Source organism: Streptomyces sp. NPDC030245, from assembly GCF_055572995.1.
In genome coordinates, this window is the sequence record NZ_JBVICF010000007.1 from 337,970 (window position 1) to 393,422 (window position 55,453).

Genomic DNA, 55,453 nt, shown 5'->3' on the forward strand with positions numbered 1-55,453 from the left:
CACGCCCCCTCCCGCATCGACGCCGACCGCATCAGCCGCGTCTTCTGGGACTCCGCGGAAGGGGCCTGCAACGTGCCCTCCGAGGTGCGCGGGCCGACCGGTTTCCAGCGTTCCGTCGAGCCCGGCCGGGACGGCACCGTGGAGATCCGTTTCCGCGACAAGTACGCCTTCAGCTCGTCGCGCGACAAGGCCGGCAAGGCCAAGAAGTACTACGTGTCCGTGACCGTCAAACCCCCGCACGACATCGACCCCGACACGGGCCGTCCCGTGGCGGGCCTCCTCACCGAGAACCGGGCCATGGGGTACGCGAGCAAGCCCGTCGACCTGTACGGCGGGCAGGAACCCGACGACTGGAAGACCGCCACCTACCCGGACGACTTCGCGTCCTGGATACCGCAGGTGGGCGAGAAGAAGGCCATTCCGACGGCCAACGACCCGGGTGACTGGGCGGTCGAGTTCCACGTGGTCGAGGCGCCCGACGACTACTCCAGCATCGACTGCACGGGGTTCACCGCCCGCAAGTGACGGACTGAGCAAGTGACGCACCGACCGAACAGTGCCGAGACTCGTACATACCTTCGACCCCGCAGACCACACCCCCTATACAGTGGCGGTCCATCGAAGTTGAGTGGGGGGCCTGACATGGCACTGTTCGGAAACGCGCACACCGTCGATCCGGCGAAGGCGCAGAGCGACTACGCGCGGCTGCTGGGGCACGGGGAGCAGGTGCACGCCGCGTACACGCTGATACGCGACACCATGCTGTTCACCGACCGTCGGCTGATCATGGTCGACAAGCAGGGGATCACCGGCAAGAAGGTCGAGTACCACTCGGTGCCGTACCGCAGCATCACGCACTTCGCGGTGGAGACGGCGGGGCACTTCGACCTCGACGCCGAGCTGAAGATCTGGATCTCCGGAAACCCGACGCCGCTCCAGAAGACGTTCACGAAGGGCGTCGACATCTACGAGGTGCAGGCGATTCTGACGCAGTTCGTGGCGCGGTAGGTCTCACTCGGCAGGCATGCCCGCCGGCGGTGGGCGGTCGGGGGTTGGCGTGCCGATGCCTTCCCTCGCCGCCCGGCGTGTGCTTGCCTGGTGGCCGTTTCGGCTGACTGGGGCGGGAGTTGCCGCATGCGGAAGCTGTGGAGCGCGGGGGTGCTGGCCGGCGCGCTGCTGTTGGGCGCGTGCGGCGACCCCGGATCGGACTCCGGTTCCGGTGGCGCGGCACCGGCCGACGTGCCGGAAGCGCCGCCCGGCGCCGCGGCGCCCCGGGAGCCTTCGCCGCCCTCCACCACAGCACGGCAGCGCGCGGCGGAAGAACCTCCGTCGAAGGGCCCGCGCGACTCGCGCGACCCGCGCAACCCCGATCCCTCGCGCGCCCCCAAGGTTCTCTACCTCGGGGACTCCCTCGCCATGGAGAACCAGAAAGTCCTCGGCGCCCAGCTCCGCGACGGCCTCCGCGCCCGCTATCGCAGTGCCCCGTACTCCGGCACCACCCTCTGCGACTATCTCGAAGGGACCGGCAAGGACTCCCTCGTACCCGACAAGGACAAGGCGGCCGCGCTGGTGCGGGCCGAGCGGCCCGACTATGTCGTCCTCCAGTTCTGGGGCAACGCCTGGGGTTATACGCCGTGCATGGACGGCATCACGTACGACGGGCAGCGCGCGAAGTACCTCGACCGGTACGCGGCCGACGCGCGGCGGCTCGCCGCGCAGATCGACGCCGCCGCCGGGGGCGGCCGGACCCGCGTCGTGTGGGTGCTGCAAGGGCCCGACGCGATGACGCCCGACCGTGTGCGGCGCGTCAACGCCATCTACCGGGCGCAGGCGAAGGCGTCGGGCGGGCTCGTCGCCGACGCGGGGCGGACGGTCAGTCCGGCGTCGGGCCGTTACACGTGGGTCGAGAAGCTGCCGTGCACGGCGTACGAGAAGCGGAATCCGGCGTACTGCACGGAGCCGGGCAGTGGCCGCGCGGCCATGCACCGCGGCGACGACTTCCTGCACTTCTGCCTGGCGCCGACCACGGCCAGGTCACGGCCGTGCCCGGTGCGGTCGCCGGGCATCCGGCGGATGACGGCGGAGATCACGCGCGTCGTGGCCGCCGCCTCCTGAGCACGTCGTAGCGGAAACCCCCCTCACCCGTTCGGCCCAGCCCCGCTCGCCCCTCCCCTCACGACGTCACAGGCTGTGAGTCCCTGAGACCCGAGCAGAGAGACGAGGGGGTGGTGGCCATGAGCAGCGCGAGCGCGCCGCACCAGCCCGGCCACGGACCGCAGACGCACGAGCCGCATGCGCCGCACCGGACCTCGGAGAGCGGCTGGGCCGCGGGCGGCACCATGTTCGCCGGTGTCCTGATGATGGTGAACGGCATCCTCGAGGGCGTCGCGGGCATCGCCAAGGACGACGTCTACGAGCGCATCGGCGATTACGTCTACAAGTTCAACCTCACCGCGTGGGGCTGGATCCACCTGGTGCTCGGCATCCTCGTGGCCGTCGTCGGCTGGGGCATCCTCAAGGGCGCGAGCTGGGCGAAGGCCAGCGGCGTCGCGCTGGCCGCGCTGGCCATCGTGGCGCAGTTCCTGTGGCTGCCGTACACCCCGATCTGGGCGCTCATCTCGATCGCGATCGGCGTCTTCGTCATCTGGGCGCTGTGCAACGACCGCTCGGACGTCGCCGGGCCCTGAGGAGCCATGCGCCCGTCCCGCCCTCAGTACCGCGCCGGTCCACCGTTCGCCGCGACCGCGTCGCCCACCGCACGGATGAATGCCGCCGTGCGGGCGCCGACGGCCGCCGTGCGGTGGATCAGCGCCACGTCCGCGGACGGCACGTCCCGCAGGGGTACGAAGGTGACGTCGGGCCGCGCGTAGTACTTCTCCACGGACGCGACGACCGGTGAGATGCCCTGGCCCGTCGCGACGAGGGTCATCAGCTCCTGGAAGGACGCGACGGCCCGGCCGCGGTGGATCTCGCGGCCGCTCGGCGTGCGCGGCGGCACGTGGAAGTCCCACCAGTACGCGGGCGCGCCGTTCACGACGCCGAAGAACGTCTCGCCCGCCAGCTCCTCAAGGGAGACCGACGTGCGGCCGGCGAGCGGGTGGCCGAGCGGCATCGCCAGCATGCGCGGTTCGTTGATGACGACCGGGCCGACCGTCAGGTCCGGCTCCTCGACCGGCAGGCACGTGAAGAGCAGGTCGACCTCGCCGCCGCGCAGCGCGCCCAGCGGATCCTGGAACTGGGTCTCCCGCATCCGCACCTCGACGTGCGGGCAGCGCTCGCGGAACATCGCCAGGATCGGGCCCGTCAGCGTGCCCGCGCCCGAGCCGAGGAAGCCGACGTTCAGCTCGCCTTCGACGCCGCGCGCCGTGTCCTTGGCGCGTGCCACGGCCGCCTCCATGCGGGCGTGGAGGGGCGCCAGGTCCTCGTACAGCTGACGGCCCAGCGGGGACATCCGCACCACACGGCTCGTCCGCTCGAAGAGCGGGGCGCCGATCTTGCGCTCCAGCTTCTTCAGCGTCTGGCTGACCCGGGCCTGGGAGAGCAGCAGGCGCTCGGCCGTGCGGCCGAAGTGCAGCTCCTCCGCCAGGGTCAGGAAGGTCTCCAGCTCTTGCCGCTCCACCGCGTGCCCCCGCTACTTCATCGTTATACCCACTGTGACCTGCATCGATAAGCCTGAGCGCGTCGATCGTTTCACGGATCGCCGTTGATGGTCGATCGCGTTCGGCGGATCTTTGAGATGTCAGGACGGCGGCCCGCCGAGCGGGCCCCTCCCCCTCAACCAGCAGGAGCTTTCAATGATTTCGCGTGCCCGCACGTCCCTCGCCGTCACCGCCACCGCCGCCGCGCTCGCCCTGACCGTCGGCCTCGCCGTGACCGGCGCCGAGGCGTCCCCCGAGCGCCCCGCCGCCGCCTCGTCGTGGACAGCCGCCTGGGCCGCCGCCCCCCAGCGCCCCAGCACCGGCTTCGAGCCCAACTGGTCGGAGGCGGGCTTCGACGGCCAGACCCTGCGCCAGGTCGTCCGCGTCACCGAGGGCGGCGACCGGGCCCGCATCCGGCTCTCCAACGCCTACGGAACCTCGCCGCTGCGGATCGCGAGTGCCACCATCGCCCGTACGGAGAAGGGGGCGTCGGTCGAGAAGGGCTCGGTCAGACGCCTCACGTTCGACGGCAAGCGGTCCGTCAGCATTCCGGCGCGAGGCCAACTGTCCAGTGACGCGGCCGGGTTGGAGCTCGACCCCTTCGAATCCGTCACCGTCACCCTGCACCTCGCGGGCACGACAGGACCCGCCACCTTCCACGCCCAGTCCTTCGCGACCAGTTACCGCGCGGACGGCGACCACACCGCCGACACCGCGGGCCGGGCCTTCGACGAGTCGACCGAGTCCTGGTACTACCTCGCGGGCGTGGACGTCGACGGCGAGCAACGGCAGCGGCGCGACGGCATCGTCCTCTTCGGCGACTCCATCACCGACGGCTTCGCCTCCTCCACCGACCGCGACCGCCGCTGGTCCGACGCCCTCGCCGAACGCCTCGACGGGGCCGGGCGGCAGAGGCCCGTCCTCAACGCCGGCATCGGCGGCAACATGGTCCTCAACGACTCGGCCTGGTACGGCGAGAAGAGCACCAACCGCTTCGCACGGGACGCCCTCGACCTTCCCGGCGTCGGCACGGTCGTCGTCCTCGAAGGCCTCAACGACATCGGCTTCAGCGAGACCGACAAACCCACCTACAAGCCGGCGCCCGTCGTCTCCGCCCGCGAACTCATCGACGGACACCGCGCGTTGATACGGCAGGCCCGTGCCAAGGGGGTCAGGATCGTCGGCGCCACCCTGCTCCCGCTCGGCGGCTCCGACCACTACGGCGAGCGCGCGGCCGCCGTGAGCGACGAGTTCAACCGGTGGGTGCGGACGTCCGGCGAGTACGACGCGTACATCGACTTCGACAAGGCCCTCGCCGACCCGCAGGACCCGGAGCGGATCGCGCCCGCGTACGACAGCGGCGACCACCTGCACCCGAACGACGCCGGTTACCGGGCCATGGCCCGCGCGGTGGATCTGAAGACGCTGTGATGAGCACCGCCGAGACACCGGCACCGGCAACGACAGCCGAGCGCACGGATACGGTCCGCATGACCCGCCGCCAGAAGCTCCTCCTCACCCTCCTCCTCGGCTCCCAGTTCATGGTCGCCGTCGACTTCTCCATCCTCAACGTCGCCCTCCCCGTCGTCGGGGAGGGGCTCGGCTTCTCCCTCGCCCGCCTCCAATGGATCTCCACGGCCTTCGCGCTCGCCGCGGCCGGCTTCACGCTCCTCTTCGGGCGCGTCGCGGACCTGTTCGGACGGAAGCGGCTGTTCGTCGGGGGCATGGCGCTCCTCGGGCTCTCCTCGGCCCTGGGGGGCCTCGCCACCACACCGGAGGTCCTGCTCACCGCCCGGGTCCTGCAAGGCCTGGCGACCGCCGCGGTCACCCCGGCGGGGCTCGCCCTGCTCACCACGGCCTTCCGCGAGGGGCCGCTGCGGGACCGGGCGCTCGGCCTCAACGGAGCGCTGATGTCGGCGGGCTTCACCACCGGTGCCGTCCTCGGCGGGCTCCTCACCGAACTGCTCTCCTGGCGCTGGGCGTTCTTCATCAACGTGCCGGTCGCCGCCGCCGTCGTCGCCCTCGCCCCGGCCCTCCTCACCGAGTCGCGCATCGTCTGCCGGCACCGGCTCGACGTGCCCGGCGCGGTCACCGTCACCGGCGGACTCCTCGCGCTCGTCCACGGGCTCACGCGGGCGGGCGGGAGCGGGTGGAGCGACCCCGTCGCGCTCACCGCGCTCGTCGCGGGCGCGGCCCTGCTCACCGCCTTCTGGTTCGTGGAGAAGCGCTCGCCCGCGCCGCTCGTGCCCGTCCGCATCATGCGGCGCCGCACGGTCGTCTGGGGCAACACGGCGGGGCTGATCGCCTTCGCCACGGAGACCTCGCTCGTCTTCCTCCTGACGCTCTACCTCCAGGAGGTCCTCGGGTACTCGGCGCTCGCCACGGGTCTGGCCTTCGGCGTCCTCGGCCTCGGCACGGTGGCCGGGGGGCTGCTCGGCGGGCGGGCGGTGAGCCGGTTCGGCGGGCGGGCGGCGATCCTCGGCGGGGGCGCGGTGCAGGCAGCCGCCACCCTGTCCCTGGTCGCCCTCGGGACGTCCGGCGGCTGGCTGTACCTGCTGCTGGCCGCCACGTTCGTCGGGGGCGTCGGCAACATGGTGCTCATCGTCGGCTTCATGGTGACCGCGACGTCGGGTGTCGCCGACTCCGAGCAGGGCCTCGCGACCGGTCTCGCGACCATGACCCAGCAGGTCGGCATCACCCTCGGCATCCCGGTGATGAGCGCGGTCATGGCGGCTCGGACGGGGGCGGGCGCGGGGGCGGAGGCGGGCACGGGAACGGGGGCGGCGCCCGACGCCGTGCTGTCCGGCGTGACGGGTGCCGTCCTCGTCAACTCCCTGCTGGTGCTCGCCGGTTCACTGTTCGCGGCGTACCGGCTGAAGCGCGGGGCCGGGCGCGGGCAGAACCGGGCGGGGCGCGCTCACTCGGTGGTGTAGTAGCGGTAGAACGTCACCGCGAAGACTCCCGCCGCGACCACCAGCGCCATCACGGTGGACCGCAGCACACTCGCCCCGCCCAGACTGAAGAGGAAGCCGAACGCGATCCCCGCGAACGCCGCCCACGACAGCGCGCGCGGTTCGCGCGGGAGCGCGGACGCCACCCGGTGCAGGGCGAACATCAGGGCGGCGAAGAGCAGGCCGGTCACCACCCCGAGCATGACGTTCCCGGTGGTGATCGGCCCGCCGTCGCGCCGGATCGCGCAGGCCCAGAGGCCGTAGACGATCCCCGCGAGCAGGGCGAGGGCCGCCCAGCGGGTGGCGGGGGTCGCGGACGCCGCCCGTGCGCCGCCGGACGGGGTGCGGACGGGTGGGGCGGGTGCGGTGTGTGCCATGACGGTTCCCTTCTCTGCACGGGCCGTAGGTCAGTGGTCGCGGTACGCGCACGGGTCGTGGTCGCAGTCCCGGTGCTCACGCCACTTGGGGCACGGGTCCTCGGACGACGGGCAGCGCGGCACGTGCCGGCCGTCGGTGTCGACGTACGCCGCGCTCACCCAGCCGCGGACGCCCTCCAGCCAGTACCAGCGCGGGTCACCGTGGACGGTGGTGCCCTTCACCGCACACTTCACGCGGTCCTCGCTGCCGGGCGGCAGCTTCGCGAGAACCGTGCCGCGGGTGCTCGGCTCGTCCCTGACCTTCAGGTCGGGGCCGGAGACGACGGTGCCCCAGATGACGCTGTCGTCGTTGTGGGCGGGACGTACGGATTCGGGACTCACGGATGCGGGACTTACAGAAGTAGTGGCCGTGGCGGTGGCGGCGGTTCCCGCGGTCAGTACGGCCGCCGCGCAGGCCGCCCCCAGGCACAGAGCGATTCGCATGATCAGCCTCCTCGCCCCCTCAACCAGGAAACACCCGATCGGCCCAGCGCTCCACCGGAGACGGACCTAGCCTGGAAACCGATGACTTTCCGGGGCGGACCCGGTCTGCCCCTACGACACTCCTTCGCGGCACCCCCTCGCGGAACCCGGGCGAGCAGGCGTCGCGGAACCCCAGGCGAGAAGGCGGGCGGACATGAGCGGCATGGCCATCGAGACCGCGGGTCTGGTGAAGACCTTCGGTGACAACCGCGCGGTCGACGGCATCGACCTCACCGTCCCGGCCGGCACGGTCTACGGCGTGCTCGGGCCGAACGGCGCGGGCAAGACCACGGCGGTCAAGATGCTCGCCACCCTGCTGCGCCCGGACGGGGGCGAGGCGCACGTCTTCGGCCACGACGTGGTGCGCGAGGCGGATGCCGTACGCAGCCGCGTCAGCCTCACCGGGCAGTACGCGTCGGTCGACGAGGACCTGACCGGCATGGAGAACCTGGTCCTGCTCGGCCGTCTCACCGGGCACAGCAGGAAGGCGGCGCGCGACCGGGCCGGGCAGCTCCTCGAAGCGTTCGGCCTGACGGACGCGGCGGCCCGGCAGGTGAAGAACTACTCGGGCGGCATGCGGCGCCGCATCGACATCGCCGCGTCCATCCTGAACACCCCCGACCTGCTCTTCCTGGACGAGCCGACGACGGGCCTCGACCCGCGCTCCCGCAACCAGGTCTGGGACATCGTGCGCGCGGTCGTCGGCCACGGCACGACGGTCCTGCTGACCACGCAGTACCTCGACGAGGCCGACCAGTTGGCGGCCCGTATCGCCGTCATCGACAAGGGCAAGGTCATCGCGGAGGGCACCAAGGGCGAGCTCAAGGCGTCGGTCGGCGCGGGCTCGGTGCATGTGCGGCTGCGGGAGGCCGCGCGGCGCGACGAGGCGGCCCGGCTACTCGGCGCGGCGCTCGACGCGCAGGTCCAGCTGGAGCCCGACCCGGTGGCGCTGACGGCCCGGGTCGGCACCCACGGCGGGCGGCACGGCAGCGGCGCGGCCGAGCAGGCCTCGCGGGCGCTGGCCGAGCTGGCCCTCGCCGGCATCACCGTCGACAACTTCTCGCTGGGGCAGCCCAGCCTCGACGAGGTGTTCCTCGCCCTGACCGGCGCGGACGCCGGGTCCGGAGCCGTTTCGACCGAGCTGAAGGAAGAGGCCACGGCATGAGCGCCCCGGCCCCCACCGAGACGCAGGAGCTCGCGCCCGTCAGGACCGAGTCCCTCGCCGAGCTCCTGATCGCCACCGAGCGCCCGCCCAGGCCGACCGCGCTCTCCGCCTGCCTGACCTTCGGTTGGCGCGCCATCCTCAAGATCAAGCACGTGCCGGAGCAGCTCTTCGACGTCACGGCGTTCCCGATCATGATGGTGCTGATGTACACGTACCTCTTCGGGGGCGCGCTGGCCGGGTCGCCGCGGGAGTACGTCCAGTACCTGCTGCCGGGCATCCTCGTGATGTCCGTCGTCATGATCACGATGTACACGGGCGTCTCGGTCAACACCGACATCGAGAAGGGCGTCTTCGACCGGTTCCGTACGCTGCCGATCTGGCGGCCCTCGGTGATGGTCGGTTACCTCCTGGGCGACGCCCTGCGCTACGCCATCGCGTCCGTGGTGATCCTGACCGTCGGCCTCGTCATGGGGTACCGCCCGGACGGCGGCTTCGTCGGCGTCGTGGCGGGCATCGCGGTCCTGCTCGTCTTCTCCTTCGCGTTCTCGTGGATCTGGACAATGTTCGGGCTGCTGCTGCGCACCGAGAAGTCGGTGATGGGCGTCAGCATGATGGTGATCTTCCCGCTGACGTTCCTCAGCGACATCTTCGTGAAGCCCGAGACGATGCCGGGCTGGCTCCAGGCCTTCGTCAACAACAACCCCATCACCCATGTCTCCTCGGCGGTGCGCGCCCTGATGGACGGCACGTCGGCGACGACGGAGCTGGCGTGGACGTTCGGCTGGGCGCTGCTCCTGGTGGCGGTGTTCGGTCCGGTGACGATGCGTCTGTACAACCGTAAGTAGACCCTGTTGCCCCATATGCAGTCGCCCCGGTCGCGCCCCGCGTGACCGGGGCCTTGCCTTGGAGGCGTGCCGAAATCCGTCCGCGGTCCGCTCTCCGCCGTCCTCCTCGTCCTCGCCTGCCTCCTGGTGCCGCTCGGTGCGCTCTCCACCTGGGCGAAGTACGAGATCGGGGACCGGGACAGCTACGTCGCCACGATGGCGCCGCTCGCCTCCGACCCGGCGGTGCGCGGGGCGGTGGCGGACGCCGTCACCGACTCGGTGATGGAGGAGATCGACGTGGGTCCGCTGCGGGGCGCGGTCGAGGCGTTCGTACGGGACGCGGTGCGGTCGTTCACCGAGACGGGGGCGTACAGGACGGCGTGGAACGCGGCGAACCGGGCGGCGTACGACGCCGTGCAGTCCGCGCTCAAGAACGACACGAACGGCGAGGTCACCATCGACCTCGCGCCCATCACCGAGCAGATCAAGCGGCAACTGGAGGACGACGGCGTGCCGTTCGCGTCGAAGATCCCGGTGCGGCACACGGAGGTCACGGTCCTGGAGTCGGAGGACCTCGGCCGGCTGTGGCGGAGCTTCCACGCGTTGCAGGTGGCGGGGGTGTGGCCCGCGGTGGCGGCGGCCGTCCTCGCCGTCGCCGGTGTCCTGCTCGCCGCCCGCCGCCGCAGGGCGGCCGTCGTCACGGCGCTCGGGATGGCCCTCGCCGCCGCGGCCCTGGCCGCCGCCGTCGCGATCGTCCGCGCCCTGACCCTCGACGACCTCCCCCCTGACGTCTCACGCGACGCCGCGGGCGCGGTGTACGACGCGCTGACGGAGACGCTGCGGGTGACGTCCTGGGTGATCATCGCGGCGGCCCTGCTGATCGCCCTCGGCACCTGGCTCGCTCCGCGCCTGCGCCGCCCGAACCGCTGACGGAAACTCACGGGCGCCGACGTGCCCGGGTCCATTACCGTCACCGCCATGGTCGACATGCCCGGATCGAGCACCGCCACCGCTATGCCGGCCGTCCTTCTGGCTCCCCACCCGCGCAGCAGCACCGCCGTGCTGCTCGCCGACGCCGCCGTCCGGCGCGGCCTGCGCGTGTCCGGGCAGCCGCCCGTCGCGCCCCCGCCCGCGTCCCCTGCCCCGCACTGGTACGGCGGGCCGCTCGCCGCCGACCGGGTCGCCGCCCGCTCCGGCATCGCGCTGCTCGAACCCTCCGACGACTGGCTCGCCGCCCTGCCGTACGACCTCACGTGCCGCCGCGTCGAGGCGACGACGCTCGGCGCGGCGCGGAGGCTGCGGCGGCCCGCCTTCGTGAAGCCGCCGTCGGAGAAGTCCTTCCCGGCCGCCGTGTACGCGGACGGCTCTAAGCTGCCGCCTCCGGACGCGTCGGTCCGCGTCACGGACGACGCCGCCGTACTCGTCTGCGACGTCGTCGACTTCGCCGCCGAGTACCGGTGCTTCGTGCTCGACGGGCGGGTCGTCACCGGCAGCCGGTACGCGGTCCGCGGGCTGCTCGATCCAGGCCCGCTCACCGACGACGCCCGCGCCTTCGCCGGCCGGGTCCTCGCGCGCTGTGCCGGGCCGGGGCCGCGGCTGCCCGGCGCGGTCGTCGTGGACGTCGGCGCGCTGGCCGACGGCCGGTGGGCCGTGGTCGAGGCCAACATGGCCTGGTTCGCCCACTGCTACGCCGCCGACCCGGACCGCGTCCTCGACGTAGTCCTCGCGGCGACGGGCCCGCTCCACGCCGTCACCCCCGCCGACCGTCCCTTCCTGCGGTTTCCGTGCGATGGGCAACCGTCCCCGGTCCCGCCCCGTCTCTGAGGGAGGATGCGTCCGGTGGGAGTGGCGGACATCGACGACGAGAGGGCCGTCCCTTTGGACAGCGTGAACGACGTGGACAGCGCGGGCCGCGTGGCGGCCGCCCCCGACGCCGGGGAGGACCGGGACGCGCGGCCCCCCACGCGGCGCCCGACCGGGCGGGCCGCCGCGTGGGGGGCCGCGGTACTGCTCACCGGGGTGAGTGCTGTCATCGGGTTCCGGATCGCCGACTCGGACGGCTTCACGCCCGTGCCGCAGCTGCTCGCGTTCCTGCCCTGGCTGCTCGCGCCCACCGCTGCGGGGCTGCTGATGGCCGTGCTCGCGCGGTGGCGGATCGGCATGCTGTGGGGCGTCGTCGTGCTCGGCCTCGTCGCCTGGTACATGGAGCCGTACGGGAACACCGACGCGCCCCGCGGCTCCGCCGTCGCCGAGCTGCGCATCCTCACGTCGAACGTCGAGTTCGGGCAGGGGACGGCGGGCCTGGTCCGCGCCGTCCGCGAGGAGCGGCCCGACCTGCTGTTCGTCGAGGAGTGCGACCCCACCTGTTCCGCCCTGCTCCGCGAGGAGCTGCCCCGCGCCGACTACCCGCACCGCGAGGCCGTCGAGGCGCACGGCGCCGAGGGATCGGTCATCCTCTCCAAGTACCCGCTGAAGAGCGCGGCCGGCGTCGAGGCCACCCTCGGCATGCCCGGCGCCGTCGCCGACGTCGACGGACATCCCGTACGGGTGCAGCTCGCGCACCCCATGCCGCCGCTGCCCCGCGAGGTCGGCCTGTGGCGCTCCGAGCTGGGCAAGCTCCAGGAGTACGCGGCCGCGGGCGGCGGGCGGTCCACCATCATCGCCGGGGACTTCAACGCCACCCAGGACCACGCCGCGTTCCGTTCGCTCCTGGACGAGGGGCTGCGCGACGCCGCCCGCCTCGCCGGGTCCTCGCGCGCCCCGAGCTGGCCCGCCGCCGCGCCCGCGCCGCTCGGCGCGCAGATCGACCACGTCCTCGCCACCCCGGACTTCGCCGCCCGCGACGCCCGCTTCCTCGACATCGGCAACACCGACCACCGGGCCCTTGCCGTCACCCTGACACTGTACGAAGCCGACAAGGCGGGTTGATCAGGACAGTGCGCGGAGCCGTGATCGTCCGGCCGGGGAAAGTCACGTAAAGCACCGATAATGGGCGCATGCCCCGAGAGTCCCGTACCGCCCGTCCGGTCTCACTGAGCCCGCTCACCCCACCCGACTGGCTGGTCAGGTCCCTCAAGCCGCAGTCCGCGCCCATCCCCTGGGCTGCCGTGGCCCGCGCCTCCGTGGCGATGGCGCTGCCCCTCGCCGTCGGCATCCTCGCGGGCAGACCCACGTACGGCGCGCTCGCCTCCATGGGCGCCCTCTCCGGAGTCATCGGCGACACCGCCGACGCCTACCGCATGCGGATCTTCAACATCGCCGTGCCGCAGTTCTTCGGTGCCATCGGCGTCACCCTCAGCTCGCTCGTCTTCGGGCACGGCTGGGTGGCGGTCGGCGCGGTCACGCTCGTCGCGCTGGTCTCCGGGATGATGTCGACGATCGGCGCCGTCGCCTCCGTGTCGGGGCTGCTCCTGCTGCTCAACTGCGTCGTCGGCGCCGGGCTGCCCATGCCGGGCCAGTGGTGGCTGGCCCCCGCCCTGATGACCGGCGGCGGGCTCACCGTCCTCGCGCTCGCCCTGCTCGCCTGGCCGCTGCGCTCCGGCGTCCCCGAACGCGCCGCCGTCGCCGCCTCCTACCGCTCGGTGGCCGCGCTGCTCGACGCGGCGGGCACGGACGCGTACGACGAGGCGCGCACCGCCGTGACGGCCTCGCTGAACCAGAGCTACGACCTCGTCCTCGCCCGGCGCACCCGCGACCACGGCCGCAACCCCGAACTGGTGCGCCTGGTCGCCCAGTTGAACGCCCTCACCCCGATCGTCGAGGCCGCCCCCGCCGCCGACCAGGCCGCCCGCCACGCCTGCGTGCGCCTGGCGCCCGAGGTCCCGGCCGCTGTCCGCGCGCTCGCGGACGCGGTGGAGCGGGGCGCGACCGCGCACACCACCGGCAGCGCACCCGCCACCCGCGCGGCGGCCCGCATCCCCGATGCCCATGCCCACGCCGCCCGCGCCCTCGACCACGCCGTGCTGCACGCGGCGGAGACCCTCGCCGACCCCGACCCGCTCGGCGTCATCGCGACCGACGACCGCCTCGGCCGCCCCGCCGCCCTGCGCGTCCGCGCCCGCCGCGCCGCCCGCAACGTGATCCTGTCCGGCACCTCGTGGCGTTACGGCCTGCGCCTCGCCCTCTGCATCGGCATCGCCCAGGCCCTGGTATCCCTCGTCGACGTCCCCAGGTCGTACTGGGTGGCGCTCACCGTCACCTTCGTCCTGAAGCCGGACTTCGGCTCGGTCTTCTCACGGGCCGTCCTGCGCGCGCTCGGCACGGCGGCCGGCCTGGTCGTCGCGGCCGCCGTCCTCGCCGAAGTACCGCACGGCTGGTGGGACGTGCCCGTGATGATGCTGCTCGCCCCGCTCATCCCGGCCCTCACCACCCGCGGCTACGGCTACCAGACCGCGGCGATCACCCCGGTCATCCTGCTGCTCTCCGACATCCTCAACCACCAGGGCCTCGGCCTCGTCGTGCCCCGCCTCGTCGACAGCCTGATCGGCTGCGGCATCACGCTCGTCGCCGGATATCTGCTCTGGCCGGAGAGCTGGGGCACCCGGATCGGCGACCGGCTCGCGGACGCGGTGGCGGACACCGCGCGGTACGTGGAGTGCGCGTTCGGCACGGACGGGGAACCCGCCGAGCGCGCCCGCATGCGCCGCCGCCTCTACCGCGACCTGTCCGCCATCCGCTCCGAGTTCCAGCGCGCCCTGACCGAGCCCCCGCCCACGGGAACACGGGCCGCCGCCTGGTGGCCGCTGGTCGTGGCCGTCGAACGCATCCTGGACGCCACCACGGCGGCAAGGGTCCGCATCCGGCACGGAGCGGAGCCCCCAACTCCGGCCGAGGTGGCCGAAGTAGCGCACGAACTGAACGGCCTGGCGGACCGCCTGCGCAAGTCGGTGATCCTGGAGAAGGGCCACGTGACCTTTACGGACGACTCCAAGGACAGCGTCCTGGAGCCTTTGCGTCAGGAGGTGTCCGCAGCAAGGGCGGTGGCGTCGCCGCAAGGTAGCTAGAGCACTGAACGGTGGCAGCGTCGCAGGGTGGGTAAAGGGGCGCGGGGAACTGCGCGACCAGCCACAACGGCCCCGCAGCTCCCCACCAACCAAAACTCCCGTCACAGCACCGCGCTAGCGGACCTTGTGCAACGCCTTCGCGAACCCATTGGCCCAAAGCTGCTCGACCTTGGAGCGCTCCGCCGAGTCCGGCTGCGCGTTCGTGCAAGAGGGCCCGGGCCCCCCACCCGACATCAACTGACTGCACGGCCCGTCATACGTGTCGGGCAGCCCCAGCACGTGCCCGGTCTCGTGGGTGGTGACACGCGTCGAGTCGTACTCCTGGTTCTGGGCGTAATCCAGGAAGATGTAGCCCTTGCCGTGGCCGTCCGTGCTCGCGTACGAGCCACGCGCGTCGTTGCCCTCGCGGTACGAGAAGCTGGCTCCCGAGCTTCCTTCCTGGAGCTTCACGTTCGAGACGGCGGAGTTCCATATGGAGGTGGAACTGGCTATCTGCCGGGCGAAGGTGGGAGCGCCGGACGCGTCGTAGACGACGGTCACGGACTTCGCTCCGGGGTCGGCCGCGCGCTTCTCGGCGACCGCCTTCACGACGGCTTCGAAGAACGCCTTGTTGGCCTTGGCCTCCGCGGCCGATCCCTCGTACCGGGCGTACGAGGCCTGGCCCGATGCGGCCGGGGTGGCCGTCGCGGCGGACGCCGAGACCGAGGTCGCGCCGAGACCGGCCACGGTGAGGCCGAGGACGGCGGCGACAGAAAGGTGACGCTTAATCATGTGTGGGGGGCTCCCTACTCGTTCCACGACCGCGTGGGGGCGGTTCGATGAAAGGTGAACGGTTCGGTACCGGTGAGTCTCGGGGAGCGTGGGACGCGTGGGGATGATGGCAACTCGCGATAGCACGGGGCTATCGCCCGGACCCGGCCTGCGCAGATCGGCCGGTTCTCATGGGGTTTGAGCGTCTGGTGCGGCGGCCGTACCGCCTCTACGCTCAACGGCCATGGAGCTCGAGGTCAGGCACCTCCGCGCGCTGTGCGCCATCGCCGACACCGGCAGCCTGCACAAGGCCGCCCGGCAGCTCGGCATGAGCCAGCCGTCGCTGACGACGCAGCTGCGGCGCATCGAGCACGCGCTCGGCGGCCAGCTCTTCTCCCGCGAGCGCACCGGATGCCGCCCCACCCAGCTCGGCCGGGTCGTCCTCAGCCGCGCCCGCCCCCTCGTCACGGAGATGCGGGCGCTGGTCGCCGAGACCAGGGCGGCCGCCACCCGCACCGCCGAGGGCCCGCAGCTGCGCATCGGCTCCACCGCGAGCCGTGCCATACCGGGCTGGCTGCGCAGGCTGCGCGCGCGGCTGCCCGGGACGGAGATGTCGCTCCAGATGGACGTCTCGGCCAACGCGCTGCTGCGCATGGTGGAGACCGGCCAGCTCGACATCGCCTTCGTGCACGAGGTGGAGGGCTGCCCGCTGCGGATGCCGGAAAGCCTGCGAAGACGGATACTCCTGGACCGGGAGCCGCAGTTCGTCTCCCTCGCCGCCGACCACCCGGCGGCGGACCGTCCCGTCGTACGCCTCTCCGACCTCGCGGACGACCGCTGGATGGTGGACCCGACGGTCGACGGAGAGTGGGACGGCCTGCGCCGCGTCCTGACCGCGGCGGGCCTCAACCCCCGCGTCCTGCACGGCGATTACCTCACCGCGTCGTCCCTCGTCGCCACCGGCGAGGTCGTCGCCCTCTGCCAGCCGACCTCGCGCGGCAGGACCGACATGGCCGTACGGCCTTTGTACGGCGACCCCCTCGGCGTACGCCTCATTCTGACGGCGCGCACGGAGGAAGAGCTCGACGCGGTGTACGGCGAGTTGGAGGCCGCCTACTGGGAGGCGGCGCGGCAGGCCCCCGCCTACACGGAGTGGCTGCTGCGGGCGGGCGACGCCCGCGGTACGACCGGTGGAACACTCATCCCGGCCACCCGCTGACGCCGCCCGCCTGAGTCGCTGTCTGCCTATACGTCTGCCTATACGCCGATGTCGCGGCCGTCCTCGCGCCACACCGCGACGACCGACGGACGGACGATCCTGCCGGGCCCGTCGGGCCAGGTGCTCGCCGGCTTCTCCACGGACGCGCCGTCGACCTCGCCGGGGTGCTGCACGGCGACGAGCACGCGCCGGTCCTGGACAATCGGGCCGCAGGTCTCCGCGCCGGTCGGCATGGTGAGGAACTGCTTGAGCTCGCCGCGCCGGTCACCGCGCGTGGCGACACCGAAGAGGCCGTCGTGCGAGCCGAGCTGGTTGCCGTCGGTGGAGATCCACAGGTTGCCGTGCGGGTCGAAGGCGACGTTGTCGGGGCAGGAGATCGGGGAGACCCGCTCCTTGGGGAAGCCCGCGAAGTACGTCGAGGGGTCGTTCGGGTCACCGGCGACGAGGAAGAGCGACCAGCCGAAGGTGGTGGCGTCCGCGCGGTTGCGGCGCTCGGTCAGCTCCAGGATCTGCCCGTGCTTGTTGAGGTTGCGCGGGTTGGCCTCGTCGGCACCGGCCTTGCCGGCCTTGCCGCGGTCGGAGTTGTTCGTCAGCGCCACGTACACCTTGCCGGTGTGCGGGGACGGCTCGATGTCCTCGGGCCGGTCCATCTTGGTCGCCCCGACCTTGTCACCGGCGAGGCGCGTGAAGACGTACACCTCCTCGGCGGTCATGCCCTCGACGTGCGAGACGGCCTTGCCGCCGGGTCCTGCGGTGGCGAGCGGGATCCACTTGCCGCTGCCGTCGAACTCCCCGTCCTCCGGCAGGGTGCCCTTGCCGTCGATCTCGTCCGCGGGCGAGTCGCCGGTGAGCTTGGCGACGTACAGGGTGCCCTCGTCGAGGAGCGACAGGTTGTGCTCGTGGGCCGCGCGGGAGGTGCCCTTGGCCATGCGCTTGCTGCTGACGAACTTGTAGAAGTAGTCGAACTTCTCGTCGTCGCCCATGTAGACGACCGGGCGGCCGTCGTGCGTGAGGCGCGGCTGCGCGGCCTCGTGCTTGAAGCGGCCGAGCGCGGTGCGCTTGCGCGGGGTGGAGTCGGGGTCGTACGGGTCGAGCTCGACGACCCAGCCGAAGCGGTTGGCCTCGTTGGGCTCCTGGGCGAGGTCGAAGCGGCGGTCGAACCGCTCCCACTTGCGCTCGGAGGCGGCACCGGTCACGCCGTACCGCTTGAGCCGGGCGACGGTCGTCGGGTCGGTCACCTTCTCCGCATTGCCGAAGTACTGGTTGAAGTTCTCCTCGCCGTGCAGCGTCGTGCCCCACGGGGTGGTGCCGCCCGAGCAGTTGTTGAGGGTGCCGAGGACGGTGGTGCCGCGCGGGTCGGCCTTCGTGCGGACGAGCTCGCTGCCGCGCACCGGCCCGGAGAGGCGGAAGGGGCTGGTGGCGGTGAGGCGCCGGTTGAGGTGGTGCCGGCCGACGGCGCGCAGCTTCCCGCTCCGCCGCTCGCCCTCGACCACGACGACGGAGAGACCGTGGGCCGCCCAGGCGATCTCGACCTGCTCGCGGGTGGGGTTCTCGGGGTCATACCCCTTGAACATCAGGATCTCGTCCGTGTACTCGTGATTGGCGACGAGTACCTGGCGCCCGTGCTCCCCCGGCAGCGGCAACAGGCTCAGGAAGTCGTTGTTGTAACCGAACTGCCCGGCCTGCGCCTTGGCGGTCTGCTTCGCCGCGTCGAAGGCGGGGGCGCCGCGCAGGATGGGCTCGCCCCAGCGAATGACGATGTCCTGCTCGTACCCGGCGGGGACGGTGACGGTGTCGGCGGTGTTCGGAGCGACGGGCGCGAACCGGAGTCCGCGCGCCCCCTTGCTCTTCTTGTCGCCGGGGTGGCCGGGCCGGCCGGTGGGCGCGGCGGCGGCTGCCTGCGGGGCGCCCGGATCCGCTATGACCGCACCGCCCGCGGCGGCGGCGACGGTCACCACGGCGGCGGCACGCATCATCGAACGGCGGCTGAGCGCACCGGCGATGACGTCCCCGACGTACTCGTTCTCGCTGGTGTTCGGAACCTCGCCGAAGCAGGCGTCACCACAGCGGAAGCGGCAGGTCAGGGCGGAACGGCCGCCGCTCCCCTGATGCGAGGTGATGATCGGCAGCAGCTTGCGCACGTGTCCTCCGTCGTCTGGTGTGGCCTGTTTTCGCCGTGACGCTATGGGCGGTACTCGGCATAACGACGGCCGGAGGGTGAACGGAGAGTGAATCCGTGTCGCACGGGAAGAAGTTGGGGCCAGGCTGGTTTGTGGGGTGATACGAAGTTGCCGCGAGGAGCTGCGGGGCAGCTGCCGGCGAGGGAGGAGCCGAGTACCGCTCGGTACCGCTCGGCACCGCTCGACGACCCTGCCCAAGATCGCCCACAGCGGCGGCTAACCTTACGTGTCCGCCCTGGCCAGGGATTTACGGGAATCAACTCACGCGAAGGGTTGCGCACATGGGCATTCTGAACCGCCTGCGGAACGCGTTCGGACGATCACGCAAGGAGAGCGTTCCGGAGGCACGGGAGCCTGAGCGTGCGACGGCGCAGGAGACGGCGCCTTCGGCCCCTTCGGCGCGGGACGCGTCCCCCTCGGCGCGGGAGGCGACGCCCTCGGAGCGGAACGGGTCTCCCTCGGCGCGGGAGGCGACGCCCTCGGAGCGGAACGGGTCTCCCTCGGCGCAGGAGGCGGCCTCTTCAGCTCCCTCGGCGCAGGTGACCCTCCCGTCCCCCTCCCCCGAGCCGACCCCGCCCCCCAAGACCCCCAAGACCTCGATCCCCACCCCCAGCCCGACGGTGGACGACCTGGTAGCAGCGGCCTTCGACAACGTAACGGTGCCGCAGCAGTCCCCGGCCCGAGAGCCGAAGCCCGAGCGGAAGGCCGATCCCACTCCTGAGCCGGCCCCCGAGCCGAAGGCTGAGACGCCCCTGGTGGACGCCCCCGAGCCGGAGGTTGAGACGCCCCTGGTGGATGCCCCCGAGCCGGAGGCTCAGGCAACCCCCAAGGCTGACCGTGAGCCGGAGGCTGAGACGGCCCCCGAGGCCGAGGCCGGGCCGAAGACGGCCCCCGCCCCCGCGGCGGACGAGCCCAAGGCCGCCACGGCCGAGGCCGACACCGATACCGCTGTGGGCAATCGTCCCGCTGGGCGGGACGGGTGGGCACAGCCCCCGGTGCCGAGTGCCGATGAAGAGGGCGCCCCTGAGGCCGACCCCGAGCCGGAGGCTCAGGACACCCCGGTGGCCGACCCCGAGCCGGAGGCTGAGGTCACCCCCGAGACCGCCCCCGAGCCGAAGGCTCAGCCCACCCCGGACGCGGGCGGCACGCACACCCCGGCCAACGGAAAGCCCGCCGTCTCCGCGGCAAAGGTGAGGTCCAAAGCCCCGGGGCTGGCCCCGGCCTACAAGGCAGCCGCCGCCGCCCTCAAAAAGAACAACCTCACAGGAACCCGAGCCCAGGTCTACCTGGTCCTCGACCGCTCCGGCTCCATGCGCCCGTACTACAAGGACGGCTCAGCCCAGAGCCTCGGCGAACAGACCCTCGCCCTCGCCGCCCACACGGACCCCGAGGCCACCGTCCACGTCGTCTTCTTCTCCACGGACATCGACGGCACCGGCACCCTCACGCTCCCCGAGCACGAGAACCGCATCGACGAGATGCACGCCGCCGCGGGCCACATGGGCCGCACCAGCTACCACCGCGCGATCGAAGAGGTCGTGGCGCACTACGAGAAGTCGGACCACAAGGGCGAGCCGGCCCTGGTCGTCTTCCAGACGGACGGCCCCCCGGACACGAAGGGCGTGGCGACGCAGGCGCTGGCGGACGCTGCCGCCCACCCCCTCTTCTTCCAGTTCGTGGCGTTCGGCGAGCACGACGCGAAGGGCTTCGACTACCTCCGCAAGCTGAAGGCGGAGAACGCGGCGTTCTTCCACGCGGGCCCGACCCCGCGCGAGCTCACGGACAAGGAGCTGTACGAGGGCCTGCTGGCGTCCTGGCGCCCCTAACCCGACGCACACCACTCCAGGGGGCGAACCGAAAGCCCCGGCCGCACCGGAAGCCTCCGGTCCACCCCCTGGAATCAAGGTGAGTGGATCTTCACAGGGCCGTTAGGATTTCGACCATGGCGGCCACTGGATCCGAGAAGCAGGGGACGAGCGCAGACGCGAAGGCGTTCTACGTGACGACCCCCATTTACTACGTCAACGACGCTCCTCACCTGGGCCACGCCTACACGACCGTTGCAGGGGACGTGCTCACGCGCTGGCACCGTCAGCGCGGCGAGAAGGTGTGGTACCTCACCGGCACGGACGAGCACGGTCAGAAGATCATGCGCACGGCCGAGGCGAACGACGTCACCCCCCAGGAGTGGTGCGACAAGCTCGTCACCGAGGCCTGGAAGCCCCTCTGGGAACACCTGAACATCGCGAACGACGATTTCATCCGCACCACGGAGAAGCGTCACACGGACCGCGTGCAGGAGTTCGTCCAGGATCTCTACGACAAGGGCGAGATCTACAAGGGCGGCTATGAGGGCCCGTACTGCGTGGGCTGCGAGGAGTACAAGCTCCCCGGCGACCTCATCGAGGCCGAGGACGGCACGAAGCTGTGCCCGATCCACAAGAAGCCGGTGGAGCTCCTCAAGGAGGAGAACTACTTCTTCAAGCTGAGCGAGTACGGCGACAAGCTCCTCGCCCTGTACGAGGCGAATCCCGGTTTCATCCAGCCGGAGTCGGCCCGCAACGAGGTCGTGAACTTCGTCAAGCAGGGCCTCCAGGACCTCTCCATCTCCCGGTCGACGTTCGACTGGGGCGTCAAGGTCCCCTGGGACGACAAGCACGTCATCTACGTCTGGGTCGACGCCCTCCTGAACTACGCGACGGCGGTGGGCTACGGCGCGAACGAGGAGAAGTTCACCTCCACCTTCCCCGCGAACGTGCACCTCGTCGGCAAGGACATCCTCCGCTTCCACGCGGTGATCTGGCCCGCGATGCTGCTGGCGCAGGGCCTGCCCGTGCCCGGCAAGGTCGCGGCCAACGGCTGGCTGATGGTCGGCGGCGAGAAGATGTCGAAGTCGAACCTGACCGGCATCAAGCCCCAGGACCTCACGTCCCACTTCGGCGTGGACGCGTACCGCTGGTACTTCCTGCGCGCGATCGCGTTCGGCAGCGACGGCTCGTTCTCGTGGGAGGACTTCACGGCCCGCTACACGAGCGAGCTGGCGAACGACTACGGAAACCTCGCGTCCCGTGTCGCGGCGATGGTCGGCAAGTACTTCGGCGGCGAGCTGCCCGAGGCGACGGCGTCCGGTGACGCCGAGCAGGCGGTCCAGGACGGCCTCGCCAAGGCCGTCGCGACCGCCGACCGCGCGATCGGCGAGGAGCTGGACTTCCAGGGCGGCATCCTGGCGATCTTCGACTTCGTGAAGCAGGTCAACGGCTACATCACGGAGCAGGAGCCGTGGAAGGTCGCGAAGGACGACTCCGAGGCGGGCAAGGCGCGCCTGGCGACGATCCTCTACACGGCGGCGGAGTCGCTGCGCGCCGTGGCGGTCCTCCTCAACCCGATCATGCCGGAGACCTCCCAGAAGCTCTGGGACTCCCTCGGCGCGGAGCCCCTCCTCGGCGCCCTCGCCGACCAGGACGTCCGCGCGGCCGCCACGTGGGGCACGCTCCCCGCGGGTGCGACGGTCACGAAGGGCGCGGTGCTCTTCCCCCGCCTGGAGGAGAAGCCGACCGCGTAGCGGTACGCAACGCTCTGCCGGGAGGTCCCGGTGCCGCCCCCTTATTCACAGGGGCGGCACCGGGACTTCCCCGCATCAGCGGACGGACGTACGTCAGGCTCCGTCGCCGTCGAACAGCGCAGCCGCGTCGGTCACCTCGTAGGACCGGTCGAGCCACACCGCGAGACGGTCCAGGTCACCACAGGACCGCACCCGCTCCCGCTCCGTCTCGGAAAGCTCGATGCCGCGCCAGTCGAGCGTGCGCAGGATGACCCGCCCCCGCTCCTCGGCTCGCGCCTCGTCGCGGCCCTCTTCCCGCACCTTCTCGGCGACCTCGTGGCGGAAGAAGTAGTTGGTCGTCGTCATCAGGTCCCTCCAGATTTTCTGTGCCTGGGTAACGACCTACGCCGCACTTAGTTCGCACCAGACGTGCTTGCCGGGCTCCGTCTCCCCCGGGCACCAGCCCCAGCCGTCGGCACAGGCCCGCACGAGGTCGAGGCCGCGCCCCTGCTCGTCGCCTGCGCCGGCGGTGCGCGGGGGCGGGGCGGGCGGCGTGGGGTCGGCGTCCCAGGCCCCCACGCGGAGGACTCCGTCGGAGTAGCGGACGTGGAGGGCGGCGGGACCCTTGGTGTGCCGCACGGCGTTGGACACGAGTTCCGTGGCCAACAGCTCAGCCATGTCGGAGAGTTGCGGCAGGCAGTGCATCGTCAGGATGAGCCGGAGTGCGCGGCGACAGATCGTGACGGCGCGGAGGTCGTGGGGGATGTACAGGCTGTACTCCCAGGGTTCGCTTTCACTTCCGGGCATGCGAGAACTCCTGTTGTCAGGGAGGAGAGTTACCGGGCGCGGCGGGTTCTGGGCGGTGGCAGTGGCACCCTCGCCACGGCATGACGGGGTGGTGCGCTTCCGGGCTCCCGGTTCTCGCAGCGTGTGCGACGCGTCACTGACGGTAGAGCACAAATTTTTCCTCGCGCAAGCCGATGCCGTAATCTGGCCCCCGAACGAGGCACGAGGGCAGAGCAGTTGAGAGCAGGGGGTGAACGTGGCGCCACGAAGTCAGCCCACCGCCCGACAGATACGCCTGGGTGCTGAGCTGCGCAGACTGCGAGAGGCCTCCGGGTTGAAGGGGCGCGAAGTGGCGGCACTGCTCAGCTCCACCTCCGCGCAGATCAGCCAGGTGGAGGCCGGCCTGGCGGGTGTGAGTGAGGAGCGTGTGCGACGACTCGCGGCCCACTACGCGTGTACCGATGAGCCATACATCGATGCCCTGGTCGCCATGGCCACCGACCGCACGCAGGGCTGGTGGGAGGAGTTCAAGGGAGTCCTTCCGCCACCGTTCCTGGACACCGCCGAGCTGGAACACCACGCGACCTTCCTGCGTGAGGTCGTGATCGCCTACGTCCCGGGGCTCTTCCAACTCCCGGACTATGCCCGCGCGGTCTACTCGTACGTGATGCCAGGCATACCGGACAGCGAGCTGGAGCCACGGCTGGAACACCGCATGAAGCGGCGAACGGTCCTTGAGGGAGACCACCCCACCCCGTACGAGGCGATCGTTCACGAGGCAGCTTTGCGCATTCGTGTAGCGGGCCGCCGGGTCGCTCGCGCCCAACTAGAGGCGATCCTGCACCAGACGGAGCACAACCACGTCAGTGTGCGGGTCATTCCGTTCGACCAGGACAACTTTGCCGGTGCCGGAGCCACGATGATGTATCTCGGAGGACCAGTAGCCAGACTGGACACCGGGCTCAGGGATTCCCCGACCGGCACCGCGGTCATCAACGCCGAACCCCATCTCGTCCGGCTTCGAACCTTGCTCAGCCAAGTGGAGAAGTCATCGCTCGCCCCCTCACAATCGCGGGACTTCATCCACCACATGCTCAAGGAACTGTGAGGCGCCCGCATGAACCAGGTCCACTGGCAGAAGTCGTCTTTCTCCGGCGGCGGCGACGGGGACACCTGCATAGAACTGGCAAGCGCCGACGCCCACATCCGCCTCCGCGAAAGCGAAGACCCCGCCACGGAACTGATCACCGCCCCGGAAACCCTCGCGGGACTCCTGCGCGTCCTCCGGGCCGGGAGCCCTCTCAGCCAACGGCCATAGCCCCAGGGAAGGGGAACGCTTCCTCCGCACTCGAAAGAGTGATCCCCTTCCCGAGTGGGGGAACTCCGCCCTTGATCCGCCTAGCTTCCTCACATGGTCACATCGCAACACGAGGCCTCGCACAGGATCTTCCAGGAGCGCCCCGAGCTCCTGACGCCGGTCTTCCGGCTCCTGGGCGTGGCGCTCCCCGAGAATCCGACCGTCGAGGTGATCACGCCGGACGTCACCGAGACCCGGCCCATCGAGCGCCGCGTCGACACCCTGCTGCGAATCAGCGCGCCGAATGGCCGCGCATTCCTGCTGGTCGTAGAGGCCCAGCAGCGCAAGGACCGGGAGAAGGCGGTGAGCTGGGGGTACTACCTGACGTATCTCTACTCGAAGTACCACATCCCCGCCCTGCTCCTGGTCGTCTGCCAGGACAAAGCCACCTCGACCTGGGCGCTCGGCCCCTTCCGGATCGGGGTGGAGGGATGGACCGCCCTGAGCGTGCACCCACTGGTCCTCGGCCCCGACAACGTACCGCTGATCATCGATCCCGAAGAGGCCGCCCAGAACCTGCCCTTCGCCGCTTTGTCCGCGTTTACGCATGCGCGTGGCCCGGAACACAAGGCCATACTGGAGGCACTGGTCACCGCCCTGGGATCAACCGGCGACGGCAAGACGTTCGATTACTACTGGCAGATGCTGGACGCAGGCCTGGGCGACACTCCGGCCCGAGCCGCCTGGAAGGACTTGGTGAAGATGGCTGCGGATATCTACTTCCCCGGACAGGGCACCCTCGCCGAGGAATTGTTCCTCGAAGGCGAAGCCAAGGGTGAGGTCAAGGGCGAAGCCAAGGGTGAAGCCAAAGCGATCCTCCGCGTACTGGAGCTGCGCGACGTCCCCATCTCCGACACCGCCCGCGAACGAGTCAAGAGCTGTACCGACCTCCCCACCCTCGACCGCTGGCTCACCCTCGCCGTCACAGCAACCGACGCAGACGACCTGTTCAGCGACACGGAGCACCCTCAGGGACAGGGCGAGTAAGCCCGGACGGACGACCGCGTACGGGGCCGGGCCGGGGCCTCATACCCCGTACGTACCCACCAACCGCGCCAACTGCCGCCCCACCACCCGCAACGGCTCCTCACTCCGGGCGACCTGCGCCGTCACCTCCGCGCCCTCCAGCGCGCCGATCACCGTCGTCGCCACCTCGCGCGCGTCCCGCGCCGAGAACCCCGCCCCGAGCAGCCGCTCCTCGACGATCCCCTCCCAGCCGCGCAGCGCCTCCGCGCAGACCCGCTGGATCTCCGAGTCCGTGCCGAGCGTCTCCAGGGCCGCCGCCGTGACGGGGCAGCCGTCGATCCAGCCCGACTCCCGCAGACCCACGGCCAGTTCGCCCGCGCAGCGCTCGATCGCGGCGCCCGGGTCGGCGCCGTCGTCGGCCAGTGCCGTCCGCAGCACCTGCGCGAACTCCTCGGCGCTGTAGGTGATCGCGGCCACCGCGACGGCCTCCTTCCCGCCGGGGAAGAAGTGGTAGACGGAGCCGAGCGTCGCCTCCGCCTCCTTGGCGATCTGCTTGATCCCGGTGCCCACATACCCCTGCCGCTGAATGAGGCGGGCGGCGACGACGACGATCCGGTCGCGGGTGCCGAGGGCCGGGGCTGGGGCTGAGCTCTTCTGGGCCATGCCTCCACTCTACCCATTCACTAAGTAGAGCGTTCGTTCTAGAGCTGTGCTACGTTCTCCCCACGCCGCTAGATAGAGCGATCGTTTTAGTCACTCAGCGCAACCACACCAGGAGTCACGTATGTCTTCCGCACCCCAGAACACCGCCTCCGTCACCGTCATCGGCCTCGGCCCCATGGGTCAGGCCATGGCCGCCGCCTACCTCGACCGCGGCTACGACGTCACCCTCTGGAACCGCACCCGGTCCCGCGCCGAGGCCCTCGTGGAGCGCGGGGCGACCTTCGCCGACAGTGCCGAGAAAGCCCTGCTCGCCAACGAGTTGGTAATCCTCAGCCTCACCGACTTCGATGCGATGTACGCGATCCTGGAGCCCGCCAAGGCGGCCCTCGCCGGCCGCACCCTCGTGAACCTCAGCTCGGACACCCCGGAGAAGGCGCGCGCCGGCGCCCGCTGGGTGACCGATCTCGGCGGGACGCACCTGACCGGCGGCGTCCTCGTCCCGCCGCCCCTCATCGGCACCGCCGACGCGTCGACGTTCTACAGCGGTCCCCGCGAGGCGTACGACAAACACCGCGCCGCCCTGGAAGTCATCACCGGCACAACCGACTATCGAGGCGAGGATCAGGGGCTCGCGGCGCTCATGTACCAGCTGAACATGGTCATTTTCTGGCCATCAATGATCGCCTACTGGCAGGCCGTCGCCCTGGCCGGCGCCCACGGCATCACCGCCGCCGAAATCGCCCCCTACGCCGCCGAGAACTTCGCGGGCATGGGGCACTTCATCGACTTCTACGCACCCCGCATCGACGCGGGCAACCACACCGGTGACGTCGACCGCGCCTCCATGGGCCTGGCCAGCATGGAACACGTCGTCCACACCGCCGCCGACGCGGGCGTGGACACCGCGTTCCCGGCCGCCGTGCACGACATCTTCCGCAGGGTCGTGGAGGCGGGGTACGGGGCGGACAGTTTCTCGCGGGCCGTGGAGCTCATGGCGAAGAAGGCGTGAGGGAGGCGGCCATCAGCCACCGCCCCTAACAAACCGCAGTTCAGGGGCGGTTCGGCTGCTGGTTTCGGCCCGGTGCGACTGCCCACTCAAACGAGGGGTATGTCTCACGGTGAGCTAAGTCATGCGGAGAGGAGGCTTAAATTGACGCCGCCTTCACACCTGCCTACGTAAGCTTCACGACATGGCCACGACTCCCTCCCCCGACCGCCGGCGCACCGCCGACGAGGTCAATGAGGACATCCGTGCGCTGTGGCTGCGCGCGGGCGGACGCCTCCGTCCCGACGAACGCGCGCTGTACGAACAGCTCGTGACGGAGTGGGCCGAAGCAGAGGCCAACTCCTCCCCGACCCACGCCGCCTGAGCCCCGCAGGGGCTTCCAGGGGCGCGGGGAACTGCGCGCCCAGCCACAAAGCGCCCGCACCCGAAGAAGAAGCAAAAGGCCCCGGAACCAAAGGTTCCGGGGCCGATTACGTGTCCGCTACTGCGCCGCAGGCTTCGGCGCCACAGGCTTCCGCAGCGAGATGTTGAGCTCCCGCAGCCGGGACTCATCCAGCTCCGTCGGCGCCCCCATCATCAAGTCCTGCGCGTTCCCGTTCAGCGGGAAGGCGATCGTCTCGCGGATGTTCGGCTCGTCGGCGAGGAGCATCACGATGCGGTCGACGCCCGGGGCGATGCCGCCGTGCGGCGGGGCGCCGAGGCGGAACGCGCGCAGCATGCCGGCGAACTCGTGCTCCACGGTCTCCGCGTCGTAACCCGCGATCTCGAAGGCCTTGAGCATGACCTCGGGCTCGTGGTTCCGGATGGCGCCGGAGGACAGCTCGATGCCGTTGCAGACGATGTCGTACTGCCAGGCGAGGATGTCGAGCGGGTCCTTCTCCTCCAGGTCCTTCATGCCGCCCTGCGGCATCGAGAAGGGGTTGTGGGAGAAGTCGATCTTGCCGGTCTCCTCGTCCTTCTCGTACATCGGGAAGTCGACGATCCAGCAGAAGCGGAAGACGCCCTCCTCGAAGTGGCCCGCACGCTTCGCGGCCTCGACGCGCACCGCCGACATGATCTTCGAGACCTCGTCGAACTCGCCCGCGCCGAAGAAGACGGCGTGGCCGGCCTCCAGGCCGAGGCGCTTCGTCAGCTCCGCCACGTTCTCCTCGGTGAGGAACTTGGCGATCGGGCCCGTCAGCGAGCCGTCCTCGGCGACGCGCACCCAGGCCAGGCCCTTGGCGCCCTGCTCGACCGCGTAGTCACCGAGGCCGTCGAAGAACTTGCGGGACTGCGAGGCGGTGTCCGGCACCGGCAGGGCGCGCACGTGCTTGCCCGCGAAGGCCTTGAACTCCGAGCCCTCGAAGATGTCCGTGATGTCGACGAGCTCCAGCTTCGCGCGCAGGTCCGGCTTGTCGTTGCCGTACTTCAGCATCGACTCGCGGAACGGGATGCGCGGGAAGGGAGAGGTGACCTCGCGGCCGCCGCCGAACTCCGTGAACAGCTCCGTCATCAGCTTCTCGATGGGCTGGAAGACGTCTTCCTGCTCCACGAAGCTCATCTCGACGTCGAGCTGGTAGAACTCGCCCGGCGAGCGGTCCGCGCGCGCGTCCTCGTCGCGGAAGCAGGGCGCGATCTGGAAGTAGCGGTCGAAGCCCGAGATCATAAGCAGCTGCTTGAACTGCTGCGGGGCCTGGGGCAGCGCGTAGAACTTGCCGGGGTTCAGGCGGGAGGGGACCACGAAGTCGCGCGCGCCCTCGGGGGAGGTCGCGGTGAGGATCGGCGTCGCCATCTCGTTGAAACCGAGGGCCACCATCTTGGAGCGGATGGAGGCGATCACGGCCGACCGCAGCATGATGTTGCGGTGCATGCGCTCGCGGCGCAGGTCCAGGAAGCGGTACTCCAGGCGCCGCTCCTCGTTCACGCCGTCCTCGGCGTTGATCGTGAAGGGGAGCGGGCCCGCGGCGCCGAGCACCTCGACCTCGGCGGCCTCGATCTCGATCTCGCCGGTGGGCAGCTCCGGGTTCACGTTGTCGGCGCCGCGCGAGACGACCTTGCCGTCGACGCGGACGACGGTCTCCTTGGAGAGCTTGTCGAGCGTCTCGGCGGCGGGCGTGCCCGGACGGGCCACCAGCTGCGTGATGCCGTAGTGATCGCGGAGATCGATGAAGAGAATGCCGCCCAGGTCTCGGCGATTGTGCAGCCAGCCGCTCAGCCGGACGTCGGTGCCGACGTCAGAGGCGCGGAGCTCGCCGCAGGTGTGGGACCTGTACCGATGCATCGTCGTTCATCCAGTCTTCGCGAATAGGGGAGAGAGCAGACCCCCACAAGGCTACCGTCCGGTCGACGATCGGTTTGGCGGATATCGCCGTGGGCCACCCGCCCGGGGTCCGGCGCCACCGGGTTCGGTGGCGCCGGGCCTGTACATCTTCCTAAAGTAGGTCAATGCGCACCGACGATCCCCTGCCGCAGGTGGGGGACGACTCCCTGCCACCCGTACGGGACGTCCTGGCCGCCATCGCGACCGGGCTGTGGCGCTGGGACAACGCGTCCGGGACCGTCACGCTCGACGCCGAGGCGGCCCGGCTCCTCGGCCTGCCCGAACGCGCCCAGACCCTCTCCGAGGCGGCCGTGCGCTCCCGCTTCCACCCCGTCGACTGGAACGAGATCTACGGAACCGTCCAGCTCGCCGTCGCCGAGGGCACCCTCGCCGAGGCCCGCCTGCGGATCATGGACGAGACGGGGCGCCGGGTCCTGCGCACCGTGCGCAGCCGCTCCAAGCCCGTCATGCACGGGGCGACCGAGGCGTACGAACTGGTCGGGACGTTGCAGGAGGTGACGGAGCCCGCGCCCGGGACCGCCGCCCGCACCCCGGTCACCGGCGACTGGCGCCGCTCCCGCGAGGCGTTCCTGCTGGACGCGGGGCGGGCGCTCGCCGAGGCGCGTTCCACGGAGGAGGTGCTGCGGGTCGCCGGCGGGCTCTCCATGCCTGGGTTCTCCCCGGACGGGCTCGCGGTCTTCGGGGTGGAGGGCGAGCGGCTGACGATCATCGGGCACCACGGGCACCAGCCCGGCGACGACGGGCCCTTCTCCGCGATGCCGCTGGACACCGACTACCCGGCCGCCGAGGTGGTCCGCACCGGCCGCGCCGTCTACCTCTCCACCCCGGAGGACTACCGCAGGCGCTATCCCGCCTCCTGGCAGCTGGCCAGCCGCTTCGAGCGGCAGTCCTGGGCGTTCCTGCCGCTGACCGTCGCGGGCCGCACGATGGGCGCGTGGATGGCGGCGTTCACGTATCCGGTGTCGTTCACGCCCGACGAGCGCTCCGTCCTGACGACGGTGGCGCGGATGCTGGCGCAGGCCCTGTCGCGGGCCGGCGTCGCGGAGTCCGAGCGGGAGCTCACGGAGGGGTTGCAGCGTTCGATGCTGCCGATGCTCGGCCCGCAGATCCCGGGGATGAGCGTGGCCGCCCGCTATGTGCCGACCGGCGGCGGCCTCCAGGTGGGCGGCGACTGGTACGACATGATTCCGCTGCCCAGCGGCCGTATCGCCTTCGTCATCGGCGACGTGCAGGGACACGACGTGCGCGCGGCGGGCCTGATGGGCCAGCTGCGGATCGCCCTGCGGGCGTACGCGTCGGAGGGGCACCGCCCGGACGCCGTCCTCTCGCGCGCGACGCGCTTCCTGTCGGGGATCACCGAGTCCATCACCTACGGGTCGAGCGGCACGGGCGCCGACGGGGCGACGGAGTACGACCCGCGCTTCGCGACCTGCCTGTACGTGGAGGCCGACCCGGCGACCGGCGTCCTGGAGATGGCCCGCGCCGGGCACCCCGAGCCCGCGATACGCATGGGTGACGGAACGGTTCTGCTGCGTCCCACCGCGGGTGGCCTGCCGCTCGGCATCGACCCGGACGCCGACTATCCGACGACCCGGCTCGTCCTCGAACCCGGCGAGACCATGCTGATCTGCACCGACGGCCTCATCGAGACCGGCGGCCACGACCTGGACAGCGGCTGGACACGGATCAGGACGACCCTGGAGGAGTACGACGGCGACGGCGACTCCGAGGGTCTCGAACAGCTGGCCGACTCGCTCGTGCAGACCGTGCACGGGCCCTCCTCGCACTACACGACGGGGCCGCTCGCCGACCGCCGCGAGGACGACATAGCGATACTCCTCCTCAGCCGCACGAGCCGGCCCGAGCAGCGCACGGACGCCCGCCGCACGGTCCTGACCATCGCCCAGGCCGAACCGGAGCGCATCGCCGGGGCGCGCAGGCACCTGCGGGACCTGCTGCACGACTGGGCGGACGACGACCAGGTCGACTCGGCGGTCCTGATGGTCTCCGAGATGCTCACCAACGTCCTCGTGCACACGGACGGCGACGCCCTGATGGTCGCCGAGGTCACCGGCGAGCCGGGCGCGCGCAGGCTGCGGGCCGAGGTCGCGGACGGCAGCGACGACCTGCCGCACAAGCGGCAGCCGGGGGAGCTCGCCTCTTCGGGGCGCGGCCTCGTCCTGATGGAGCTGCTCGCCGGGGCGTGGGGGGTGGATCCTCGGGGGGACGGGAAGAGCATTTGGTTCGAGCTGTATGAGGATGCGGGGGCCTCCGGCGGTGGGGCGGAGGGGGTGTGATGGTGCGGTGCCGGTGCCGGTGCCGGTGCGGGTCGTGGGAAGTCTCGCGCAGTTCCCCGCGCCCCTGGACTGCGCCGTCGTCGGCCGCCGCGCCGCTGTGGTTGCTCGCGCAGTTCCCCGCGCCCCTGACGGGGCGCGCCTGACGGGGTGCTACGTCGTACTGGTGGTGTAGGTGCCTCGTAGCTCCGAGAGGATTCCGAAGGCCGCCGCTGTTAGAGGCACCGCCAAGAGCATGCCCAGGATTCCCGCCACCGAGGCTCCCGCCGTGATCGCCAGCATCACCACCGCCGGGTGCATCTGCACCGTGCGGCTCTGGATCATCGGCTGGAGGATGTGGCCTTCGAGCACCTGCACCGCCAGGACCACGCCGAGCGCCCACAGGGCGATCACGAAACCCCGGTCGGCGAGCGCGACCAGGATGGCGACGGCGCCGGAGAGGAACGCCCCGAGGTAGGGGATGTAGGCGCCGACGAAGACGAGCGCGCCGAGGCCCCAGGCGCCGGGGACGCCGAGGATCAGCAGGCCGACGGTGATGCAGATGGCGTCGATGAACGCGATGATCGTCGTGCCGCGCATGAAGCCCTCGATGGCCTCGAAGGCGCGGCGGGCCATCGCCTCGATGATGCCCGCGGTGTTGCCGGGAGCGAGGGAGCGCAGCGTGCTCATCGCGCGGTCGGAGTCCCGCAGGAAGAAGAAGACGAGCAGCAGGGCGAGGACGGCCATCGCCATCATCTCGCCGACGGTGCTGATGCCGCTGATCACTCCGGACGCGGCGGTCCCGCCGAACTTCCCGAAGAGCTCCTTGGCGTTGGACGCCATGTCGTCGAGCGAGGTGCCCGCCGCCCCGAAGTACTTGGAGAGGTCGGTCGCGGCCTGCTTGAGCGAGGCGATGATCTGGTCGCCGCTGTCGAGCAGCGCCTTGACGACGATGTAGGCGGCCCCGCCGACGACGGCGACGACGGCCGCGCAGGTCAGTCCGGCGGCGAGCGACCGCTGCACCTTCATCCTCAGCAGCCGCCGGTGGAGCGGGCCGAGCAGGGCGGTGCCGAGGAGCGCGAGGAGCACCGGGGTCACCGCCGTCTTGAAGGTGACACAGAGCCAGATCCCCACGGCGGCCACGCCGGTGACGAGGAGGACGACGACGCACCAGGCGGCGGTGCGGCGCGCGGGCTCGGGCAGGAGGGTGCTCACCCCTCCTACCCGAACACGGGGCCGTGCCCCGCGCACGTTATGTACGGCTACATGCCGTGCACGGCGGGGACCGTGCCGAGCCGGCCCTTCTGGAAGTCCTCGAAGGCCTGCTGAAGCTCGGCCTGACTGTTCATCACGAACGGGCCGTAGTGGGCCATGGGCTCCCGGATGGGCTGCCCGCCGAGCAGCACGATCTCCAGGTCGGGGGCGTGCGCGTCCTGCCGCTCGTCCGCGCGGACGGTCAGCGAGGACCCGGCGCCGAAGACCGCGGTCTGGCCCATGTGGACGGGCCGCCGCTCGGTGCCGACGGTGCCGCGCCCGGCGAGGACGTACGCGAGTCCGTTGAAGCCCTCGCGCCAGGGCAGGGTGACCTCGGCGCCGGGCCGCACGGTCGCGTGGATCATGGTGATCGGCGTGTGCGTGATGCCGGGGCCCTCGTGCCCGTCGAGCTCACCGGCGATGACGCGGAGCAGCGCGCCGCCGTCGGGCGTGGAGAGCAGCTGGACCTGGCCGCCGCGGATGTCCTGGTAGCGCGGGTCCATCATCTTGTCCTTGGCGGGCAGGTTCACCCACAGCTGGAGGCCGTGGAAGAGGCCGCCGGACATGACGAGCTCCTCGGGCGGCGCCTCGATGTGCAGGAGGCCGCTGCCGGCCGTCATCCACTGGGTGTCGCCGTTGCGGATGGTGCCGCCGCCACCGTTGGAGTCCTGGTGCACAAACGTTCCGTCGATCAGGTACGTGACCGTCTCGAAGCCGCGGTGCGGGTGCCAGGGGGTGCCCTTCGGCTCGCCCGCCTCGTACTCCACCTCGCCCATCTGGTCCATCATGATGAACGGGTCGAGGTACTTGTAGTTGATCCCCGCGAAGGCCCGGCGCACCGGGAACCCTTCGCCCTCGAAGCCGGTCGGCGCCGTGGTCACGGCGAGCACGGGGCGCGGCGTCGCGCCGGTCGGCGCCACCACTCGGGGCAGGGTCAGCGGGTTCTCGACAGTCACTGCAGGCATGGTCGGTACCTCCTCGTTCACTCACTTTAGTTGAACGTAGAACTTTCTGCCACCTGGAACGAGCGAAGCCCGGAGGGAATTCCCTCCGGGCTCCAGGGGTGGCTTGAAGCGATCTACGGCCTACGAGTGGCGCCCCAAAGGGGCGCGGGGAACTGCGCGACCGGCCACGACGGCCCCGCGCCCGAAAATCGACGGGTCCACGAGGCCGAAGGCCGAGCAGCAGGAGATGCCGGCGGCCCAGGGGCCAGGTCAGCCGTACATACGGCGCATCGCGAAGTCGACCATCTGCTCCACGGCCTTCGCGTCGAAGACCATGCGGTGCTCGCCCTCCATGTCCAGGACGAAGCCGTACCCGGTCGGGAGCAGGTCGATGACCTCCGCGCCGGTGATGACGAAGTACTTGGAGTCCTTCCCCGCGTACCTGCGCAGCTCCTTGAGGGAGGTGAACATCGGGATCACGGGCTGCTGCGTGTTGTGCAGGGCGAGGAAGCCGGGGTTGTCGCCGCGCGGGCAGTAGACCTTCGACGTGGCGAAGATCTGCTGGAAGTCCTCGGCGGACATCGACCCCGTCGTGAAGGCCCGCACGGCGTCCGCGAGGGACGGCGGGGAGGGCTCGGGGTAGAGCGGAGGCTGCTGGCCGTAGCCACCGCCGGGCATGCCCTGCATCTGCTGCGGCGGCGGCTGCGCGCCCGGCGGGGCGTACTGCTGCTGGGCGCCGGGATTCTGGTCGTAGCCGTACATGCGCGTAAGCGTACTGAGTCACGGACATCACAGATGGCCGCTCAGGGGTTGCGCCTTATTACCGGCGGGTAGCATCATCGTAGCTACTTGCTGGTATTCATCCACTTTCCTGCTTACGGAGCCTTCGCCATGGGCCACTACAAGTCGAATCTCCGCGACATCGAGTTCAACCTCTTCGAGGTGCTCGGCCGCGACAAGCTGTACGGCACCGGCCCGTTCGCGGAGATGGACGTCGACACCGCCAAGAGCATCCTCGACGAGCTCCGCCGCCTCGCGGAGAACGAGCTGGCCGAGTCCTTCGAGGACGCCGACCGCAACCCGCCGGTCTTCGACCCGGCGACCAACACCGCCCCGGTGCCCGCCTCGTTCAAGAAGAGCTACCAGGCCTTCATGGACTCCGAGTACTGGCGCCTCGGCCTGCCCGAGGAGATCGGCGGCACGACCTCCCCGCGCTCCCTGATCTGGGCGTACGCGGAGCTCCTGCTCGGCTCGAACCCGGCCGTATGGATGTACTCGTCCGGCCCCGCGTTCGCGGGCATCCTGCACGCCGAGGGCAACGAGGCGCAGAAGAAGATCGCGCAGATCGCCGTCGAGAAGCAGTGGGGCTCGACGATGGTCCTGACCGAGCCGGACGCCGGTTCGGACGTGGGCGCGGGCCGCACCAAGGCCGTGCAGCAGGAGGACGGCTCCTGGCACATCGAGGGCGTGAAGCGCTTCATCACGTCCGGCGAGCACGACATGTCGGAGAACATCCTCCACTACGTCCTCGCCCGCCCCGAGGGCGCGGGCCCCGGCACCAAGGGCCTCTCCCTCTTCCTCGTACCGAAGTACGAGTTCGACTGGGAGACCGGCGAGCTGGGCGAGCGCAACGGCGTCTACGCCACGAACGTCGAGCACAAGATGGGCCTCAAGGCCTCCAACACCTGCGAGATGACCTTCGGCGACCAGCACCCCGCCAAGGGCTGGCTGATCGGCGACAAGCACGACGGCATCCGCCAGATGTTCATGATCATCGAGTTCGCCCGCATGATGGTCGGCACGAAGGCCATCGCGACGCTCTCGACGGGCTACCTGAACGCCCTGGAGTACGCCAAGGAGCGCGTGCAGGGCCCGGACCTGGCCCAGTTCATGGACAAGACCGCGCCGAAGGTGACGATCACTCACCACCCGGACGTGCGCCGCTCCCTGATGACGCAGAAGGCGTACGCGGAGGGCATGCGCGCCCTGGTCCTGCACACCGCGGCCGTCCAGGACGAGATCCAGGTCAAGGAGGCGGCGGGCGAGGACGCGTCGGCGCTGATCGCCCTGAACGACCTGCTCCTGCCCATCGTGAAGGGCTACGGCTCCGAGAAGTCGTACGAACTCCTCGCGCAGTCGCTCCAGACGTTCGGCGGCTCCGGGTACCTCCAGGAGTACCCGATCGAGCAGTACATCCGGGACGCCAAGATCGACACCCTCTACGAGGGCACGACCGCGATCCAGGGCCAGGACTACTTCTTCCGGAAGATCGTCCGCAACCAGGGCGCCGCGCTGAACGGCCTCGCCGAGGAGATCAAGAAGTTCCTCGCGGTCGGCACGGGCGGCGAGACCCTGGCCGGTGCCCGCGAGGAGCTGGCCAAGGCCGCCGTCGAGCTGGAGGCCATCGTCGGCGTCATGCTGACCGACCTCGCGGCCACGGAGCAGGACGTCAAGTCCATCTACAAGGTGGGCCTCAACACGACCCGCCTCCTGATGGCCTCGGGCGACGTCGTCGTCGGCTACCTGCTGCTGCGCGGTGCCGCGGTCGCCGCCGAGAAGCTGGAGACGGCCTCCGCGAAGGACAAGGCCTTCTACGAGGGCAAGATCGCCGCCGCCAAGTTCTTCGCCGCGAACGTCCTGCCGGGCGTCGCCACCGAGCGGAAGCTCGCCGAGGGCGTGGAGCTGGACCTGATGGAGCTGGACGAGGCGGCGTTCTAGTCCGGACGCCCCCGACGAACCACGAGGGCCCCCTGACGCACCACGAGGGCCCCTGCCGCACCACAAGGGGCTCCGACACCACTACAACGGGCTCTGAGACCACCACGAGGGGCCCTGGCACCACCACGACGGCCCGCCCCGCACCGGGGCGGGCCGTCGCGCGTCGGCCACCCGGGGTCGGGACCCGCACCACCGGTTGAAAGCGGTGGCTAGGCTGGCTGGCATGCGCACACCCTCCGGGCCCTTCGACCGTGGCCACACCGAAGACCTCATGACCTTCCTCGCGGCGAGCCCCACGCCGTACCACGCCGTGGCGAGCGCCGCCGAGCGGCTGGAGAAGGCCGGTTTCCGGCAGGTCGAGGAGACCGAAGCCTGGGACGGCACAAGCGGCGGAAAGTACGTCCTGCGGGGCGGCGCCATCGTCGCCTGGTACGTGCCGGAGAACGCCGCCGCGCACACCCCCTTCCGCATCGTCGGCGCCCACACCGACTCCCCCAACCTGCGTGTGAAGCCGCAGCCCGACGCCGGCGCCCACGGCTGGCGCCAGGTCGCCGTCGAGATCTACGGCGGCCCGCTCCTCAACTCCTGGCTCGACCGGGACCTCGGCCTCGCCGGACGCCTCTCCCTGCGCGACGGCACCACCCGGCTCGTGAACATCGACCGGCCGCTGCTGCGCGTGCCCCAACTCGCCATCCACATGGACCGGTCGGTGCACACCGAGGGCCTCAAGCTCGACAAGCAGAAGCACATGCAGCCCATCTGGGGGCTCGGCGACGACGTCCACGAGGGCGACCTGATCCGCTTCCTGGAGGACGAGACCGGGCTCGGCGAGGGCGACGTCACCGGCTGGGACCTCATGACGTACGCCGTCGAGGCGCCCGCCTTCCTCGGCCGCGACCGCGAACTGCTCGCGGGCCCCCGCATGGACAACCTCCTGTCCGTGCACTCCGCGACGGCCGCCCTCACCGCCGTCGCCGGCCAGGAAGAGCTGCCGTACATCCCCGTCCTCGCCGCCTTCGACCACGAGGAGAACGGCTCGCAGTCCGACACCGGCGCCGACGGCCCGCTGCTCGGCAGCGTCCTGGAGCGGTCCGTGTTCGCACGCGGCGGTTCGTACGAGGACCGGGCGCGGGCCTTCGCCGGAACCGTCTGCCTCTCCTCCGACACCGGCCACGCCGTGCACCCCAACTACGCCGAGCGGCACGACCCGACGCACCACCCGCGCGCCAACGGCGGCCCGATCCTCAAGGTGAACGTCAACAACCGCTACGCCACGGACGGTTCGGGACGCGCGGTGTTCGCCGCCGCCTGCGAGAAGGCGGGCGTCCCCTTCCAGTCGTTCGTCTCCAACAACGCGATGCCGTGCGGCACCACCATCGGCCCGATCACCGCCGCCCGGCACGGCATCAAGACCGTCGACATCGGCGTCGCGATCCTGTCCATGCACAGCGTGCGCGAACTGTGCGGCGCCGACGACCCGCACATGCTGGCCAACGCGTTGGTGGCGTTCCTGGAGGGCTGAGCTCCGAATGTCTGTGTGGCTGCGAGGGTCCCGGGTACACGGTGACTTCGTAGCCACTACAGCAGGGAGGCGGTCCTCATGGGCCTGGGCGGATGCATCATCCTCATCGCCGCGGGTGCCATCCTCACGTTCGCGACCGACTGGGAGATGGAGGGGGTCAACCTCACCGTCGCCGGAGTCATCATGATGGCCGTGGGACTCATCGGTGTCGCCGTCTTCACCAGCATCGCCCGACGCAGGAGGGCAGTGGTCCCGCCGGCCACACAGACAACGGTCGTCGACCCGGACGGCCAGCCGCGCGGCTACTGACCGAGCCCGGGGACCGCGGCGAAGCCGCGGTTTCGGGGGCGCGGCGGGGACCGCGGTTACAAGGGTCGCGGCGGAGCCGCGCTCTTAGGGGCGCGGGGAACTGCGCGACCAGCCACAACGCACCTGCGGCCGCAGAGACCATCCCAGCCCCCGGGACGGTGGGCGCACCCGGAACTCAGGGACGAGGCGGCACCGCCTGCCCCAGCAGGCGATCCTTGAGCGCCGGAAACTGCTCCCGCGTAGCCCAGACCTTCCCGGGGTCGAGGTCGACGGTGAGGACCTCCTCACCACCCCCCGCCTCGGCGAGCACCTCACCCCACGGGTCCACGACAACACTGTGCCCCGCCTGCGGAACCCCCGCATGCGCCCCACCGGTCCCGCACGCCAGGACGTACACCTGGTCCTCGACCGCCCGCGCCCGCGCGAACAGCAGCCAGTGCTCCCGCCGCCGCTCCGGCCACCCCGCGGGCACCACGAACATCTCGGCGCCCGCGTCGACGAGCCCCCGGAACAGCTCGGGAAAGCGCAGGTCATAGCAGGTCGCGAGGCCAAACGTCGCGTCCGGCGTGCGGAACGTCGTCAACTCGGAGCCGGCCGCCATCATGACGGCCTCGCCCTTGTCGAAGCCGAAGCGGTGGATCTTCCGGTAGGCGGCGACGAGTTCACCGGCAGGGGAGAAGACGAGCGAGGTGTTGTAGAGGGGTCCCTCAGGGTCCCGCTCGGGGATCGACCCCGCGTGCAGCCACACGCCCGCGTCGCTCGCCGCCTTCGACATGGCCTCGTACGTCGGGCCTTCCAGCGGCTCGGCCTCGCTCGCGAAGGACTCGTACGCGAAGGCGCCCGTGGTCCACAGTTCGGGGAGAACGACCAGATCCGAGCCATCCCGGCCGCTCACCTCGCGTACCAGCGAAGCGACGCGCGACCGGCGGGTCTTGACCGGTTCGTCCTCGTCTACGGCGATCTGGATGAGGGAGGCGCGCACACTACCACCGTCCTGGCATTCGAGCCGTCAACGCGGGCCTACGATCGTCACACGAAAGCACTGCCGGGGTGCCTGAAGGCAGCGTAACTTAACGTCTCAGACACCCACCGCCCGCGTACAACCGCAAGGGGTCCCGTGAGTCTCCATCCCAGCCTGCAGAACTACGCCGATGCCTGGACGCATTCCGTGGAAGCGATATCCGAGCTGGTGTCGCCCCTCGCCGAGGGGGAGTGGAACTGGGCCACCCCCTGCCCCGGCTGGTCGGTGCGCGACATCGTCTCCCACGTCATCGGCCTCGACTGCGAGATGCTGGGCGATCCGCGCCCGATCCACACCCTGCCCCGGGACCTGTACCACGTGCAGACCGAGAACCAGCGGTACATGGAGATGCAGGTCGACGTGCGGCGCCACCACACCGCGCCGGAGATGACCTCCGAGCTGGAGTACACGATCATCCGCCGCACGCGGCAGCTGCGGAACGAGTCGCGGGACCCGAGCACCAAGATCCGCGGCCCGCTCGGCTCGGAGCAGACCCTCGAAATGGCCATGCGGCTGCGGGCGTTCGACGTGTGGGTGCACGAGCAGGACCTCCGTACGACGCTGCGCAAGCCCGGCAACCTCGACTCCCCGGGGGCGTACGTCGCCCGTGACCTGCTCCTCCAGGGCCTCCCGAAGGTCGTCGCCGCGAAGGCGGGCGCCCCCGCGAGCTCGGCGGTCGTGTTCGACGTGAGCGGCCCCGTCGAGTTCCTGCGCACGGTCCGCCTCGACGCCGACGGCAAGGGCACCGTCGACGGCGCCCCCTCGCTGGGCCCGCTCGCCACCTTCGCCCTCGACTGGGAGACGTACTTCAGGCTCGCGTGCGGCCGCGTGACGTACGCGGCGGTCGCGGACCGCGTCAAGATCGAGGGCGACCACGAACTGGCCGAGGCGGTCCTGCGCAACTTCGCGGTGACACCGTGACACCGTGACACCGTGACGCACAGGGCTCACACCGGCACGTGCACCGCCTCGACCCGGCTGGAGACCAGCCGCTCCCGCTCCCTGCGCACCGCCCGCGACTTGAGCCGCAGGATCTGGCAGAGCCCCACCGCTTCGAGCACGAACACCGCGGAGAACGCGATCCGGTAGTTGTCGCCGGTCGCGTCGAGCAGCACGCCGATGGCGAGCAGCGTCGTCATGGAGGCGACGAAGCCGCCCATGTTGGTGATGCCGGATGCCGTGCCCTGCCGCTCCGGCGGGTTGGCGGGCCGCGCGAAGTCGAAGCCGATCATGGAGGCGGGGCCGCAGGCGCCGAGGACCGTGCACAACACGATCAGCAGCCACATCGGCGCGTGGTCCCCGGGGTAGGCCAGCGTGGCCGCCCAGGCCGCGGCCGTCGACCCGATGGTGCCGAGCGCCAGCGGGAGGCGCGCGGCGTGGTGCCGGGCCACGATCTGGCCGTAGACGAGGCCGATGGCCATGTTGGACAGCACGACGAGCGTGAGCAGTTCACCGGCCGCCGCCCGGGACAGGCCCTGCGCCTCGACGAGGAAGGGCAGGCCCCACAGCAGCAGGAACACCATCGCGGGGAACTGCGTGGTGAAGTGCACCCACAGGCCGAGCCGGGTGCCGGGCTCCCGCCAGGACAGGGCGATCTGCTCGCGCACGAAGGCCGCGCCGGTGTGCGTGACCGGCTCCGGCTCGTGGCCCTCGGGGTGGTCCTTCAGGAACAGCGACATGAGGACGAGGACGACGACACCGCAGAGCGCGCTGCCGGCGAAGGCGGCGGTCCAGCCGACGGAGTGAAGGAGCCGGGCCAGGACGAGGGTCGAGACGAGGTTGCCCGCCATGCCGACGAGGCCCGCGAGCTGGGCGACCAGCGGGCCGCGCCGGGCCGGGAACCAGCGCGTGCCGAGCCGCAGGACGCTGATGAAGGTCAGCGCGTCACCGCAGCCGAGCAGGGCGCGGGACGCGAGCGCCATCGCGTACGAGGGGGAGAACGCGAAGCCGAGCTGGCCGACCGTGAAGAGGACCACGCCGATGGTCAGCACCTTCTTGGTGCCGAGCCGGTCGACCATCAGGCCGACGGGTATCTGCATGCCCGCGTAGACGAGCAGCTGGAGTATGGAGAAGGTCGACAGCGCGGACGCGTTGACGTGGAAGCGGTCCGCCGCGTCGAGCCCGGCGACGCCGAGCGAGGTGCGGAAGATGACGGCGACGAAGTAGACGGCGACGCCGATGGACCAGACGAGGACGGCCTTCCTGCCGCCGAGGGGGGCCCGCCCAGCTCCTGCGGAGCTCGCGGAAGGGTCGCCGGGAAGGGGCTCGGGGGCGGCGGCGGAGCTCATCGGACCTCGCCCCGCGCCAGGTTCTGGAACCAGCCGACGTGCCGGGTGACCACGGCGACCGCCGCCTCCGCGTCGCCGCGGCGCAGCGCGTCGAGGATCTCCTCGTGCTCGGCGAGGGTCTTCGCGATCCGGTCGGGGTGCGAGTGCATCACGGCGACGCCCATCCGCAGCTGCCGGTCCCGCAGCTGGTCGTAGAGGCGCGACAGGATGTCGTTGCCGCCGCTGCGGACGATCTCCGCGTGGAAGCACCGGTCGGTGACGGCTGCCTCGGCGAGCTCTCCGGCGGCGGCCTGTGCGCGCTGCCGGGCCAGGAGCTCCTCCAGGCGGGCGATCAGACCCGCGGGGGCGGGCACCGCCTTGCGCACCGAGTGCGTCTCGACGAGCAGCCGCGTCTCGACGACGTCCGCGATCTCCTGGGCGGAGACGGGCAGGACGAGGGCGCCCTTCTTCGGGTAGAGCCGCAGCAGCCCCTCCACCTCCAGCTTCAGGAGCGCCTCGCGCACCGGGGTGCGGGAGACCCCGACGGCCTCGGCGAGCTCGCCCTCGGTGAGGAGCGTGCCGCCCTCGTAACGGCGTTCGAGGACGGCCTGCTTGACGTGCGTGTAGACCCGCTCGGCGGCGGGCGGGGGCTTGATGGGGGTGACGGAGGTCAGAGGGGTGATCGCGGCGGCTGGCATGCGCACAGCATAGATACAACAGGTATACGCCGGAATCCCCCGTCCATATGGCGGGCACCCGTCCCGGAATTCACAGGCGATTCAGCACATCCATCCGGCCTTCTCAGTCGTCTACTGAGTGAGCGGCACCTTCATGCAGCCGCAGCCCTAGGGCATTTGGAGTACTTGACTTGATTACCGGCATTACGGGCGTACGTCGCGCATCAGCCGTCCTCGTCACCGCGAGCGCGGTACTGGCCGGCGGCGCCCTCACCACCCCGGCCCACGCGGCCGCACCCCCGAAGCCGTCCATCGTCGCCAAGGGCGGCTACGTGATGAACAACGGCAACGGGAAGACCCTTTACACCAAGTCCGCCGACACCCGTCGCTCGACCGGCTCGACGACGAAGATCATGACGGCGCGCGTGGTGCTCGGCCAGCGGAACCTCAACCTGGATTCCAAGGTCAAGATCCAGAAGGAGTACAGCGACTACATCGTCCGCAACAACTACGCCTCGTCGGCCCGCCTGATCGTCGGCGACAAGGTCACCGTCCGCCAGCTCCTGTACGGGCTGATGCTGCCGTCCGGCTGCGACGCCGCCTACGCGCTCGCGGACAAGTTCGGCAAGGGCACCACCCGCGCCAAGCGCGTGAAGAACTTCATCGGCCAGATGAACTCGACGGCCAAGACCCTCGGCCTGCGCAACACGCACTTCGACTCGTTCGACGGCATCGGGCACGGTGCGAACTACTCGACGCCGCGCGACCTGACGAAACTCGCGAGCAACGCGATGAAGTACTCCACGTTCCGCACGGTCGTGAAGACGAAGTCGACCACGCAGAAGGTCACCACGAAGTCCGGTGGCTACCGCAACATGTCGTGGTCGAACACGAACAACCTCCTCGGCTCCTACCGCGGCACCATCGGCGTGAAGACGGGCTCCGGCCCGGAGGCGAAGTACTGCCTCGTCTTCGCGGCGACCCGCAACGGCAAGACGGTCGTCGGCACGGTCCTGACCTCTTCCTCGCTGAACAACCGCACCAAGGACGCGAAGAAGCTCCTGGACTACGGCTTCAAGGTGGCGTGACGCCCCGCGACACATGAAGGGGGCCTGCCGCGACGCACGCGGCAGGCCCCCTCCCGTATGTGCCTACGCCCAGGTCATGAGCCGCTTCGGCTGCTCAAGGACCGCTGCCACGTCGGCGAGCACCTTGGAGCCGAGCTCCCCGTCCACCAGGCGGTGGTCGAAGGCCAGCGCGAGCGTCGTCACCTGGCGGGGCTTGACCTTGCCCTTGTGGACCCACGGCTGGAGCTTGATCGCGCCGACCGCGAGGATCGCGGACTCGCCGGGGTTCAGGATCGGCGTGCCCGTGTCGACGCCGAAGACGCCGACGTTCGTGATCGTCACCGTGCCGCCCTGCATGGCCGCGGGCGAGGTCTTGCCCGAACGCGCCGTGGAGACCAGCTCGCCGAGCGCCTCGGCCAGTTCCGGCAGGGTCTTCGCGTGCGCGTCCTTGATGTTCGGCACGATCAGACCGCGCGGGGTGGCCGCGGCGATGCCCAGGTTCACATAGTGCTTCTGGACGATCTCCTGGTTGGCCTCGTCCCAGGCGGCGTTGATGTCCGGGTTCCGCCTGATCGCTACCAGCAGGGCCTTGGCGATGAGCAGCAGCGGATTGACCCGCAGGCCGTCGAACGCCTTGTCCTGCTTCAACTCCTCGACCAGCTTCATCGTCCGCGTCACGTCGACCGTCACGAACTCCGTGACGTGCGGCGCCGTGAACGCCGACTCGACCATCGCCTGCGCGGTGACCTTGCGGACGCCCTTGACCGGGATCCGGGTCTCGCGGGCGTCGCCGCTCACCGCGCGCGCCGGGGCCGGGGCGGGGGCCTCGGTGGCCCGCGGTGCGGGCGCCTCGGGCTGCCGCGGGGCGGGTGCTTCGGCCGGGGCCGGGGCCACCGCCGCGTGCACGTCCTCGCGGGTGATGATCCCGTCGGGCCCGGACGGCGTGACCGTCGCGAGGTCCACGCCGAGGTCCTTGGCGAGCTTGCGGACCGGCGGCTTGGCGAGCGGCCGGGCACCGCCGTGCCCGTTCACGGCCTGCTGCTGCGCCTCCGGCCGCGGAGCCGGCGCCGGCTCCGCGACAGGAGCGGCGGGGGCAGCGGCAGCGGGCGCAGCGGTGGTCTCGGTCCTCCGCGCGCGCCGCTTCGTCGAGGACTCGGCGACCCCGTACCCCACGAGGACGGGCTTGCGGCCCTCCGGAGCCTTGGCCTCGGCCTCGGGGGCGGGCGCGGTTGCCGGCTCGGCCTGGGGCGCGGCCTCAGCCACCGGCGCCCCGGAGGCACCCGCACCGCCCGACACGTCCACCGCGATGATCACCTGGCCGACGTCGACCGTGGTGCCCTCCGGGAACCGGAGCTCGCGTACGACACCGTTGAACGGGATGGGGAGCTCGACCGCGGCCTTGGCCGTCTCGACCTCGCACACCACCTGGCCGTCGGTGACGGTGTCGCCCACCGCCACGTACCACTTGAGGATCTCCGCCTCGGTGAGTCCCTCGCCCACGTCGGGCATCTTGAACTCGGCAAGAGCAGCGTCTGTCATCGTCGTCACGACCCTCTCCCCTCAGTACGCCAGCGAGCGGTCGACGGCGTCGAGCACCCGGTCGAGGCCCGGCAGGTACTCCTCCTCCAGGCGCGCCGGCGGGTACGGGGCGTGATAGCCGCCGACCCGCAGCACGGGCGCCTCCAGGTGGTAGAAGCACCGCTCGGTGATGCGTGCCGCGATCTCCGCGCCCGTGCCCAGGAAGACCGGGGCCTCGTGCACGACGACGAGCCGCCGCGTCCTCTCGACCGAGGTCTGCACGGCGTCGAAGTCGATCGGCGACATGGAGCGCAGGTCCAGGACCTCCAGGGACTTGCCCTCCTCCTCGGCGGCCGCGGCCGCCTCCAGGCAGACCTTGACCATCGGGCCGTACGCGGCGAGCGTGAGGTCGCTGCCCTCGCGGGCGACGACGGCCTTGTGCAGGGGCCCGGGGATGGCGTCCTTGTCGACCTCGCTCTTGTCCCAGTACCGCCGCTTCGGCTCGAAGAAGATCACCGGGTCGTCGCTCTGGATGGCCTGCTGCATCATCCAGTAGGCGTCCGCCGAGTTCGAAGGGGAGACCACCTTCAGGCCCGCCACGTGCGCGAAGAGCGCCTCGGGCGACTCGCTGTGGTGCTCGACCGCGCCGATCCCGCCGCCGTACGGAATGCGGATGACGACCGGCATCTTGATCTTGCCGAGCGCGCGGGCGTGCATCTTCGCGAGCTGCGTGACGATCTGGTCGTACGCCGGGAAGACGAAGCCGTCGAACTGGATCTCCACCACCGGGCGGTACCCGCGCAGGGCGAGGCCGATGGCGGTGCCGACGATGCCGGACTCGGCGAGCGGGGTGTCGATGACCCGCTCCTCGCCGAAGTCCTTCTGAAGCCCGTCCGTGACGCGGAAGACGCCGCCGAGCTTGCCTACGTCCTCACCCATGATGAGGACCTTGGGGTCGTTCTCCAGCGCGGTGCGCAGCGATTCGTTGATCGCCTTGGCGATGGGAAGTTTCTGGACAGCCATGGTTACTTGCCCTCCCCGCCCGCGGGGGCGTCCGCGAACGACGCCTGGTAGGCGGCGAACTGGGCGCGCTCCTCGTCGACGAGCGCGTGCCCGTCCGCGTAGACATTCTCGAAGATCGCCATCAGATCCGGATCCGGCATCGCCCGCACCACCTCTCGCACTCGCTTGCCCAACGCTTCGCTCTCGTCGTCGAGTTCCGCGAAAAATCCCTCATCCGCGTGACCTTCGGACTCCAGGTAGGCCCGCAGCCGCAGGATCGGGTCCTTGGCCTCCCAGGCCACCCGCTCGTCGTCGTTGCGGTACTTGCTCGGGTCGTCGGACGTGGTGTGCGCGCCCATGCGGTAGGTGAACGCCTCGATGAGCGCCGGGCCCTCGCCCGCGCGCGCCCGCTCCAGCGCCCACTTGGTGACCGCGAGACAGGCCAGGACGTCGTTGCCGTCGACCCGTACACCGGGGAAGCCGTAGCCCTGCGCGCGCTGGTAGAGCGGCACCCGGGTCTGCTTCTCGGTGGGCTCGGAGATCGCCCACTGGTTGTTCTGGCAGAAGAACACGACCGGGGCGTTGTAGACCGCGGAGAAGGTGAACGATTCGGCCACGTCGCCCTGGCTGGAAGCGCCGTCTCCGAAGTACGCGATCACGGCCGAGTCCGCGCCGTCCTTGGCCACGCCCATCGCGTAGCCGGTGGCGTGCAGGGTCTGCGAGCCGATGACGATCGTGTACAGGTGGAAATTGTTGCTGTTCGGGTCCCAGCCGCCGTTGTTGACGCCGCGGAACATGCCGAGCAGGTTCGTCGGGTCGACGCCGCGGCACCAGGCGACACCGTGCTCGCGGTACGTGGGGAACACGTAGTCGTCGTCGCGGGTGGCACGGCCTGAGCCGATCTGGGCGGCCTCCTGGCCGAGCAGCGAGGCCCACAGGCCCAGCTCGCCCTGGCGCTGGAGGGCCGTGGCCTCGGCGTCGAAGCGGCGGGTGAGGACCATGTCGCGGTAGAGCCCGCGCAGCTCCTCGGCGGTGATGTCCGCGACGTACGCGTCGTACACCGCGTTCTTCGCGTTCTTGACCCGCTTGCCCTCGGGCGTCAGCAGCTGTACGAGCTCGGGCTCCGTGCTTTTCTGCGGCGCGGGCTTCTTGGCGCTCGCGCGCTTGCCGACGCCCGTACTGCTGCGGCGCGGTTTGCGCGCGGCGGTGCTCTCCACGGTCACGTGTGCTCCTCCGTCGGTCCGGCTCCCGGGGTTACCGGGTGGGCCAGTGCGGCTCGCCTGGTCCGTGCCCGCGCACGGGGTGGGTGCGACTCAGCCGGGAAACAGGCGTGACAGGTGCCCCGGCGAGCGCCCTGCACAATGCACGTTACCCAGTGCTTCCCATTTCTGTGAAACCCCATCTGACCTGCGAATTTACTCGGAAATCCAAGTATCCGAATGCTCGGATTTCCGAGTACACCGAGAAAAGGGGGAACACTTACTGGTCACAGCACTGATCACAGCCTGGCAGGGGGCCGGAACACCGGCACGTTATCCCGCCCACCCCGGGCATTGGAAGGGTTCCGCCCGGGCACCCGAAGAGATCGTGTGTGAGACTGGCTCCGTGCGCGAAGACGGAAAAATTACGGTTTTTCTCCTCGACGACCATGAAGTGGTCCGGCGTGGAGTCCATGAGCTGCTCTCCGTGGAGTCCGACATCGAGGTCGTCGGCGAAGCCGGCACCGCGGCAGACGCCCTGGTCAGGATCCCCGCGACCCGGCCCGACGTGGCCGTGCTCGACGTGCGCCTGCCGGACGGCAGCGGTGTGGAGGTGTGCCGCGAGATCCGCTCGCAGAACGAGGACATCAAGTGCCTGATGCTCACCTCGTTCGCCGACGACGAGGCCCTCTTCGACGCGATCATGGCCGGTGCCTCCGGATATGTCCTCAAGGCCATCCGCGGCAATGAGCTCCTCACCGCCGTGCGGGACGTCGCCGCCGGCAAGTCCCTGCTCGACCCCGTCGCCACGGCCCGGGTCCTGGAGCGGCTGCGCGACGGCAACAACGCCAAGGGTGACGACCGGCTCGCCAACCTCACCGAGCAGGAGCGGAAGATCCTCGACCTGATCGGCGAGGGCCTGACCAACCGCGTGATCGGCGAGCGGCTGCACCTGGCCGAGAAGACGATCAAGAATTACGTCTCCAGCCTGCTCTCCAAGCTGGGCATGGAGCGGCGCTCCCAGGCGGCCGCGTATGTGGCGCGCATGCAGGCGGAGAAGCAGCACTAGGCGGCACCGGAGCTTGTCCGGAGTGCCTGCAAAGCGGATCGGGCCCCGGCTGTCGAGGGACTTACGTCCCGGTTCGCTGAGGGCGGGATCCCCTTTTGCGGCGCCCTGTCCATGAACCATGGTGGTGGCATGCCCACCGACGACCAGCTCGCCCTGGAACTGCTCGGCCGCACCGACTACGGCCGGGTGGCGACCAGCATGCGCGCGCTGCCCTTCCTCGCGGCGTGCCGGCACATCGTGGTGGACCGGAAGGTCCTGCTCCGAATGCACCGGGGATACGGCTACCACCAGGCGTGCGTCGGCAGCGTCGTCGCGTACGGCGCGGACAACCTCAACGTGACGACCGTGCGCGACCTCCGCTGGACCGTGCAGCTCGTCGGCCTCTGCGAGGCGGTCGAGCCGGCCCCGGCGGACATCGAGCTCTTCGGCCGCGGGCCGCGCTTCGTGGACGGCGAGCCCTTCGACCCGGTCTACCTGCGCATCGAGCCGCAGTTCTGCACGGTCCACACCCTGCGGGCGGGCGAGGACCGGCACCTTCAGTACCTGCCGTAGGCCCGCTGCCCGCAGCCGCGGGAGGAGCGGTCAGAGACCGCCGCCGTGGGAGGAGCGGTCAGAGACCGCCGCCCCCGTTGTCTCCCCCGCCGTTCTCGGCGCCCTCGTCGTCGCCGTCCGGAGGCGTCGGGTCCTGGGTGGGCGGGGTCGGGTCCTGGGTGGGCGTCGTCGGGTCCTCGGTGGGCTGCGTCGGATCCTGGGTGGGCTGCGTCGGGTCGTCGGTCGGCCGGGACGGGTTGCCCGTGGGACCGGTCGGATTGGTCGGCTGGTTCGTCGGCGGGTCGTAGTCCGTCTCGCCGCCGGTGCCCGTGCCCGGATCCGCCGTCTCGTCCGACGTCTCCTCGTCCGCGCTCTTGCTCGGCTCCTTCGACTGCGACTGCTTCGTCGCGGGAGTCTTCGGCGGGTCCTTCTTCTCCTTGTTGTCGGTCGCGCTCAGCGCGACCGCGACACCCACCGCGATCGCGATGATCGCGAGCACGGCGAAGAGCAGCATCTTGCCGCGGCCGCCGCCCCTGCCGCCGCGCGGCCCGCCCTCGAAGCCGCCGTCATCGCCCGGCGGACGCAGCATGGGGCTCGGGATCTGCGCGGTCCCGGAGTCCGGGTGCGCCATCGCGGTGGTGCCCGCGACGCCCATGGCGGTGGTGTGGCCGCCCTCGTGCGCCTCGACGGGGCCGGTGTTCCAGGTGCCCGTGTGGCTGCCCTGCTCGCTCAGCATCTGCAAGCCGTACTGGACGAGGCCGCGCATCTCCTCGGCGGTCTGGAACCGGTCGTCCGGGTCCTTCGCGAGGGAGCGCATGACGAGCCCGTCCAGCTCCGGGGGCGCCGCGTCCGAGACCTCGGACGGCGGCACGGCCTGGTCCTGGACGTGCTGGTAGACCACGGAGAGCGGCGTCTCACCGGTGAACGGGGGGCGCAGCGCGAGCAGTTCGTAGAGCAGACAGCCGGTCGCGTACAGGTCGGACCGGTGGTCGACGGCCTTGCCGAGCGCCTGCTCGGGCGACAGGTACTGCGGCGTGCCCATGACCATGCCGGTCTGCGTCATCGTCGACTGCGCGCCGTGCAGGGCGCGCGCGATGCCGAAGTCCATCACCTTCACCGCGCCGGTGTTGGTGATGATCACGTTCGCGGGCTTGATGTCGCGGTGCACGATGCCGTGCTGGTGCGAATACGCCAGCGCCTCCAAGACGCCCGACACGATGATCAGGGCCTGTTCCGGACCCGGCGCCTCCGCGTTGAGCAGCAGGTCGCGGATGGTCCGTCCCTCGACGATCTCCATGACGATGTACGGGACGACGCTCGGCCCGACGACGTCTTCACCGGAGTCGTACACCGCGACCACGGCGTGGTGGTTGAGACCGGCGACGGACTGCGCCTCACGCGTGAAACGGGCCTTGGAGACAGGGTCCTCGGCGAGGTCGGAGCGGAGCAGCTTGACCGCGACCGTACGCCCGAGACGTACGTCTTCGGCGGCGAAGACCTCGGCCATGCCGCCCCGGCCGAGTCTGTGCGTCAGCCGATATCGGCCGTCACCCACAAGCCCGCCGTTGCCCCACAATTCAGGCGCGTCTGACATACCGCCGCCAGTCGCCTCGGGGTCGGACGGGCCCTGAGCGCGCTGCGTCTGTGCCATCAGTCCTCGCCGTCGTTTCTGGTCGTGGTACTTGGTACTGAGTACGTCGCGGTACGGGGTACTCCGACGGGCCACGCTACAGCCTTCGCGCCACCCGCCGGTTCGAGGTGGACCGGACATCAAAGCCGTCCCGGGGTCCCACGCGCAAACTTGTAACGCTTCCGAGACGCTTCTTGCGCGTACGGTCACGGAACGGGCACCGAGCTTGACGCGTCATCGTCCTCGGGCAGACTTGGCCTGGAATAGCGGTTATCGATCACCAGCCGCGGAGCCGTCCGGCGGCCGCGCCAATGGGGGACGCACGAGATGAGCAGCCAGGACGGCGCACAGGGGCGGTACGCGGGGCGTTCGCTGGCCGGTGGCCGCTACCAACTGCGCGATCTGCTCGGCGAGGGCGGCATGGCGTCGGTGCACCTCGCCTACGACACCGTGCTCGACCGGCAGGTCGCGATCAAGACGCTGCACACCGAGCTCGGTCGCGAACAGTCCTTCCGCGAGCGCTTCCGCCGCGAGGCCCAGTCGGTGGCGAAGCTCACTCACACGAACATCGTGTCGGTCTTCGACACGGGTGAGGACGATCTGGACGGCGCGACGATGCCGTACATCGTCATGGAGTACGTCGAGGGCAAGCCGCTCGGCTCCGTGCTCGACGCGTCCGTCACCCAGTTCGGCGCGATGCCGACCGACCAGGCGCTGAAGATCACCGCGGATGTCCTCGCGGCGCTGGAGATCAGCCACGAGATGGGCCTGGTCCACCGCGACATCAAGCCCGGCAACGTCATGATGACCAAGCGCAACGTCGTCAAGGTCATGGACTTCGGCATCGCCCGCGCCATGCAGTCCGGCGTCACCTCCATGACGCAGACCGGCATGGTCGTCGGCACCCCGCAGTACCTCTCGCCCGAGCAGGCCCTCGGCCGCGGCGTCGACGCGCGCTCCGACCTCTACTCGGTCGGCATCATGCTCTTCCAGCTCGTCACCGGACGGCTGCCGTTCGAGGCGGACTCACCACTCGCCATCGCGTACGCGCACGTCCAGGAGGAGCCGGTCACCCCCTCCTCGATCAACCGTGCCCTGCCGCCCGCGGTCGACGCGATCGTCGCCCGCGCGCTGAAGAAGAACCCGAACGAGCGTTTCCCGACCGCCGAGGCCATGCGCGACGAGTGCCTGCGCGTCGCCCAGTCCTTGCAGGCGGCGGCGCCCAGCATCGTGCCGGGCGCGCAGACGTCGAGCGGCGCGGGCGTCGGTTCCGCGGTCTTCCCGCCGGTCGACACCTCGATGCCGCAGCAGACCGGCGGCGTCCAGACGCCGTACCAGCCGGGCCCGGCACCGGGGCCCTACGGCCCGGCGACCCCCGCGCCCACGCCGGGCTACGGCTACCCGCAGCAGGGCGGCTACCAGACCCCGCCCCCCGCCAACGCGTACGCGCCGCAGCAGGGGGCGCACACCCCGCCGCCGTACAACATCTCGCCGCAGCCGGCCACGGCGACATCCCCGTCCTCGGGGTCCTCGGGGGGCTCGGGCGGTGGGAAGCGCAAGAACATGCCGGTGATCGTCGGCTCGATCGTCGTCGCACTCCTCGCCGTCGGAGGCCTGGTCACCGCGCTGTCGCTGAGCGGCGGCGACGACGGCGGCAAGGAGGCGACCGGCGACAAGTCGAAGCAGCCGGTGGCCGGGCACAAGGGGCCCAACCGGAACATGACGATGGAGACCGACGAGTGCTCTGAGCCCGACGTGGGCTACAACGACGAGGAAAAGATCAAGGTCCCGGACTTCACGTTCAAGGACTGGAAGTCCGTCCTGTCCTGCCTCCAGGCGGCCGGCTGGAGCTACGACAAGCGCAAGGTCGACGAGAACGCCTACGGCGAGGACACGGTCATGCGGCAGACCCCGAAGGAAGGCACGGAGGTCGACCCGAAGGGCCTGGAGATCCAGTTCGACGTCTCGACGGGCAACCCGGCATAGCGGGTTTCTGTTCTTTGCTTTCTACGCCGATCTTTGCTTTCTACCCCGAGGGGCTCGGTACGCGGGATGCGTACCGAGCCCCTCGGCGTAGCTGTGGTTGTGGCTGTAGCTGTGGTGTGGCTGTAGCTGTTCGGGGTGTGCGGGCCGTGTGAGCCTGCTGGACGTGCGGGCGGTCCGGCCGACTACAGGTACGGGCCTCCCGTGCGGCCCGCGATGCCGCCGCTCTCGTCCTCCTCCTCACCGCCGCCCACACCGGGCGGCAGCGCCCTGCGCATCTGCTCCAGCTGGGCCCGCGCCGCCATCTGCTGCGCGAACAGCGTCGTCTGGATCCCGTGGAAGAGGCCTTCCAGCCAGCCGACCAGCTGGGCCTGCGCGATCCGCAGCTCCGCGTCGCTCGGCGTCGCCTCCTCGGTGAAGGGCAGGGAGAGCCGCTCCAGCTCCTCGACCAGCTCGGGGGCGAGGCCGTCCTCGAGCTCCTTGACCGAGCTGGCGTGGATCTCCTTGAGGCGCACCCGGCTCGCCTCGTCGAGAGGAGCCGCCCGCACCTCCTCGAGCAGCTGCTTGATCATGCTGCCGATGCGCATCACCTTGGCCGGCTGTTCGACCATCTCCGTCACCGGGACCTCGCGGGATTCGTCGTCTCCGCCACCACCGAGAGCCATTCCGTCCTGGCCCACGACCAGGACCTGGGGGCTCTCCGGCGACCGTTCGTTCCTCGGCATCTCCATGCCGCCATTCTCTCGCACGCGTACATCACACATCCGTGGTGCCCCCGTACGGCACTGATCCACCCTCAGCCGCGGCGCAGCCGCAGACCGAGGAAGCCGAGGCCGAGGCCGATGAGGACCAGGCCGGCGCCGAGGGGCAGGACGCGGAGGTTCGGCAGGACGGGTCCGACGGGCGGCTGCCCCGTGGGCTCCCACGCGGAGTCCTGGTGCGCCGCCGGGGTCGGCATCGGCTGCTGCGGGGGCGGGGGGATCCGGGGCGGGCTGTACGGCCGGGGCGGCAGGTCGGGAGGGAGCGGCTGGGCCCGCCCGGGCCGCTCGCGGCCCTCACCGGGACGGCTCCCGGCGCGGGACGTCTCGTCTACGGAGGTGAGGGGGTGCCGGGGCGGGGCGTTCCTGGGCTGCGCGTTCTTGGGCGGGGCGTCGGCCGCGTAAGAGACGAGGCCCGGGAACGCCACCGCCAGGACCGCACAGAGCGCCGCGACGAGGAGGAGGGGGCGCTGGAGGAAAGGGCGACGGGGGAAGGGGCGACGGTTCGCCCAGGAAGCCTGCACCGAGCTGACCCCCTCCCGCTGCCGGGTCTCCGAGATCAGGGCCGGGCCGCCGAGATCAGGAAGGATCGGATCACTGCACCAGCATCAAGCGTCACATGGTGCAACGAATCCGGCATCTTGACCCGGCGACCCGGCGGTGGCCCGGCGGCACGGTGTCCCGCCAGGCCGGTGGGCTACCGCGTGAGCAGCACCTTGCCGATGTGGCTGCTCTCCTCCAGGACCCGGTGCGCGGCCGCCGCGTCACTCATGGGCACCGTCCGGTCGACGATGGGCCGCACATGCCCCCCGCCGATCAGCGGCCACACGTGCTCCCGCACCGCCGCGACGATGGAGGCCTTCTCGGCGGCCGGGCGCCCGCGCAGAGAGGTCGCGGTCACGGCACCCCTCTTGTTGAGGAGCGCGCCGATGTTCAGCTCGCCCTTGGCGCCACCCTGCATGCCGATGATGGCGAGCCTGCCGTTGACGGCGAGAGCCTTGACGTTCCGGTCCAGGTACTTCGCACCCATGTTGTCGAGGATGACGTCCGCGCCCGCCCCGCCCGTGGCCCGCTCGATCTCCTCGACGAAGTCCTGCTCGCGGTAGTTGATGAGGATGTCCGCCCCGAGGTCACCGCAGAACGCGAGCTTCTCCTTGCTGCCCGCCGTCACGGCGACCTTCGCCCCGACGGCCTTGGCGAGCTGGATCGCCATGGTGCCGATGCCGCTGGAACCACCGTGCGCGAGCAGCGTCTCGCCCGGCCGCAGGTGGGCGATCATGAAGACGTTGGACCAGACCGTCGAGGTCACCTCGGGCAGCGCGGCCGCCGTGACGAGGTCGACGCCGTCGGGCACGGGCAGCAGCTGCCCGGCCGGCACGACGACCCGCTCCGCGTATCCGCCGCCCGAGAGCAGCGCGCACACCTCGTCGCCGACCGCCCAGCCGGAGACACCGGGGCCGAGCGCGGCGATCCGGCCCGAGCACTCCAGGCCGGGATAGGGGGAGGCGCCGGGCGGCGGGTTGTAGAACCCCTGCCGCTGGAGAAGATCGGCGCGGTTCACGGCGCTCGCCACCACGTCGACGAGCACCTCGCCCTCACCGGGCACGGGGTCGGAGACCTCGGCCCACACGAGCGCTTCAGGACCACCGGGTTCGGGAATCGTGATCGCATACATACGGCCGAGGCTACTCGCGTCGCCCAACCCCGCACCCGGCACGCGCGAGGTCGTGTCCAGGTCTGATTGAGTCGGTCTTAGCGGGCCGGTCTTGTCGGGCCGGTCTTGTCGGGCCGGCCTTATCGGGCCGGCCTTATCGGGCCGGCCTTATCGGGCCGTGTCAGTTCGGCGGGAGTGGCTTCAGGTCCGGGGCGACCGTCGTGCCGGGGGAGGCGCGGACGATGGTGATCAGACGGTCCGTCAACTGGAGTTTGCCGACCGCCGGATCGTCGTAGCCGAGGACGCGATGCCCGCGTACGACGCTCACCACCAGGTCGTCCGTCTCCCGCACGCTGCGGCCCACCTCGGCCTTTATCACCGGCCGCTCGACGAGATCGAGCCCGCTGCCCTGCTGGATCAGGTCCTCCATGACCATGCCCGCGCTCGGACTGAGCACGGAGAGCCCGAGCAGCCGGCCCGCCGCACTGGCGCTGGTGATCACGGCGTCCGCGCCGGACTGGCGGAGCAGCGGCGCGTTCTCCTCCTCGCGGACCGCCGCCACGATCTTCGCCCCCCGGTTCAACTGGCGCGCGGTGAGAGCGACCAGTACCGCCGTGTCGTCGCGCTGTGTCGCGATGATGATCTGGCGGGCCCGCTGCACCTCGGCGCGGAGCAGCACGTCGCTGCGCGTCGCGTCGCCGATGACGCCCGCGTACCCCTCCGCCGTGGCCGCGTCCACGACCTTCGCGCTGGGGTCGACGACCACGATCTGGTCCGGCTTCAGGCCGG

52 protein-coding genes (2 of these 52 cut by a window edge) are annotated in these 55,453 nt (G+C 70.7%); 29 read left to right on the plus strand and 23 right to left on the minus strand.

Features of this window, described 5'->3' with window-relative positions:
- The 4 genes from ACZ4Z4_RS21150 to ACZ4Z4_RS21165 form a co-directional block, all read left to right on the plus strand.
- Nucleotides 1-525, plus strand: the 3' end of a protein-coding gene (locus ACZ4Z4_RS21150; protein ID WP_468329183.1) for a serine/threonine-protein kinase. The gene continues 1,227 nt to the left of window position 1, outside the view; the window shows 525 of its 1,752 coding nt (coding positions 1,228-1,752); its start codon lies off the left edge, out of view; the stop codon is at nucleotides 523-525.
- Between the two features lie 117 nt (nucleotides 526-642).
- Nucleotides 643-1,008 carry a PH domain-containing protein gene (locus tag ACZ4Z4_RS21155; RefSeq protein WP_362988047.1) on the plus strand — a complete coding sequence of 122 codons (366 nt, stop codon included), beginning with the start codon at nucleotides 643-645 and terminating at the stop codon, nucleotides 1,006-1,008.
- 126 nt (nucleotides 1,009-1,134) lie between these two features.
- Entirely contained in the window at nucleotides 1,135-2,115 is a 981-nt protein-coding gene (locus ACZ4Z4_RS21160; protein WP_468329187.1) for an SGNH/GDSL hydrolase family protein, read from the plus strand.
- Between the two features lie 119 nt (nucleotides 2,116-2,234).
- Nucleotides 2,235-2,687, plus strand: coding sequence for a DUF7144 family membrane protein (locus ACZ4Z4_RS21165; RefSeq protein WP_468329190.1), 453 nt, complete (start codon nucleotides 2,235-2,237; stop codon nucleotides 2,685-2,687).
- 23 nt (nucleotides 2,688-2,710) lie between these two features.
- Here the strand turns inward: ACZ4Z4_RS21165 and ACZ4Z4_RS21170 are convergent, their stop codons facing one another.
- Nucleotides 2,711-3,619, minus strand: a complete 909-nt coding sequence (locus ACZ4Z4_RS21170; RefSeq protein ID WP_468329193.1) for a LysR family transcriptional regulator — start codon at nucleotides 3,617-3,619, stop codon at nucleotides 2,711-2,713.
- Nucleotides 3,620-3,794: 175 nt separating this feature from the next.
- Here ACZ4Z4_RS21170 and ACZ4Z4_RS21175 point away from each other — a divergent pair, with 175 nt between their 5' ends.
- Both ACZ4Z4_RS21175 and ACZ4Z4_RS21180 read left to right on the plus strand, forming a co-directional pair.
- Nucleotides 3,795-5,069, plus strand: coding sequence for an SGNH/GDSL hydrolase family protein (locus ACZ4Z4_RS21175; protein ID WP_468329196.1), 1,275 nt, complete (start codon nucleotides 3,795-3,797; stop codon nucleotides 5,067-5,069).
- Complete coding sequence (locus ACZ4Z4_RS21180; RefSeq protein ID WP_468329199.1) at nucleotides 5,069-6,571, plus strand: MFS transporter; 1,503 nt, start codon at nucleotides 5,069-5,071, stop codon at nucleotides 6,569-6,571. Before ACZ4Z4_RS21175 ends, ACZ4Z4_RS21180 begins: the two co-directional genes overlap by 1 nt.
- On the opposite strand, the gene ACZ4Z4_RS21185 is transcribed toward ACZ4Z4_RS21180, so the two are convergent.
- Nucleotides 6,556-6,966, minus strand: coding sequence for a hypothetical protein (locus tag ACZ4Z4_RS21185; RefSeq protein ID WP_468329202.1), 411 nt, complete (start codon nucleotides 6,964-6,966; stop codon nucleotides 6,556-6,558). The two genes, ACZ4Z4_RS21180 and ACZ4Z4_RS21185, sit on opposite strands and share 16 nt — an antisense overlap.
- Before the next feature lie 30 nt (nucleotides 6,967-6,996).
- On the minus strand, nucleotides 6,997-7,449 hold the full coding sequence (locus ACZ4Z4_RS21190; RefSeq protein ID WP_468329205.1) for an SH3 domain-containing protein: 453 nt from the start codon (nucleotides 7,447-7,449) through the stop codon (nucleotides 6,997-6,999).
- Nucleotides 7,450-7,642: 193 nt separating this feature from the next.
- Here ACZ4Z4_RS21190 and ACZ4Z4_RS21195 point away from each other — a divergent pair, with 193 nt between their 5' ends.
- From ACZ4Z4_RS21195 to ACZ4Z4_RS21220, 6 genes are all read left to right on the plus strand, one after another.
- The gene (locus tag ACZ4Z4_RS21195; RefSeq protein WP_468329208.1) at nucleotides 7,643-8,653 is read left to right on the plus strand and encodes an ATP-binding cassette domain-containing protein; all 1,011 of its coding nucleotides are present in this window, start codon (nucleotides 7,643-7,645) and stop codon (nucleotides 8,651-8,653) included.
- Nucleotides 8,650-9,498, plus strand: coding sequence for an ABC transporter permease (locus ACZ4Z4_RS21200; protein WP_468329211.1), 849 nt, complete (start codon nucleotides 8,650-8,652; stop codon nucleotides 9,496-9,498). The genes ACZ4Z4_RS21195 and ACZ4Z4_RS21200 overlap by 4 nt, the downstream gene beginning before the upstream one ends.
- 66 nt (nucleotides 9,499-9,564) lie before the next feature.
- Nucleotides 9,565-10,407: a hypothetical protein gene (locus ACZ4Z4_RS21205; RefSeq protein ID WP_468329214.1), complete on the plus strand. Its 843-nt coding sequence runs from the start codon at nucleotides 9,565-9,567 to the stop codon at nucleotides 10,405-10,407.
- Between the two features lie 48 nt (nucleotides 10,408-10,455).
- Entirely contained in the window at nucleotides 10,456-11,301 is an 846-nt protein-coding gene (locus ACZ4Z4_RS21210; RefSeq protein WP_468329217.1) for an ATP-grasp domain-containing protein, read from the plus strand.
- Nucleotides 11,302-11,316: 15 nt separating this feature from the next.
- The gene (locus tag ACZ4Z4_RS21215; RefSeq protein WP_468329220.1) at nucleotides 11,317-12,405 is read left to right on the plus strand and encodes an endonuclease/exonuclease/phosphatase family protein; all 1,089 of its coding nucleotides are present in this window, start codon (nucleotides 11,317-11,319) and stop codon (nucleotides 12,403-12,405) included.
- Between the two features lie 68 nt (nucleotides 12,406-12,473).
- Nucleotides 12,474-14,480: an FUSC family protein gene (locus ACZ4Z4_RS21220; RefSeq protein WP_468329223.1), complete on the plus strand. Its 2,007-nt coding sequence runs from the start codon at nucleotides 12,474-12,476 to the stop codon at nucleotides 14,478-14,480.
- A gap of 114 nt (nucleotides 14,481-14,594) precedes the next feature.
- Here the strand turns inward: ACZ4Z4_RS21220 and snpA are convergent, their stop codons facing one another.
- Nucleotides 14,595-15,251 carry a snapalysin gene (gene snpA / locus ACZ4Z4_RS21225; RefSeq protein ID WP_468329226.1) on the minus strand — a complete coding sequence of 219 codons (657 nt, stop codon included), beginning with the start codon at nucleotides 15,249-15,251 and terminating at the stop codon, nucleotides 14,595-14,597.
- A 223-nt stretch (nucleotides 15,252-15,474) separates the two neighbouring features.
- Here snpA and ACZ4Z4_RS21230 point away from each other — a divergent pair, with 223 nt between their 5' ends.
- Nucleotides 15,475-16,449: a LysR family transcriptional regulator gene (locus ACZ4Z4_RS21230; protein ID WP_468329229.1), complete on the plus strand. Its 975-nt coding sequence runs from the start codon at nucleotides 15,475-15,477 to the stop codon at nucleotides 16,447-16,449.
- Nucleotides 16,450-16,487: 38 nt separating this feature from the next.
- Here the strand turns inward: ACZ4Z4_RS21230 and ACZ4Z4_RS21235 are convergent, their stop codons facing one another.
- The gene (locus ACZ4Z4_RS21235; protein WP_468329232.1) at nucleotides 16,488-18,590 is read right to left on the minus strand and encodes a PhoX family protein; all 2,103 of its coding nucleotides are present in this window, start codon (nucleotides 18,588-18,590) and stop codon (nucleotides 16,488-16,490) included.
- A gap of 578 nt (nucleotides 18,591-19,168) precedes the next feature.
- Between ACZ4Z4_RS21235 and ACZ4Z4_RS21240 the strand changes: the two genes are divergently transcribed.
- Nucleotides 19,169-20,455: a VWA domain-containing protein gene (locus ACZ4Z4_RS21240; RefSeq protein WP_468329235.1), complete on the plus strand. Its 1,287-nt coding sequence runs from the start codon at nucleotides 19,169-19,171 to the stop codon at nucleotides 20,453-20,455.
- A gap of 116 nt (nucleotides 20,456-20,571) precedes the next feature.
- Nucleotides 20,572-22,191 carry a methionine--tRNA ligase gene (gene metG / locus ACZ4Z4_RS21245; protein ID WP_468329238.1) on the plus strand — a complete coding sequence of 540 codons (1,620 nt, stop codon included), beginning with the start codon at nucleotides 20,572-20,574 and terminating at the stop codon, nucleotides 22,189-22,191.
- A gap of 93 nt (nucleotides 22,192-22,284) precedes the next feature.
- Here metG and ACZ4Z4_RS21250 read toward each other — a convergent pair whose 3' ends face one another.
- Entirely contained in the window at nucleotides 22,285-22,536 is a 252-nt protein-coding gene (locus tag ACZ4Z4_RS21250) for a hypothetical protein (protein WP_468329241.1), read from the minus strand.
- A gap of 36 nt (nucleotides 22,537-22,572) precedes the next feature.
- A complete protein-coding gene (locus ACZ4Z4_RS21255; protein WP_468329244.1) occupies nucleotides 22,573-22,977 on the minus strand; it encodes an ATP-binding protein in 405 nt (134 codons plus the stop codon).
- Between the two features lie 235 nt (nucleotides 22,978-23,212).
- Between ACZ4Z4_RS21255 and ACZ4Z4_RS21260 the strand changes: the two genes are divergently transcribed.
- From ACZ4Z4_RS21260 to ACZ4Z4_RS21270, 3 genes are all read left to right on the plus strand, one after another.
- Entirely contained in the window at nucleotides 23,213-24,064 is an 852-nt protein-coding gene (locus ACZ4Z4_RS21260; protein WP_468329247.1) for a helix-turn-helix domain-containing protein, read from the plus strand.
- Between the two features lie 9 nt (nucleotides 24,065-24,073).
- A complete protein-coding gene (locus tag ACZ4Z4_RS21265) occupies nucleotides 24,074-24,274 on the plus strand; it encodes a DUF397 domain-containing protein (RefSeq protein ID WP_468329250.1) in 201 nt (66 codons plus the stop codon).
- A 93-nt stretch (nucleotides 24,275-24,367) separates the two neighbouring features.
- Nucleotides 24,368-25,300, plus strand: a complete 933-nt coding sequence (locus ACZ4Z4_RS21270; RefSeq protein WP_468329253.1) for a hypothetical protein — start codon at nucleotides 24,368-24,370, stop codon at nucleotides 25,298-25,300.
- A gap of 39 nt (nucleotides 25,301-25,339) precedes the next feature.
- Here the strand turns inward: ACZ4Z4_RS21270 and ACZ4Z4_RS21275 are convergent, their stop codons facing one another.
- Nucleotides 25,340-25,942 (minus strand): TetR/AcrR family transcriptional regulator, encoded by a 603-nt coding sequence (locus tag ACZ4Z4_RS21275; RefSeq protein WP_468329256.1) that lies wholly within the window; start codon nucleotides 25,940-25,942, stop codon nucleotides 25,340-25,342.
- Nucleotides 25,943-26,063: 121 nt separating this feature from the next.
- Here ACZ4Z4_RS21275 and ACZ4Z4_RS21280 point away from each other — a divergent pair, with 121 nt between their 5' ends.
- Complete coding sequence (locus tag ACZ4Z4_RS21280; protein ID WP_468329258.1) at nucleotides 26,064-26,951, plus strand: NAD(P)-dependent oxidoreductase; 888 nt, start codon at nucleotides 26,064-26,066, stop codon at nucleotides 26,949-26,951.
- A gap of 181 nt (nucleotides 26,952-27,132) precedes the next feature.
- A complete protein-coding gene (locus tag ACZ4Z4_RS21285) occupies nucleotides 27,133-27,312 on the plus strand; it encodes a hypothetical protein (RefSeq protein WP_362988102.1) in 180 nt (59 codons plus the stop codon).
- 117 nt (nucleotides 27,313-27,429) lie between these two features.
- Here ACZ4Z4_RS21285 and aspS read toward each other — a convergent pair whose 3' ends face one another.
- Complete coding sequence (gene aspS / locus ACZ4Z4_RS21290) at nucleotides 27,430-29,208, minus strand: aspartate--tRNA ligase (RefSeq protein WP_468329262.1); 1,779 nt, start codon at nucleotides 29,206-29,208, stop codon at nucleotides 27,430-27,432.
- A 164-nt stretch (nucleotides 29,209-29,372) separates the two neighbouring features.
- On the opposite strand from aspS, the gene ACZ4Z4_RS21295 reads away from it, so the two are divergent.
- A complete protein-coding gene (locus tag ACZ4Z4_RS21295) occupies nucleotides 29,373-31,565 on the plus strand; it encodes an ATP-binding SpoIIE family protein phosphatase (protein ID WP_468329265.1) in 2,193 nt (730 codons plus the stop codon).
- A gap of 150 nt (nucleotides 31,566-31,715) precedes the next feature.
- Here the strand turns inward: ACZ4Z4_RS21295 and ACZ4Z4_RS21300 are convergent, their stop codons facing one another.
- From ACZ4Z4_RS21300 to ACZ4Z4_RS21310, 3 genes are all read right to left on the minus strand, one after another.
- Nucleotides 31,716-32,756 (minus strand): AI-2E family transporter, encoded by a 1,041-nt coding sequence (locus ACZ4Z4_RS21300; RefSeq protein WP_468329268.1) that lies wholly within the window; start codon nucleotides 32,754-32,756, stop codon nucleotides 31,716-31,718.
- Nucleotides 32,757-32,803: 47 nt separating this feature from the next.
- The gene (locus ACZ4Z4_RS21305) at nucleotides 32,804-33,760 is read right to left on the minus strand and encodes a pirin family protein (protein ID WP_468329271.1); all 957 of its coding nucleotides are present in this window, start codon (nucleotides 33,758-33,760) and stop codon (nucleotides 32,804-32,806) included.
- A gap of 249 nt (nucleotides 33,761-34,009) precedes the next feature.
- Nucleotides 34,010-34,501: an SseB family protein gene (locus ACZ4Z4_RS21310; RefSeq protein WP_127913024.1), complete on the minus strand. Its 492-nt coding sequence runs from the start codon at nucleotides 34,499-34,501 to the stop codon at nucleotides 34,010-34,012.
- A 129-nt stretch (nucleotides 34,502-34,630) separates the two neighbouring features.
- On the opposite strand from ACZ4Z4_RS21310, the gene ACZ4Z4_RS21315 reads away from it, so the two are divergent.
- From ACZ4Z4_RS21315 to ACZ4Z4_RS21325, 3 genes are all read left to right on the plus strand, one after another.
- A complete protein-coding gene (locus ACZ4Z4_RS21315) occupies nucleotides 34,631-36,457 on the plus strand; it encodes an acyl-CoA dehydrogenase (protein ID WP_468329461.1) in 1,827 nt (608 codons plus the stop codon).
- A gap of 223 nt (nucleotides 36,458-36,680) precedes the next feature.
- Nucleotides 36,681-37,979, plus strand: coding sequence for a M18 family aminopeptidase (locus ACZ4Z4_RS21320; RefSeq protein WP_468329273.1), 1,299 nt, complete (start codon nucleotides 36,681-36,683; stop codon nucleotides 37,977-37,979).
- A 78-nt stretch (nucleotides 37,980-38,057) separates the two neighbouring features.
- A complete protein-coding gene (locus ACZ4Z4_RS21325) occupies nucleotides 38,058-38,288 on the plus strand; it encodes a DUF6458 family protein (protein WP_362988113.1) in 231 nt (76 codons plus the stop codon).
- 175 nt (nucleotides 38,289-38,463) lie between these two features.
- On the opposite strand, the gene ACZ4Z4_RS21330 is transcribed toward ACZ4Z4_RS21325, so the two are convergent.
- Nucleotides 38,464-39,270, minus strand: a complete 807-nt coding sequence (locus tag ACZ4Z4_RS21330) for a carbon-nitrogen family hydrolase (RefSeq protein ID WP_468329276.1) — start codon at nucleotides 39,268-39,270, stop codon at nucleotides 38,464-38,466.
- A gap of 135 nt (nucleotides 39,271-39,405) precedes the next feature.
- On the opposite strand from ACZ4Z4_RS21330, the gene ACZ4Z4_RS21335 reads away from it, so the two are divergent.
- Entirely contained in the window at nucleotides 39,406-40,230 is an 825-nt protein-coding gene (locus ACZ4Z4_RS21335) for a maleylpyruvate isomerase family mycothiol-dependent enzyme (RefSeq protein WP_468329279.1), read from the plus strand.
- Nucleotides 40,231-40,256: 26 nt separating this feature from the next.
- Here ACZ4Z4_RS21335 and ACZ4Z4_RS21340 read toward each other — a convergent pair whose 3' ends face one another.
- Both ACZ4Z4_RS21340 and ACZ4Z4_RS21345 read right to left on the minus strand, forming a co-directional pair.
- On the minus strand, nucleotides 40,257-41,597 hold the full coding sequence (locus ACZ4Z4_RS21340) for an MFS transporter (protein WP_468329282.1): 1,341 nt from the start codon (nucleotides 41,595-41,597) through the stop codon (nucleotides 40,257-40,259).
- Nucleotides 41,594-42,274 carry a GntR family transcriptional regulator gene (locus ACZ4Z4_RS21345; RefSeq protein WP_468329285.1) on the minus strand — a complete coding sequence of 227 codons (681 nt, stop codon included), beginning with the start codon at nucleotides 42,272-42,274 and terminating at the stop codon, nucleotides 41,594-41,596. Before ACZ4Z4_RS21345 ends, ACZ4Z4_RS21340 begins: the two co-directional genes overlap by 4 nt.
- Nucleotides 42,275-42,444: 170 nt before the next feature.
- Here ACZ4Z4_RS21345 and ACZ4Z4_RS21350 point away from each other — a divergent pair, with 170 nt between their 5' ends.
- Entirely contained in the window at nucleotides 42,445-43,341 is an 897-nt protein-coding gene (locus tag ACZ4Z4_RS21350) for a D-alanyl-D-alanine carboxypeptidase family protein (RefSeq protein WP_468329288.1), read from the plus strand.
- A 63-nt stretch (nucleotides 43,342-43,404) separates the two neighbouring features.
- Here ACZ4Z4_RS21350 and ACZ4Z4_RS21355 read toward each other — a convergent pair whose 3' ends face one another.
- The 3 genes from ACZ4Z4_RS21355 to pdhA are packed head-to-tail and all read right to left on the minus strand — an operon-like array spanning nucleotide 43,405 to nucleotide 47,063.
- A complete protein-coding gene (locus tag ACZ4Z4_RS21355; protein ID WP_468329291.1) occupies nucleotides 43,405-44,868 on the minus strand; it encodes a dihydrolipoamide acetyltransferase family protein in 1,464 nt (487 codons plus the stop codon).
- Between the two features lie 12 nt (nucleotides 44,869-44,880).
- On the minus strand, nucleotides 44,881-45,861 hold the full coding sequence (locus ACZ4Z4_RS21360) for an alpha-ketoacid dehydrogenase subunit beta (protein ID WP_468329294.1): 981 nt from the start codon (nucleotides 45,859-45,861) through the stop codon (nucleotides 44,881-44,883).
- 2 nt (nucleotides 45,862-45,863) lie between these two features.
- Nucleotides 45,864-47,063: a pyruvate dehydrogenase (acetyl-transferring) E1 component subunit alpha gene (gene pdhA, locus ACZ4Z4_RS21365; protein ID WP_468329297.1), complete on the minus strand. Its 1,200-nt coding sequence runs from the start codon at nucleotides 47,061-47,063 to the stop codon at nucleotides 45,864-45,866.
- A 382-nt stretch (nucleotides 47,064-47,445) separates the two neighbouring features.
- Here pdhA and ACZ4Z4_RS21370 point away from each other — a divergent pair, with 382 nt between their 5' ends.
- Together ACZ4Z4_RS21370 and ACZ4Z4_RS21375 are read left to right on the plus strand one after the other, a co-directional pair.
- Entirely contained in the window at nucleotides 47,446-48,108 is a 663-nt protein-coding gene (locus tag ACZ4Z4_RS21370; protein WP_150217368.1) for a response regulator, read from the plus strand.
- A gap of 129 nt (nucleotides 48,109-48,237) precedes the next feature.
- Entirely contained in the window at nucleotides 48,238-48,660 is a 423-nt protein-coding gene (locus ACZ4Z4_RS21375) for a pyridoxamine 5'-phosphate oxidase family protein (protein WP_468329300.1), read from the plus strand.
- A 58-nt stretch (nucleotides 48,661-48,718) separates the two neighbouring features.
- Here ACZ4Z4_RS21375 and ACZ4Z4_RS21380 read toward each other — a convergent pair whose 3' ends face one another.
- The gene (locus ACZ4Z4_RS21380; protein ID WP_468329303.1) at nucleotides 48,719-50,290 is read right to left on the minus strand and encodes a protein kinase domain-containing protein; all 1,572 of its coding nucleotides are present in this window, start codon (nucleotides 50,288-50,290) and stop codon (nucleotides 48,719-48,721) included.
- Between the two features lie 306 nt (nucleotides 50,291-50,596).
- Here ACZ4Z4_RS21380 and ACZ4Z4_RS21385 point away from each other — a divergent pair, with 306 nt between their 5' ends.
- Nucleotides 50,597-52,255, plus strand: a complete 1,659-nt coding sequence (locus ACZ4Z4_RS21385) for a protein kinase domain-containing protein (RefSeq protein ID WP_468329306.1) — start codon at nucleotides 50,597-50,599, stop codon at nucleotides 52,253-52,255.
- Nucleotides 52,256-52,437: 182 nt separating this feature from the next.
- Here ACZ4Z4_RS21385 and ACZ4Z4_RS21390 read toward each other — a convergent pair whose 3' ends face one another.
- The 4 genes from ACZ4Z4_RS21390 to ACZ4Z4_RS21405 all read right to left on the minus strand — a co-directional run.
- Complete coding sequence (locus ACZ4Z4_RS21390) at nucleotides 52,438-52,983, minus strand: bacterial proteasome activator family protein (protein ID WP_468329309.1); 546 nt, start codon at nucleotides 52,981-52,983, stop codon at nucleotides 52,438-52,440.
- Nucleotides 52,984-53,048: 65 nt separating this feature from the next.
- Nucleotides 53,049-53,534 carry a hypothetical protein gene (locus tag ACZ4Z4_RS21395; RefSeq protein ID WP_468329311.1) on the minus strand — a complete coding sequence of 162 codons (486 nt, stop codon included), beginning with the start codon at nucleotides 53,532-53,534 and terminating at the stop codon, nucleotides 53,049-53,051.
- Nucleotides 53,535-53,707: 173 nt separating this feature from the next.
- Nucleotides 53,708-54,685: an NAD(P)H-quinone oxidoreductase gene (locus ACZ4Z4_RS21400; RefSeq protein ID WP_468329314.1), complete on the minus strand. Its 978-nt coding sequence runs from the start codon at nucleotides 54,683-54,685 to the stop codon at nucleotides 53,708-53,710.
- A gap of 160 nt (nucleotides 54,686-54,845) precedes the next feature.
- A protein-coding gene (locus ACZ4Z4_RS21405) for a potassium channel family protein (RefSeq protein WP_468329317.1) crosses the window boundary here: on the minus strand, nucleotides 54,846-55,453 show its 3' portion. 490 nt of this gene lie beyond the right edge of the window; only the last 608 of its 1,098 coding nucleotides appear in the window; its start codon lies beyond the right edge, outside the window; the stop codon is at nucleotides 54,846-54,848.

Excerpts from the sequence above, each read along its gene's own strand:
- ACZ4Z4_RS21155 (WP_362988047.1), top strand. The coding sequence starts at position 643 with ATGGCACTGTTCGGAAACGCGCACACCGTCGATCCGGCGAAGGCGCAG.
- ACZ4Z4_RS21160 (WP_468329187.1), top strand. The coding sequence starts at position 1,135 with ATGCGGAAGCTGTGGAGCGCGGGGGTGCTGGCCGGCGCGCTGCTGTTG.
- ACZ4Z4_RS21165 (WP_468329190.1), top strand. The coding sequence starts at position 2,235 with ATGAGCAGCGCGAGCGCGCCGCACCAGCCCGGCCACGGACCGCAGACG.
- ACZ4Z4_RS21175 (WP_468329196.1), top strand. The coding sequence starts at position 3,795 with ATGATTTCGCGTGCCCGCACGTCCCTCGCCGTCACCGCCACCGCCGCC.
- ACZ4Z4_RS21180 (WP_468329199.1), top strand. The coding sequence starts at position 5,069 with ATGAGCACCGCCGAGACACCGGCACCGGCAACGACAGCCGAGCGCACG.
- ACZ4Z4_RS21185 (WP_468329202.1), bottom strand. The coding sequence starts at position 6,966 with ATGGCACACACCGCACCCGCCCCACCCGTCCGCACCCCGTCCGGCGGC.
- ACZ4Z4_RS21190 (WP_468329205.1), bottom strand. The coding sequence starts at position 7,449 with ATGCGAATCGCTCTGTGCCTGGGGGCGGCCTGCGCGGCGGCCGTACTG.
- ACZ4Z4_RS21195 (WP_468329208.1), top strand. The coding sequence starts at position 7,643 with ATGAGCGGCATGGCCATCGAGACCGCGGGTCTGGTGAAGACCTTCGGT.
- ACZ4Z4_RS21200 (WP_468329211.1), top strand. The coding sequence starts at position 8,650 with ATGAGCGCCCCGGCCCCCACCGAGACGCAGGAGCTCGCGCCCGTCAGG.
- ACZ4Z4_RS21210 (WP_468329217.1), top strand. The coding sequence starts at position 10,456 with ATGGTCGACATGCCCGGATCGAGCACCGCCACCGCTATGCCGGCCGTC.
- ACZ4Z4_RS21220 (WP_468329223.1), top strand. The coding sequence starts at position 12,474 with ATGCCCCGAGAGTCCCGTACCGCCCGTCCGGTCTCACTGAGCCCGCTC.
- snpA (WP_468329226.1), bottom strand. The coding sequence starts at position 15,251 with ATGATTAAGCGTCACCTTTCTGTCGCCGCCGTCCTCGGCCTCACCGTG.
- ACZ4Z4_RS21230 (WP_468329229.1), top strand. The coding sequence starts at position 15,475 with ATGGAGCTCGAGGTCAGGCACCTCCGCGCGCTGTGCGCCATCGCCGAC.
- metG (WP_468329238.1), top strand. The coding sequence starts at position 20,572 with ATGGCGGCCACTGGATCCGAGAAGCAGGGGACGAGCGCAGACGCGAAG.
- ACZ4Z4_RS21250 (WP_468329241.1), bottom strand. The coding sequence starts at position 22,536 with ATGACGACGACCAACTACTTCTTCCGCCACGAGGTCGCCGAGAAGGTG.
- ACZ4Z4_RS21255 (WP_468329244.1), bottom strand. The coding sequence starts at position 22,977 with ATGCCCGGAAGTGAAAGCGAACCCTGGGAGTACAGCCTGTACATCCCC.
- ACZ4Z4_RS21265 (WP_468329250.1), top strand. The coding sequence starts at position 24,074 with ATGAACCAGGTCCACTGGCAGAAGTCGTCTTTCTCCGGCGGCGGCGAC.
- ACZ4Z4_RS21270 (WP_468329253.1), top strand. The coding sequence starts at position 24,368 with ATGGTCACATCGCAACACGAGGCCTCGCACAGGATCTTCCAGGAGCGC.
- ACZ4Z4_RS21275 (WP_468329256.1), bottom strand. The coding sequence starts at position 25,942 with ATGGCCCAGAAGAGCTCAGCCCCAGCCCCGGCCCTCGGCACCCGCGAC.
- ACZ4Z4_RS21280 (WP_468329258.1), top strand. The coding sequence starts at position 26,064 with ATGTCTTCCGCACCCCAGAACACCGCCTCCGTCACCGTCATCGGCCTC.
- ACZ4Z4_RS21285 (WP_362988102.1), top strand. The coding sequence starts at position 27,133 with ATGGCCACGACTCCCTCCCCCGACCGCCGGCGCACCGCCGACGAGGTC.
- aspS (WP_468329262.1), bottom strand. The coding sequence starts at position 29,208 with ATGCATCGGTACAGGTCCCACACCTGCGGCGAGCTCCGCGCCTCTGAC.
- ACZ4Z4_RS21295 (WP_468329265.1), top strand. The coding sequence starts at position 29,373 with ATGCGCACCGACGATCCCCTGCCGCAGGTGGGGGACGACTCCCTGCCA.
- ACZ4Z4_RS21305 (WP_468329271.1), bottom strand. The coding sequence starts at position 33,760 with ATGCCTGCAGTGACTGTCGAGAACCCGCTGACCCTGCCCCGAGTGGTG.
- ACZ4Z4_RS21310 (WP_127913024.1), bottom strand. The coding sequence starts at position 34,501 with ATGTACGGCTACGACCAGAATCCCGGCGCCCAGCAGCAGTACGCCCCG.
- ACZ4Z4_RS21315 (WP_468329461.1), top strand. The coding sequence starts at position 34,631 with ATGGGCCACTACAAGTCGAATCTCCGCGACATCGAGTTCAACCTCTTC.
- ACZ4Z4_RS21320 (WP_468329273.1), top strand. The coding sequence starts at position 36,681 with ATGCGCACACCCTCCGGGCCCTTCGACCGTGGCCACACCGAAGACCTC.
- ACZ4Z4_RS21325 (WP_362988113.1), top strand. The coding sequence starts at position 38,058 with ATGGGCCTGGGCGGATGCATCATCCTCATCGCCGCGGGTGCCATCCTC.
- ACZ4Z4_RS21340 (WP_468329282.1), bottom strand. The coding sequence starts at position 41,597 with ATGAGCTCCGCCGCCGCCCCCGAGCCCCTTCCCGGCGACCCTTCCGCG.
- ACZ4Z4_RS21345 (WP_468329285.1), bottom strand. The coding sequence starts at position 42,274 with ATGCCAGCCGCCGCGATCACCCCTCTGACCTCCGTCACCCCCATCAAG.
- ACZ4Z4_RS21360 (WP_468329294.1), bottom strand. The coding sequence starts at position 45,861 with ATGGCTGTCCAGAAACTTCCCATCGCCAAGGCGATCAACGAATCGCTG.
- ACZ4Z4_RS21375 (WP_468329300.1), top strand. The coding sequence starts at position 48,238 with ATGCCCACCGACGACCAGCTCGCCCTGGAACTGCTCGGCCGCACCGAC.
- ACZ4Z4_RS21380 (WP_468329303.1), bottom strand. The coding sequence starts at position 50,290 with ATGGCACAGACGCAGCGCGCTCAGGGCCCGTCCGACCCCGAGGCGACT.
- ACZ4Z4_RS21385 (WP_468329306.1), top strand. The coding sequence starts at position 50,597 with ATGAGCAGCCAGGACGGCGCACAGGGGCGGTACGCGGGGCGTTCGCTG.
- ACZ4Z4_RS21390 (WP_468329309.1), bottom strand. The coding sequence starts at position 52,983 with ATGGAGATGCCGAGGAACGAACGGTCGCCGGAGAGCCCCCAGGTCCTG.
- ACZ4Z4_RS21400 (WP_468329314.1), bottom strand. The coding sequence starts at position 54,685 with ATGTATGCGATCACGATTCCCGAACCCGGTGGTCCTGAAGCGCTCGTG.